The 57,021-nt window shown below is 60.7% G+C and carries 53 protein-coding genes and 1 pseudogene (2 of these 54 running past the window's edge); 26 read left to right on the plus strand and 28 right to left on the minus strand.

Going from position 1 to position 57,021, the window contains the following annotated elements; translation table 11 throughout:
- From ICY20_RS05910 to pqqE, 8 genes are all read left to right on the plus strand, one after another.
- A protein-coding gene (locus tag ICY20_RS05910; protein WP_159961258.1) for a flavin monoamine oxidase family protein crosses the window boundary here: on the plus strand, positions 1–883 show its 3' portion. Its footprint begins 809 nt before the window's first position; the window shows 883 of its 1,692 coding nt (coding positions 810–1,692); its start codon lies off the left edge, out of view; the stop codon is at positions 881–883.
- A 10-nt stretch (positions 884–893) separates the two neighbouring features.
- Entirely contained in the window at positions 894–1,688 is a 795-nt protein-coding gene (locus tag ICY20_RS05915; RefSeq protein ID WP_194937122.1) for a carbon-nitrogen hydrolase family protein, read from the plus strand.
- Positions 1,689–1,736: 48 nt separating this feature from the next.
- Positions 1,737–4,088: a pyrroloquinoline quinone biosynthesis protein PqqF gene (gene pqqF / locus ICY20_RS05920; RefSeq protein ID WP_194937123.1), complete on the plus strand. Its 2,352-nt coding sequence runs from the start codon at positions 1,737–1,739 to the stop codon at positions 4,086–4,088.
- 159 nt (positions 4,089–4,247) lie between these two features.
- Positions 4,248–4,322 carry a pyrroloquinoline quinone precursor peptide PqqA gene (pqqA, locus tag ICY20_RS05925; RefSeq protein ID WP_003194766.1) on the plus strand — a complete coding sequence of 25 codons (75 nt, stop codon included), beginning with the start codon at positions 4,248–4,250 and terminating at the stop codon, positions 4,320–4,322.
- Between the two features lie 72 nt (positions 4,323–4,394).
- Positions 4,395–5,306: a pyrroloquinoline quinone biosynthesis protein PqqB gene (gene pqqB / locus ICY20_RS05930; protein ID WP_159961264.1), complete on the plus strand. Its 912-nt coding sequence runs from the start codon at positions 4,395–4,397 to the stop codon at positions 5,304–5,306.
- A gap of 11 nt (positions 5,307–5,317) precedes the next feature.
- Complete coding sequence (gene pqqC, locus ICY20_RS05935) at positions 5,318–6,070, plus strand: pyrroloquinoline-quinone synthase PqqC (RefSeq protein ID WP_159961266.1); 753 nt, start codon at positions 5,318–5,320, stop codon at positions 6,068–6,070.
- A complete protein-coding gene (gene pqqD / locus ICY20_RS05940; RefSeq protein WP_159961268.1) occupies positions 6,067–6,342 on the plus strand; it encodes a pyrroloquinoline quinone biosynthesis peptide chaperone PqqD in 276 nt (91 codons plus the stop codon). Before pqqC ends, pqqD begins: the two co-directional genes overlap by 4 nt.
- A complete protein-coding gene (pqqE, locus tag ICY20_RS05945) occupies positions 6,335–7,465 on the plus strand; it encodes a pyrroloquinoline quinone biosynthesis protein PqqE (protein ID WP_159961322.1) in 1,131 nt (376 codons plus the stop codon). The genes pqqD and pqqE overlap by 8 nt, the downstream gene beginning before the upstream one ends.
- Positions 7,466–7,470: 5 nt before the next feature.
- Here pqqE and ICY20_RS05950 read toward each other — a convergent pair whose 3' ends face one another.
- The 4 genes and pseudogenes from ICY20_RS05950 to ICY20_RS05965 all read right to left on the minus strand — a co-directional run bounded on the left by ICY20_RS05950 (position 7,471) and on the right by ICY20_RS05965 (position 9,887).
- A complete protein-coding gene (locus ICY20_RS05950) occupies positions 7,471–7,629 on the minus strand; it encodes a YqaE/Pmp3 family membrane protein (protein WP_024077743.1) in 159 nt (52 codons plus the stop codon).
- Positions 7,630–7,724: 95 nt separating this feature from the next.
- Positions 7,725–8,045, minus strand: coding sequence for a helix-turn-helix domain-containing protein (locus ICY20_RS05955; RefSeq protein ID WP_194937124.1), 321 nt, complete (start codon positions 8,043–8,045; stop codon positions 7,725–7,727).
- Positions 8,029–8,394, minus strand: a pseudogene (locus ICY20_RS05960) (type II toxin-antitoxin system RelE/ParE family toxin). The gene ICY20_RS05955 and the pseudogene ICY20_RS05960 overlap by 17 nt, the downstream one beginning before the upstream one ends.
- A 224-nt stretch (positions 8,395–8,618) precedes the next feature.
- Entirely contained in the window at positions 8,619–9,887 is a 1,269-nt protein-coding gene (locus ICY20_RS05965; protein ID WP_159961274.1) for an aspartate aminotransferase family protein, read from the minus strand.
- A gap of 209 nt (positions 9,888–10,096) precedes the next feature.
- Between ICY20_RS05965 and ICY20_RS05970 the strand changes: the two genes are divergently transcribed.
- Positions 10,097–10,996 carry a LysR family transcriptional regulator gene (locus ICY20_RS05970; protein ID WP_122487237.1) on the plus strand — a complete coding sequence of 300 codons (900 nt, stop codon included), beginning with the start codon at positions 10,097–10,099 and terminating at the stop codon, positions 10,994–10,996.
- Between the two features lie 227 nt (positions 10,997–11,223).
- Here ICY20_RS05970 and ICY20_RS05975 read toward each other — a convergent pair whose 3' ends face one another.
- From ICY20_RS05975 to bioB, 10 genes are all read right to left on the minus strand, one after another.
- Positions 11,224–13,002, minus strand: coding sequence for an acyl-CoA dehydrogenase C-terminal domain-containing protein (locus ICY20_RS05975; protein WP_159961276.1), 1,779 nt, complete (start codon positions 13,000–13,002; stop codon positions 11,224–11,226).
- 123 nt (positions 13,003–13,125) lie between these two features.
- On the minus strand, positions 13,126–14,895 hold the full coding sequence (locus tag ICY20_RS05980) for an acyl-CoA dehydrogenase C-terminal domain-containing protein (protein ID WP_194937125.1): 1,770 nt from the start codon (positions 14,893–14,895) through the stop codon (positions 13,126–13,128).
- A 90-nt stretch (positions 14,896–14,985) separates the two neighbouring features.
- A complete protein-coding gene (locus ICY20_RS05985; protein WP_159961280.1) occupies positions 14,986–16,275 on the minus strand; it encodes a GGDEF domain-containing protein in 1,290 nt (429 codons plus the stop codon).
- A gap of 208 nt (positions 16,276–16,483) precedes the next feature.
- The gene (locus tag ICY20_RS05990) at positions 16,484–18,289 is read right to left on the minus strand and encodes a phenylacyl-CoA dehydrogenase (protein WP_194937126.1); all 1,806 of its coding nucleotides are present in this window, start codon (positions 18,287–18,289) and stop codon (positions 16,484–16,486) included.
- A 329-nt stretch (positions 18,290–18,618) separates the two neighbouring features.
- On the minus strand, positions 18,619–18,900 hold the full coding sequence (locus tag ICY20_RS05995) for a pyrroloquinoline quinone biosynthesis protein PqqE (protein ID WP_105698178.1): 282 nt from the start codon (positions 18,898–18,900) through the stop codon (positions 18,619–18,621).
- Positions 18,901–19,020: 120 nt separating this feature from the next.
- Positions 19,021–19,701, minus strand: coding sequence for a dethiobiotin synthase (bioD, locus tag ICY20_RS06000; protein WP_194937127.1), 681 nt, complete (start codon positions 19,699–19,701; stop codon positions 19,021–19,023).
- Positions 19,698–20,510 (minus strand): malonyl-ACP O-methyltransferase BioC, encoded by an 813-nt coding sequence (gene bioC, locus ICY20_RS06005; RefSeq protein ID WP_194937128.1) that lies wholly within the window; start codon positions 20,508–20,510, stop codon positions 19,698–19,700. Before bioC ends, bioD begins: the two co-directional genes overlap by 4 nt.
- Positions 20,503–21,234: an alpha/beta fold hydrolase gene (locus ICY20_RS06010; RefSeq protein ID WP_194937129.1), complete on the minus strand. Its 732-nt coding sequence runs from the start codon at positions 21,232–21,234 to the stop codon at positions 20,503–20,505. The genes bioC and ICY20_RS06010 overlap by 8 nt, the downstream gene beginning before the upstream one ends.
- Positions 21,227–22,408 carry an 8-amino-7-oxononanoate synthase gene (gene bioF / locus ICY20_RS06015; protein WP_159961290.1) on the minus strand — a complete coding sequence of 394 codons (1,182 nt, stop codon included), beginning with the start codon at positions 22,406–22,408 and terminating at the stop codon, positions 21,227–21,229. The genes ICY20_RS06010 and bioF overlap by 8 nt, the downstream gene beginning before the upstream one ends.
- Before the next feature lie 156 nt (positions 22,409–22,564).
- Positions 22,565–23,620 (minus strand): biotin synthase BioB, encoded by a 1,056-nt coding sequence (gene bioB / locus ICY20_RS06020; protein WP_159961292.1) that lies wholly within the window; start codon positions 23,618–23,620, stop codon positions 22,565–22,567.
- 92 nt (positions 23,621–23,712) lie between these two features.
- Between bioB and ICY20_RS06025 the strand changes: the two genes are divergently transcribed.
- The 5 genes from ICY20_RS06025 to rarD all read left to right on the plus strand — a co-directional run bounded on the left by ICY20_RS06025 (position 23,713) and on the right by rarD (position 29,412).
- Positions 23,713–24,447: a ComF family protein gene (locus tag ICY20_RS06025; protein WP_194937130.1), complete on the plus strand. Its 735-nt coding sequence runs from the start codon at positions 23,713–23,715 to the stop codon at positions 24,445–24,447.
- A gap of 54 nt (positions 24,448–24,501) precedes the next feature.
- Complete coding sequence (locus ICY20_RS06030; protein ID WP_159961296.1) at positions 24,502–25,266, plus strand: TOBE domain-containing protein; 765 nt, start codon at positions 24,502–24,504, stop codon at positions 25,264–25,266.
- Positions 25,267–25,345: 79 nt separating this feature from the next.
- The gene (locus ICY20_RS06035) at positions 25,346–27,244 is read left to right on the plus strand and encodes a PhoX family protein (protein ID WP_194937131.1); all 1,899 of its coding nucleotides are present in this window, start codon (positions 25,346–25,348) and stop codon (positions 27,242–27,244) included.
- A 171-nt stretch (positions 27,245–27,415) separates the two neighbouring features.
- Entirely contained in the window at positions 27,416–28,390 is a 975-nt protein-coding gene (locus tag ICY20_RS06040) for a serine/threonine protein kinase (protein ID WP_101273295.1), read from the plus strand.
- A gap of 137 nt (positions 28,391–28,527) precedes the next feature.
- A complete protein-coding gene (rarD, locus tag ICY20_RS06045; RefSeq protein ID WP_194937132.1) occupies positions 28,528–29,412 on the plus strand; it encodes an EamA family transporter RarD in 885 nt (294 codons plus the stop codon).
- Between the two features lie 223 nt (positions 29,413–29,635).
- Here the strand turns inward: rarD and ICY20_RS06050 are convergent, their stop codons facing one another.
- A complete protein-coding gene (locus ICY20_RS06050) occupies positions 29,636–30,148 on the minus strand; it encodes a glycine cleavage system protein R (protein ID WP_194937133.1) in 513 nt (170 codons plus the stop codon).
- A gap of 266 nt (positions 30,149–30,414) precedes the next feature.
- Between ICY20_RS06050 and ICY20_RS06055 the strand changes: the two genes are divergently transcribed.
- Complete coding sequence (locus ICY20_RS06055) at positions 30,415–32,592, plus strand: malate synthase G (protein ID WP_194937134.1); 2,178 nt, start codon at positions 30,415–30,417, stop codon at positions 32,590–32,592.
- Positions 32,593–32,761: 169 nt separating this feature from the next.
- Here the strand turns inward: ICY20_RS06055 and ICY20_RS06060 are convergent, their stop codons facing one another.
- Positions 32,762–33,112 carry a hypothetical protein gene (locus ICY20_RS06060; RefSeq protein WP_194937135.1) on the minus strand — a complete coding sequence of 117 codons (351 nt, stop codon included), beginning with the start codon at positions 33,110–33,112 and terminating at the stop codon, positions 32,762–32,764.
- A gap of 335 nt (positions 33,113–33,447) precedes the next feature.
- A complete protein-coding gene (locus ICY20_RS06065) occupies positions 33,448–33,894 on the minus strand; it encodes a response regulator (RefSeq protein WP_159961308.1) in 447 nt (148 codons plus the stop codon).
- Positions 33,895–34,139: 245 nt separating this feature from the next.
- On the opposite strand from ICY20_RS06065, the gene ICY20_RS06070 reads away from it, so the two are divergent.
- The 8 genes from ICY20_RS06070 to ICY20_RS06105 all read left to right on the plus strand — a co-directional run bounded on the left by ICY20_RS06070 (position 34,140) and on the right by ICY20_RS06105 (position 43,080).
- Entirely contained in the window at positions 34,140–36,062 is a 1,923-nt protein-coding gene (locus ICY20_RS06070; RefSeq protein WP_194937136.1) for a putative nucleotidyltransferase substrate binding domain-containing protein, read from the plus strand.
- The gene (locus tag ICY20_RS06075; protein WP_159961312.1) at positions 36,059–36,766 is read left to right on the plus strand and encodes a 3'-5' exonuclease; all 708 of its coding nucleotides are present in this window, start codon (positions 36,059–36,061) and stop codon (positions 36,764–36,766) included. The genes ICY20_RS06070 and ICY20_RS06075 overlap by 4 nt, the downstream gene beginning before the upstream one ends.
- A gap of 100 nt (positions 36,767–36,866) precedes the next feature.
- Entirely contained in the window at positions 36,867–37,385 is a 519-nt protein-coding gene (locus tag ICY20_RS06080; protein ID WP_159961314.1) for an RNA polymerase sigma factor, read from the plus strand.
- Complete coding sequence (locus ICY20_RS06085; protein ID WP_228758338.1) at positions 37,352–38,350, plus strand: FecR domain-containing protein; 999 nt, start codon at positions 37,352–37,354, stop codon at positions 38,348–38,350. The genes ICY20_RS06080 and ICY20_RS06085 overlap by 34 nt, the downstream gene beginning before the upstream one ends.
- 212 nt (positions 38,351–38,562) lie before the next feature.
- Positions 38,563–40,971: a TonB-dependent siderophore receptor gene (locus ICY20_RS06090; RefSeq protein WP_194937138.1), complete on the plus strand. Its 2,409-nt coding sequence runs from the start codon at positions 38,563–38,565 to the stop codon at positions 40,969–40,971.
- Positions 40,972–41,035: 64 nt separating this feature from the next.
- Positions 41,036–42,130 (plus strand): PepSY-associated TM helix domain-containing protein, encoded by a 1,095-nt coding sequence (locus ICY20_RS06095; protein WP_194937139.1) that lies wholly within the window; start codon positions 41,036–41,038, stop codon positions 42,128–42,130.
- Positions 42,127–42,309 carry a hypothetical protein gene (locus ICY20_RS06100; RefSeq protein ID WP_194937140.1) on the plus strand — a complete coding sequence of 61 codons (183 nt, stop codon included), beginning with the start codon at positions 42,127–42,129 and terminating at the stop codon, positions 42,307–42,309. Before ICY20_RS06095 ends, ICY20_RS06100 begins: the two co-directional genes overlap by 4 nt.
- A 141-nt stretch (positions 42,310–42,450) precedes the next feature.
- Positions 42,451–43,080 (plus strand): glutathione S-transferase family protein, encoded by a 630-nt coding sequence (locus ICY20_RS06105; RefSeq protein WP_194937141.1) that lies wholly within the window; start codon positions 42,451–42,453, stop codon positions 43,078–43,080.
- 204 nt (positions 43,081–43,284) lie between these two features.
- Here ICY20_RS06105 and creD read toward each other — a convergent pair whose 3' ends face one another.
- The 4 genes from creD to rloA2 are packed head-to-tail and all read right to left on the minus strand — an operon-like array spanning position 43,285 to position 47,328.
- Positions 43,285–44,658 (minus strand): cell envelope integrity protein CreD, encoded by a 1,374-nt coding sequence (gene creD, locus ICY20_RS06110; protein WP_194937142.1) that lies wholly within the window; start codon positions 44,656–44,658, stop codon positions 43,285–43,287.
- A gap of 52 nt (positions 44,659–44,710) precedes the next feature.
- A complete protein-coding gene (creC, locus tag ICY20_RS06115) occupies positions 44,711–46,150 on the minus strand; it encodes a two-component system sensor histidine kinase CreC (protein ID WP_194937143.1) in 1,440 nt (479 codons plus the stop codon).
- A complete protein-coding gene (gene creB, locus ICY20_RS06120; protein WP_194937144.1) occupies positions 46,150–46,818 on the minus strand; it encodes a two-component system response regulator CreB in 669 nt (222 codons plus the stop codon). The genes creC and creB overlap by 1 nt, the downstream gene beginning before the upstream one ends.
- 9 nt (positions 46,819–46,827) lie before the next feature.
- Positions 46,828–47,328, minus strand: a complete 501-nt coding sequence (rloA2, locus tag ICY20_RS06125) for a retropepsin-like aspartic peptidase RloA2 (RefSeq protein ID WP_159963409.1) — start codon at positions 47,326–47,328, stop codon at positions 46,828–46,830.
- Positions 47,329–47,468: 140 nt separating this feature from the next.
- On the opposite strand from rloA2, the gene ICY20_RS06130 reads away from it, so the two are divergent.
- The gene (locus tag ICY20_RS06130) at positions 47,469–48,356 is read left to right on the plus strand and encodes an acyltransferase (RefSeq protein ID WP_194937145.1); all 888 of its coding nucleotides are present in this window, start codon (positions 47,469–47,471) and stop codon (positions 48,354–48,356) included.
- On the opposite strand, the gene ICY20_RS06135 is transcribed toward ICY20_RS06130, so the two are convergent.
- The gene (locus tag ICY20_RS06135) at positions 48,353–48,925 is read right to left on the minus strand and encodes a DUF2780 domain-containing protein (protein ID WP_159963411.1); all 573 of its coding nucleotides are present in this window, start codon (positions 48,923–48,925) and stop codon (positions 48,353–48,355) included. The two genes, ICY20_RS06130 and ICY20_RS06135, sit on opposite strands and share 4 nt — an antisense overlap.
- A gap of 136 nt (positions 48,926–49,061) precedes the next feature.
- Here ICY20_RS06135 and ICY20_RS06140 point away from each other — a divergent pair, with 136 nt between their 5' ends.
- Positions 49,062–49,526 carry an anti-sigma factor domain-containing protein gene (locus ICY20_RS06140; protein WP_407692617.1) on the plus strand — a complete coding sequence of 155 codons (465 nt, stop codon included), beginning with the start codon at positions 49,062–49,064 and terminating at the stop codon, positions 49,524–49,526.
- Between the two features lie 263 nt (positions 49,527–49,789).
- Positions 49,790–50,179 carry a hypothetical protein gene (locus tag ICY20_RS06145; protein ID WP_228758339.1) on the plus strand — a complete coding sequence of 130 codons (390 nt, stop codon included), beginning with the start codon at positions 49,790–49,792 and terminating at the stop codon, positions 50,177–50,179.
- A 68-nt stretch (positions 50,180–50,247) separates the two neighbouring features.
- Here the strand turns inward: ICY20_RS06145 and fdhA are convergent, their stop codons facing one another.
- From fdhA to ICY20_RS06175, 6 genes are all read right to left on the minus strand, one after another.
- Positions 50,248–51,447, minus strand: coding sequence for a formaldehyde dehydrogenase, glutathione-independent (gene fdhA / locus ICY20_RS06150; RefSeq protein ID WP_159962995.1), 1,200 nt, complete (start codon positions 51,445–51,447; stop codon positions 50,248–50,250).
- A gap of 185 nt (positions 51,448–51,632) precedes the next feature.
- A complete protein-coding gene (gene purU, locus ICY20_RS06155) occupies positions 51,633–52,490 on the minus strand; it encodes a formyltetrahydrofolate deformylase (RefSeq protein WP_016977808.1) in 858 nt (285 codons plus the stop codon).
- A 10-nt stretch (positions 52,491–52,500) separates the two neighbouring features.
- Positions 52,501–53,133 carry a sarcosine oxidase subunit gamma gene (locus ICY20_RS06160; RefSeq protein ID WP_194937147.1) on the minus strand — a complete coding sequence of 211 codons (633 nt, stop codon included), beginning with the start codon at positions 53,131–53,133 and terminating at the stop codon, positions 52,501–52,503.
- A gap of 131 nt (positions 53,134–53,264) precedes the next feature.
- The gene (locus ICY20_RS06165; RefSeq protein WP_194937148.1) at positions 53,265–56,282 is read right to left on the minus strand and encodes a sarcosine oxidase subunit alpha; all 3,018 of its coding nucleotides are present in this window, start codon (positions 56,280–56,282) and stop codon (positions 53,265–53,267) included.
- On the minus strand, positions 56,279–56,581 hold the full coding sequence (locus ICY20_RS06170) for a sarcosine oxidase subunit delta (RefSeq protein WP_122735960.1): 303 nt from the start codon (positions 56,579–56,581) through the stop codon (positions 56,279–56,281). The genes ICY20_RS06165 and ICY20_RS06170 overlap by 4 nt, the downstream gene beginning before the upstream one ends.
- 15 nt (positions 56,582–56,596) lie before the next feature.
- On the minus strand, positions 56,597–57,021 hold the 3' portion of the coding sequence (locus ICY20_RS06175) for a sarcosine oxidase subunit beta (protein WP_010207084.1). 826 nt of this gene lie beyond the right edge of the window; 425 of the gene's 1,251 nt are visible here — the last part of the coding sequence; its start codon lies beyond the right edge, outside the window — the gene reads right to left on this strand; it ends in the stop codon at positions 56,597–56,599.

Below are 57,021 nucleotides of genomic sequence, written 5' to 3' on the forward strand. Positions count from 1 at the left end.
GGTGCCCATGGGCATCTGGCGTCATGTGCCGCAACGCTGCGCCCATTGGCCAGAGGGCACGAGCCTCAGCTCGTTGCACCGTGGTGCGCCACGGGCCGGTGTTAAACGTATCGCTCATGCCGCCGATGGCCGATTTGCCGTTACCGACAACTACGGCGACACCCGTGAATACGCGGCGGTACTGACCACCTGCCAAAGCTGGCTGCTGACCACCCAGATCGAATGCGATGAAAGCCTGTTCTCGCAAAAGATGTGGATGGCCCTGGACCGCACGCGCTACATGCAATCATCCAAGACCTTCGTAATGGTCGACCGCCCGTTCTGGAAGGACAAAGACCCAGAAACCGGCCGCGACCTGATGAGCATGACCCTCACCGATCGCCTGACCCGTGGCACCTACCTGTTCGACAACGGCGACGACAAACCCGGCGTGATCTGCCTTTCGTATTCGTGGATGAGCGACGCGCTGAAAATGCTGCCGCAGCCCATCGATAAGCGCGTAAAACTGGCGCTGGATGCGTTGAAAAAGATCTACCCGAACGTCGACATCAAGGCGCGCATCATCGGCGACCCGATCACGGTGTCGTGGGAAGCCGACCCGCATTTCCTCGGGGCCTTCAAAGGCGCGCTGCCCGGTCACTATCGCTACAACCAGCGCATGTATGCGCACTTCATGCAGAAGGACATGCCCGCCGAACAACGTGGGATTTTCATCGCCGGTGACGACGTCTCATGGACCCCAGCCTGGGTCGAAGGCGCGGTGCAGACCTCGCTGAATGCGGTATGGGGCATCATGACCCACTTCGGTGGCAGCACTCACCCAGAGAACCCAGGGCCTGGCGATGTCTTCGATGAAATCGGCCCAATCGCCCTGCCCGAGTAAGGAGTTGACCATGCGTGTCGCCCTGTACCAATGCCCGCCGTTACCGTTGGATGTGGCCGGCAACCTCACACGCCTGCATCAACTGGTGCATGAAGCGTCGGATGCCGACGTGCTGGTGCTGCCAGAGATGTTCCTCACCGGCTATAACATTGGCACCGAAGCCGTGGGGGCTTTGGCTGAGGCGCAGGACGGTCCCAGCGCGCAAGCCATTGCTGAACTGGCGCAAAGTGCTGGCTTGGCAATTGTGTACGGCTACCCGGAGCGAGCCGAGGACGGGCAGGTCTACAACGCCGTGCAGTTGATCGACGCCCATGGCCAGCGCCTGTGCAACTACCGCAAGACTCACCTGTTTGGCGATCTTGACCACTCAATGTTCAGTGCCGGCGACGATGATTTCCCGCTGGTAGAGCTCAACGGCTGGAAACTCGGCCTGCTGATCTGCTACGACCTGGAGTTCCCGGAAAACACCCGCCGCCTGGCCCTGGCCGGTGCCGAGCTGATCCTGGTGCCCACCGCCAATATGGTGCCCTTCGACTTTGTGGCGGACGTCACCGTGCGGGCGCGGGCCTTCGAAAATCAGTGCTACGTGGCCTACGCCAATTACTGCGGGCACGAAGGCGACATTCACTACTGCGGGCAAAGCAGCATCGCCGCGCCGAATGGCCAGCGCATTGCCCAGGCAGGCCTGGACGAAGCGTTGATCGTCGGCACATTGGATCGCCAATCGATCCACGATGCCCGTGCCGCCAATCACTACCTGCAAGAGCGACGCCCCGAGCTCTACGGCGCACTGCACAAGCCCTGACCCAGCGGGTTTGTTAGCATAGGCGCTTCCTACGTTTTGGAAGTGCCCATGCCTGCGCCGGCCCACCCTCATCACCTTCACCTGACCCTGGCCAACGGCCTGCGGGTTTCCCTGCGTCACGCGCCGCGTTTGAAGCGTTGCGCCGCTGTGTTACGCGTGGCTGCCGGTAGCCATGACGTGCCATTGGCCTGGCCGGGGTTGGCGCATTTTCTTGAGCATCTGCTGTTTCTGGGAACCGAACGGTTTCCTACAGGTGAAGGGTTGATGGCCTACGTGCAACGCGAGGGTGGCCAGGTCAATGCCAGCACCCGTGAGCGCACCACGGATTTCTTCTTTGAGCTGCCGGAGTCGACCTTCGCCGCTGGGTTGGAACGCTTGGCCGACATGCTGACCCATCCACGCTTGGCCGTGGAAGACCAACTGCGCGAACGGGAAGTGCTGCATGCAGAGTTTGTCGCCTGGTCCCAGGATGCCAAGGCGCAGCAGCAGGTTGCGTTGCTGCAAGGCCTGTGCGCCGATCACCCATTGCGAGGCTTTCATGCGGGTAACCGCGACAGCCTGCCCGTAGAGCGTGAGCCTTTTCAGCAGGCACTGCGGGAATTCCACCAGCAGTTCTACCAGAGCGGGCAGATGACCCTGAGCCTTGCCGGCCCACAGTCGCTGGAAGCGCTTGAAAGCCTGGCCCAGCAATTCAGCGCAGCACTCACCTGCGGCCCACAACGCCCACAAGCCGCACCACCAGCGTTAATGCCCGATCAGGCGCAACGTTATCAACACCTCGCGGGCAATCACCAGCATCACGTCATTACCTGCAACGCGCCCCGTGAAGCCCTTGAGTTCCTCTGCACCTGGCTTAACGCCTCGGCACCGGGCGGGCTGCTGGCTGAACTGCAAGCACAACAATTGGCCACTGCCTTGCACGCGAGCGTGGTGTATCACTACGCCGGGCAAGCGCTGCTGGATATCGACGTTACGCTCAGCGAACAAGGTCAATCGGCGACGCAGGTTGAGGCGCTGCTGTACGACTGGCTGAGCTTTTTCGCACGCAGCGAGTGGGCTTCATTACGGGAAGAGTTCGCCCTGCTGGCGGCTCGCCAACGACAAATCCAAGGGGCCCTCGCGTTGGCCCGAAATGACAGCGAAGACCTGTCGGGACAAGCCGTCGCAGCCCTCAAGGCCATGCTCGACGCCTTGCACCTGCCGCCACCACAGCAAACATGGCAGCTAACGCCGAGCAACCCCTTCCTACGCCCTGCGGCGACGCAAGAGCGCGCCGGCCTGATTCGCGGCCAGACCAGCGCCCACCGGGGCTTGCGCACTTTTGCCCAGGACCGTTCACGCGGACGCAAGGACGTCTCGGCGCTGACCTTCAGCCAAGCCTTGGCAACGGACGGCGATGAAGGTGCGCTGTACCTGCAATGGCGAGGTGCACCCTGCGGGCTGGAAGACGCATTGCAGCCGTTGCGCGAGCAGGTGCGCCAGGCAGGCGTCGAATTGTCGTTCGAAACCATCGGCCCTGATTGGCAAATAAAAATGGTCGGGCTGCACGAGCCGATGCCGGCGGTGCTGGAAGCGCTGGCGCAGCAGCTCACTCAAGCGCAGCCGGCGGTGCAAGCTTCGACACCCATGATCGCCATCCGTGAACTGCTCAAGGCGCTGGCGTCCTGTTGCGCGACAACTGCACGTCAGAGCGACGAAGGTTCGTGGGCCTCTGCACGCTGGCAGGGGTTGGGGCTGGGGTTTGCTGCCACGCTTGAAGCGGCGATCAAGACCGCAGCGGCCCGCCTGCCTGGGCAACCCACAAACGTAGAACACCGGTTACCCATCTTGAGTGGGCAACGTGTCTGGCACGGAGTGAAGACTGCTTCCCATGAAGCCGCGTTGTTGCTGTTTTGCCCAGCGCCTACCCAGACCCTTGCGGATGAAGCCGCGTGGCGACTGCTCGGGCACTTGTTGCAGGGGCCGTTCTATCAACGTCTGCGAGTTGAGCTGCAAATCGGCTACGCGGTTTTCAGCGGCATCCGACAGATCAACGGCCAAACCGGCCTGCTGTTTGGCGTGCAGTCCCCCAGCGTGCCGCTGGGCGGGATCGTTGATCACCTGCAAACCTTCCTGCAGCAATTGCCTGCGCTGATCACCGCCAGCGACATGGGCAACCTAACCCTGGCGCAACAGTTCTCGCCGCAGACGCTGCCCACCGCCCAAGTCGCCGAGCTGCTGTGGCATGCGCATTTGGCTGGCCATCCGTCGGATTACCTCGGCGAGCTTCAACCGTTGATCCAAACCCGTACTCAAGACGATTTGCAGCAGGCGGCCCAGCAACTGAACGACGCCACAGGCGGCTGGTATTGCATCGCCAACGGCCCGCGCATCTCGACTGCCTGGCAAGTGGGAGACTGATCATTGCCAACCCTGCAAAAGGCTTTTTCCACCGAGACAGCGCTAACTTGAGCAGAACTGAGTAATATTCACACGCACACATCTGAACATCTCCGACAGGAGGTGGACTATATGTATTACTTGGTAGTGAACGTCCCATCCCTTGGTAGGAGTAAGAATATGACCTGGTCCAAACCTGCTTACACTGATCTGCGTATCGGTTTCGAAGTCACCATGTACTTCGCCAGCCGTTAATCCGCTGGGTAATACAACGCCTCGGCCCGCCCGGGGCGTTTTAGTTTTTGAGCTTTGCTTGATGGAGCGACCATGTTTGTCCAGATTCTAGGTTCCGCCGCCGGCGGTGGTTTCCCGCAGTGGAACTGCAACTGCGTCAACTGCGCGGGTTTTCGCGATGGCAGCCTGCGGGCCCAGGCGCGTACCCAGTCGTCCATCGCAATCTCCGACGATGGCGTGAATTGGGTTCTGTGCAACGCCTCGCCGGATATTCGCGCGCAACTGCAAAGCTTTGCGCCGATGCAACCGGGCCGCGCCCTGCGTGACACCGGCATCAGCGCCATCATCCTGATGGACAGCCAGATCGACCACACCACCGGCCTCTTGAGCCTGCGTGAAGGCTGCCCGCACCAGGTGTGGTGCACCGACATGGTCCATGAAGACCTGAGCACCGGTTTCCCGCTGTTCACCATGCTTACCCACTGGAACGGCGGCCTGGCCTGGAACCGCATCGAGCTGGATACCAGCTTCACCGTCCCCGCCTGCCCCAACCTACGCTTCACCCCACTGCCACTGCGCAGTGCCGCACCGCCTTACTCGCCACACCGCTTCGACCCGCACCCGGGCGACAACATCGGCCTGATCGTCGAAGACCTGCGCACCGGCGGCAAACTGTTCTACGCCCCTGGCCTGGGCAAGGTCGACGCGCCATTGCTGGAGATCATGGCCGGCAGCGACTGCCTGCTGGTGGACGGCACGATGTGGGACGACGATGAAATGCAGCGTCGCGGCGTCGGCACCCGCACCGGTCGCGAGATGGGCCACCTGGCGCAGAACGGCCCCGGCGGCATGCTGGAAGTGCTGGAGCAATTGCCAGAGCAACGCAAAGTGCTTATCCACATCAACAACACCAACCCGATCCTCGATGAAGACTCCCCCGAGCGAGCGGAGTTGGTGCGGCGCAATGTCGAAGTGGCTTACGACGGCATGAGCATTGAATTGTAGGAGTGATAGAAATGACTGACACGCCGTTGACCACCGCCGAATTCGAAGCCGCCCTGCGCGCCAAGGGCGCCTTCTACCATATCCATCACCCGTACCACGTGGCGATGTATGACGGCCGCGCCACCCGCGAGCAGATCCAGGGTTGGGTCGCCAACCGCTTCTACTATCAGGTGAATATTCCGCTCAAAGACGCGGCGATCCTGGCCAATTGCCCGGACCGCGAGATCCGCCGCGAATGGATCCAGCGCCTGCTCGACCACGACGGCGCCCCCGGTGAAGACGGCGGCATTGAAGCGTGGCTGCGCCTCGGCCAGGCCGTCGGCCTCGACCCAGACCAACTGCGCTCCCAGGAGCTGGTACTGCCCGGCGTACGGTTTGCGGTGGATGCCTACGTCAACTTCGCCCGTCGCGCCAGTTGGCAGGAAGCCGCCAGCAGCTCGCTCACCGAGCTGTTTGCGCCGCAGATCCACCAATCGCGCCTCGACAGCTGGCCACAGCATTACCCGTGGATCGACCCGGCCGGCTACGAATACTTCCGCACCCGCCTGGGCCAGGCCCGCCGCGATGTGGAGCACGGTTTGGCGATCACGTTGCAGCACTACACCACCCGCGAAGGCCAGGAGCGCATGCTGGAAATTCTCCAGTTCAAACTGGATATCTTGTGGAGCATGCTGGATGCCATGAGCATGGCCTACGAACTCAAACGCCCGCCGTATCACAGCGTCACCGACCAGCGGGTGTGGCATAAGGGAATCACCCTATGAGCTTTGATCGCAGTAAAAAACCAACGTGGCGCCAGGGCTATCGCTACCAGTACGAGCCCGCGCAAAAGGGCCATGTATTGCTCTACCCCGAAGGCATGATCAAGCTCAACGACAGCGCCGCGTTGATCGGTGGCTTGATCGACGGCGAGCGGGATGTGGCGGCAATCATCGCCGAGCTGGATAAGCAGTTCCCCGGTGTACCTGAGCTGGGCAACGACATCGAGCAATTCATGGAGGTCGCCCGTGCAGAGCACTGGATTACCCTTGCCTGAAAAACCGCCGATTGGCCTGCCACTGTGGCTGCTCGCCGAGCTGACGTACCGCTGCCCGTTGCAGTGCCCGTATTGCTCCAACCCGCTGGATTTCGCCGAGCAGGGTAAGGAGCTGAGCACCGAGCAGTGGTTCAAGGTATTCCGTGAAGCACGGGAAATGGGCGCCGCGCAGTTGGGTTTTTCCGGCGGTGAGCCACTGGTGCGTCAGGATCTTGCCGAGCTGATCGCCGAAGCGCGCAAGCTGGGGTTCTACACCAACCTGATTACCTCAGGGATAGGCCTCACCGAGCAAAAGATCAGCGACTTCAAGAAAGCCGGCCTGGACCATATCCAGATCAGCTTCCAGGCCAGCGACGAGCAAGTGAACAACCTGCTGGCCGGCTCGAAAAAAGCCTTTGCGCAAAAGTTGGAAATGGCCCGTGCAGTGAAAGCACACGGCTACCCGATGGTGCTGAACTTCGTGACCCATCGGCACAATATCGACAAGATCGACCGCATCATCGAGCTGTGCATAGCCCTGGAAGCCGACTTCGTCGAACTCGCCACGTGCCAGTTCTACGGCTGGGCACAGCTTAATCGTGTGGGGTTGTTACCGACCAAGGAACAGCTGGTGCGCGCCGAACGCATCACCAACGAATACCGCGCCAAGCTCGAAGCCGAAGGCCACCCGTGCAAGTTGATCTTCGTGACGCCGGACTACTACGAAGAGCGCCCGAAAGCCTGCATGAACGGTTGGGGCAGTATCTTTCTGACGGTAACGCCAGACGGCACCGCCCTGCCCTGTCACGGCGCCCGACAGATGCCGGTGCAATTTCCCAACGTGCGTGACCACAGCATGCAACACATCTGGTACGACTCGTTCGGTTTCAACCGCTTTCGCGGCTACGACTGGATGCCCGAGCCATGCCGTTCATGCGATGAAAAAGAGAAAGACTTCGGCGGCTGCCGTTGCCAGGCCTTCATGCTCACAGGGGATGCGAGCAATGCCGACCCGGTGTGCAGCAAGTCCGAGCAGCACGGCATCATTCTTCAAGCACGCGAAGATGCCGAACACGCCACCCAGACGATTGAGCAGTTGGCCTTTCGCAACGAGCGCAACTCACGACTCATCGCCAAAGGCTAACGGCCTCAGCGCTTGGCGATGATGTACACCGCATGAATGATGCCGGGGAAGTAGCCGCACAGGGTCAGCAGGATGTTTAACCAGAACGCGCCGGCGAAACCCACTTGCAGGAACACACCCAGTGGCGGCAACAGAATGGCGATGATGATACGAATGAAATCCATGGGTTCAGCTCCAAAAAGTCGGCTCGTGTGAGCCGTGTAGCTAATCGACCGTGGGCGTTCGTGAGGGTTCAGTGGGATCTGGCATAGCGCCATCTTCAGGCCAGAATTTCCAAGCCGTGCTTTTGAACGATGCTCAGTAACTTGAGGGCCATGCCGCTGGGGCGTTTCTCGCCGGATTCCCACTGCTTTATCGTGGAGGCGCTGGTGTTCAGGTAGCGGGCGAAAACGGGTTGGCTGACGTGGCTGCGCTCGCGCAGCTCCTTGATTTGTTCGGCTGGTATCTGCAACGGAGCCGGAGTGAGGCAGGCCTCGTCGAACTCACGGAGCGTTGTTTTACTGATAGCGCCAATTGAGTACAGCGCAAGGGCGGACTGGTGAACAGACTCAAGTACTTCGCTTTCATATTTTTTGGTCATGATGTATCTCCACAAACTCCCTGGTATCCAGAAGATGTCGGACCTGCGCTTCGTTTAGATTTTCATAGATCTTAGCCAATGCTCGCAGCCCATCTAGTTCCTTATGACTGATATTGCTCTGTCTTTGTTTGTCGAAAAGAGATTGATAAACCCAGTAGTGCCTTCCCTTGGCCAACACGATGGAGCGATGCCGATTTTCCTTTAGACGCTTCTTTCAAACCCCACCTCCGAGATTATCCGCTTGGCCTTTGAGCAATTCGCCAAACGCCTCCCTTAACTCAGAATCGCAGATCCAGGCTTTGCTCGCCGCGTTAGCGAAATTACGGGTTTTGAACAACCTCAATTTCATGGATATCCCTTCCCACAAACATACCACCCAGTGGTATAGATTAGAAGTGAGGCACGCTGTGCCAAGTCGGCAGTCCTTACCGACGCTGGCTAAAAAGCCATTGTTTTCAGAGACGTTCAATCAACATTTCCAAACCAAAAATTACACGCACAAAAAAACGCCCCCAGCCAAAAGAATCAGGCCGGAGGCGCCGCGTATACCGCGAGACGGTTCAGAAAATAAAGTTAAACGGCAATACCTTTGCGGCATTGCAGCTGAGCAGTGCGCACCCGGGAAAAGGCGCGGGCCAGGCGCAGGAGCATTTCGTCGATGTTGCTTTTGCTCACTGTCAGCGCCGGGGTGAAACGCAGGCAGTTGGGTTGCGCAGCGTTGAGGATAAGGCCTTCGTGTAACGCGGCTTTTACCACCGCATCCGCAGAATCATCCGACAACGTCAGGCCCCACATCAGGCCGTGGCCGCGTAGTTGACCGTGCTCGTAACGGTATGCCAAGCGGGCGAGGCCTTCGCCCAGATAAAGGCCGGATTCACGCACCTGCTCAAGAAAACCGTGCTCCAGCACGGTATCGATCACCGCCAAACCGGCAGACGCCATCAGTGCATTGCCGTGATGGGTGCCCTCCAACTCGCCCACCTCGAAACAACACGCCTTGCCCCGCGCCAGAAGCGCCGCCAATGGCACTCCGCCGCCCAGGCCTTTTCCGAGGGTGATGATGTCGGCGCGTACGCCGTATTGCTGTTCGGCGAGCAAGGTGCCGCAGCGGCCGATGCCGGTTTGTACTTCGTCGAGGATCAGCAGGATGCCCAACTCACGGCACAGACGCTCTACTCCTTTGAGGTAGTGCTCGGTCGCCGGGATGACGCCGGCTTCGCCCTGGATAGGTTCGAGCAAGATGGCAACGGTTTGCGCATCGACCGCAGCGTGCAGAGCCGGCAGGTCATTGAACGGCACATGGCTGAAACCCGGCAATTGCGGTTCAAAGCGGTTCTGCGGGCCGCCCGCCGAGGCCGACATCGCCGCAAAACTGCGGCCATGGTTACCGCCACTGGCGCTGATGATGCGGTAGGCGCCGCCACGATGCAGCTGCCCCCACTTGCGCGCCAGTTTGATCGCGGCCTCACAGGCCTCGGCGCCGCTGTTGAGCAGGTAGGCCTGATCGCTGCCGGTGCGATGGCACAGGCGTTCGACGAGGTTGAGCTGAGCGCGGTTATACAGGCCATTGCCGGGGTTGATCAGTGCCTGGGTTTGGTCGGCCAGTGCGTTGATCAACACCCGCGGGCTGTGGCCGAGGCTGTTGGCGGCGTTGCCCTGGCTGAAATCCAGGTAGGCACGGTCGTCGCTGTCCCACAGCCAGGAGCCCTGGCCACGCACGAACACTTGAGGGGGGCGCGCGACGGTGGGCATCAGCGATTCGCTCGACGCATCATCGTGGGACTCATCCAGGATCAGGTCGTCCAGGCTCGGCGCTGGGCGGCGCAGGCTGAACAGATTCACAGCTCACCCCCAATAGCAACCGGACCTTGGTCGGTGCGACACCCCCATGCTGCCCAGAGGTTTATTGCCTTGCCTATGTAAACGCTGTCAACAAAAACGCTGTTCATTGTCCGATCTGGCCCTGTAAGCCCTGCGAATAGGCGCTAGACTAGGCGCGTCCGGGGCCGGCGGCCATTTCGATTTTCCAGCTTTTTCGATAAGTAAGTCTTATGGATTTCAAGCAACTGCGTTATTTCGTCGCGGTGTATGAGGAAGGCCATGTCGGCCGTGCCGCAGAGCGCCTTTCTATCTCTCAACCGGCACTGTCTCAGCAGATACGCCAGTTGGAACAGAACCTGGATGTGAGCCTGTTCGAGCGCAGCAGCAAACGCCTGCTGCCCACCCTCGCCGCTCATACGCTGTACAACCACGCCCTGCCGTTGATCGACGGCATGCAGCACGCCGTCGAAGCCCTGCGCAACTTCAAGGGCCAGGCGATGCGCACCCTGGCGATCGGCGTACTGCAAACCGTGCACACCAGTTTGGTGCCGCAAATGCTGGAGCGCGTGCGCAAGGCCCAGCCGCACTTGGTGGTACAGATTTACGAATTGACCGGGCTTGAGATTGAGCGGCGCTTGCTCAACGGCTCGCTGGATATCGGCATCAGCTACCTGCCGCCACGTCAGCCGGGGCTGCATGGTGTGTTGCTGTACGAAGATGAGTTGAAGGTGGTCATCCCCGATGACCATCCCCTGCGGGAATTCAAGAAGGTCTCGCTGAAACAGGCCGCCGAATTGCCGATGTTGTTACTGGGGGAAGAGTTTCAGGTACGCCAGATCTGGCAAAGCCAGCTCTCCAACCTGGGACGGCGCCCGCAAGTGCAGGCAGAGTTGAATACGATGGTGGGGATTCTCGACAGCCTGCCCCATACCAAGCTGGCCACGGTGCTGCCGGGGCGCTCCCAGGATGAACACAACAGTCAGTCACTGCTGTGGAAACCCTTGAGCGAACCCAGAGTGCCACTGAAAGTCGGTTTGGTGTGCCGTGATCTACAGCGCCAGCAAGCGACGGTAGCGCTGCTGCGCACCCTGCTGGAAGACGTGATGAATGCCCCGCAGGCAAGCGCCTGACTTTTTCGCGGGCAAAAGAAAACCCCGCCGAAGCGGGGCTTTGCAGACTGTTTCCCTGACATCCATTTCACTCCGCCTTCCTGGCAGAATCCTACGTGTCCGTGTTGTTGCTTTTGCGCTTCCTGCGCGACGTCCATGTGAAGTAGATTATCTGTGGATCCAATCTGGCGATAGAGGACGATTAGCAGCACGTCATGTAAGAGAATGCTTACACGCCCTATCCCCCCTTAAAACAGTGCTTCATCCAACAAGAACAGCGATTCGCTACCGGCTTTTACCGAGGCGCTCAGCGAGTGAATACGCGGCAGCAGACGGGCAAAGTAGAAGCGTGCGGTGCCCAGCTTGCTGGCGTAGAAGTCTTCTTCGGCCTCTTTGCCCAACGCCGCCTTGGCCATACGTGCCCACATATAGGCGTAGGCCATGTATCCAAATGCATGCAAATACTCCACCGAGGCCGCGCCGATTTCATTCGGGTTGGTCTTGGCGCGGTCCAGTACCCAGGCGGTCAATTCGTCCAGGTTGTCCACTGCCGCACTCAGCGGTTTGGTGAACTCAGCCAACTCGCTACCCGAAGAGGCAATGAATGCACGGATCTCATCCGCAAACAGGGTATAGAACGCTCCGCCGCTGCCGACGATCTTGCGCCCCATCAAGTCCAGCGCCTGAATGCCGTTGGTGCCTTCGTAAATCTGGGTGATGCGCACGTCACGCACCAACTGCTCCTGGCCCCACTCACGGATGTAACCGTGGCCGCCAAACACCTGCTGGCCCAGTACGGTGGTTTCCAGGCCCAAGTCGCTCAAGAACGCCTTGGCCACTGGTGTCAGCAGTGCCACCAGGCTATCTGCACGTTCGCGGGCAGAAGCATCCTCGCTGAATTTGGCGATATCCAGTTGAGTCGCCACGTAGGTGGAGAATGCCCGGCCGCCCTCGTTCGCCGCTTTCATGGTCAGCAGCATGCGGCGCACATCGGGGTGGACGATGATCGGGTCGGCGACCTTGTCTTTAGCCTGAGCACCCAGTGGGGAGCGGCTTTGCAGACGGTCACGCGCATATTCAATCGCGTTCTGGTACGAGCGCTCGCCCGACGCCAGGCCCTGAATGCCCACCCCCAGACGCTCATAATTCATCATGGTAAACATCGCCGCCAAACCACGGTTCGGCTCACCCACCAGGTAACCTACCGCTGCGTCGAAGTTCATCACACACGTTGCAGACGCCTGAATGCCCATCTTGTGCTCGATGGAGCCGCAGCTCACCAGGTTGCGCGCGCCCAGGCTGCCATCGGCATTGACCATGAACTTGGGCACCAGGAACAATGAAATGCCCTTGGGGCCAGCTGGCGCGTCCGGCAGCTTGGCCAGCACCAGGTGGATGATGTTGTCGGTCAGGTCGTGTTCGCCACCGGTGATAAAAATCTTGGTGCCGCTGATCGTGTAGGAGCCGTCCGCCTGAGGCTCGGCTTTTGTGCGAATAATCCCCAGGTCAGTACCAGCATGGGCTTCAGTCAGGCACATCGACCCAGCCCACTCGCCGGAATACATCTTCGGCAGGTACGCCGCCTTGAGCTCTTCACTGGCGTGGGTATTGATCGACACGCACGCACCAGACGTCAGCATCGGGTACAAGCCAAAGGCCAGGCTCGACGAGTTGATCATCTCTTCAACCTGGGCCGACACGGCTTTAGGCATGCCCATGCCACCGAAAGCAGGATCACCGCCTACACCCACCCAGCCGCCCTCGGCGTAAGTTTTGTAGGCCTGTGGGTAACCATCGGGGGTAAACACCGCCGTGTCTTCCCAACGGCAACCCTGCTCATCGCCGGCACGGCTGATCGGGGCGATGGACTTGGCGGTGACCTTACCGGCCTCTTCGAGGATGGCCTCTACGGTTTCGGCGTCAACGGTGTCTGCCAATGCCGGCAATTGAGCCCAAGTGTTGGCAACCTCAAAGACTTCGTTGAGGACGAAGCGCATATCACGCAGCGGCGCTTTGTAATCAGCCATGGCAAACCTCGTGAGAACGTGAAAAGTAATCGGGTAGGTGTCGGTTTTACAGGCTCCGAGTGTACCCGAACAACTTTTCAGACACATAGGGTCCACTTGTGACTGATTGGTATTTTTAAGTCATCACAGGGCGAATGCCTCCGCTGGCAGACTCATCAGGCATTCGCTGCCCGCTTCTACCGCAGCGCGGTGCGTGGCGGTACGTGGCAACAGGCGCTTGAAGTAGAACTCACAGGTGGCCAGCTTGGCCTTGGCGAAGTCGGCGTCTTGCCCCCCAAGGGCGGCGAGTGCCATGCGCAGCCACAGGTAGGCGAGCACCACATAGCCGCTGTACATCAAGTAATCCACTGCCGCGGCGCCGACTTCATCGGGGTTCTTCATGGCCGCCATGCCGATTTTGGTGGTCAGTTCGCCCCATTCCCCGTTCAGTTGATTAAGCTGCGCAACATAGGCTTTGAGCTGCGGATGCTCGGCGTTTGCGGCACAGAACTTATGCACAACCTTGGTAAAGCCGCGCAGCAGCTTGCCTTGGCTGCCCAATACTTTGCGCCCCAGCAGGTCGAGGGCCTGGATGCCGTTGGTGCCTTCATAGATCGGCGCAATCCGCGCATCGCGGGCCAGTTGTTCCATGCCCCATTCGCGAATGTAACCGTGGCCGCCAAAGATCTGCATGCCGTGGTTGGTCACTTCCAACCCGGTGTCGGTCATAAAGGCTTTGCAGATGGGCGTGAGGAAGGCCAACAGGTCTTCGGCTTCCTGGCGTTGGCCGGCGTCGCTGCTCAGGTGCGCCGTGTCGAGCAATTGCGCGGTGAAGTAGGTCAGCGCCCGATTGCCTTCGTTGAAGGCTTTCATCGTCAACAACATGCGCCGTACATCGGCGTGCACGATGATCGGGTCGGCGGCTTTTTCCGGGGCCTTGGCGCCGGTGAGCGAGCGCATCTGCAAGCGGTCGTTGGCGTATTTGATCGCGCCCTGAAAGCTCGCCTCACCATTGCACAGGCCCTGCATGCCGGTGCCCAGGCGTGCGTGATTCATCATGGTGAACATGCAGTTGAGGCCTTTGTTCGCCTCGCCAATCAGAAAGCCCTTGGCCCCGTCGAAGTTCAGCACGCACGTAGCAGACGCCTTGATGCCCATCTTGTGCTCGATGGAACCGCAATGCACCGCGTTGCGCTCGCCGGAATCAGCGTGGAACTTGGGCACGATAAACAACGAAATGCCCTTGGTGCCCGCCGGTGCATCCGGCAGCTTGGCCAACACCAGGTGGATGATATTGGCGCTCATGTCGTGCTCGCCGGCCGAGATGAAGATCTTGCTGCCGGTGACCGCATAACTGCCGTCCGCCTGGGGCACGGCGCGGGTCTTGATCAGGCCCAGGTCGGTGCCGCAATGGGCTTCGGTAAGGCACATGGTGCCGGTCCATTCGCCTGCGGTGAGCTTGCTCAGGAACGTGTCTTTTTGCTCGGCGGTGCCGTGGGCGTGGATTGCCGACATCGCACCGTGGGTGAGGCCGGGGTACATGCCCCAGGAGGTGTTGCTGGAGCCGATCATTTCGCTCAGCACCAAACCCAGGGATTGGGGCAGACCTTGGCCGCCGTAGGCCGGGTCTGCCGCCAAACCATGCCAACCGCCTTCGACGTATTGGGCGAAGGCTTCCTTGAAACCCTTGGGCGTGGTGACGACGCCGTTATCGAAATGGCAGCCTTCTTCATCACCGCTGCGATTGAGCGGTGCCAGCACGTTTTCGCAGAATTTTGCGCCTTCTTCGAGGATCGCACTGACCATGTCCGGGCTGGCGTCGGTGGCGCCCAACGCAGCGTAGTGGCCGTGAAAATCAAACACGTTGTCGATCAAAAAACGCATGTCGCGCAGGGGGGCTTTGTATTCAGGCATGGCGATGTCTCCGGCAGCAGATGGCTTAAACCTACTGCCGGCCAGCACCTTGGACAATCACTGTAGCGCTGCTGAATACAGCGCCATTACTCAACCGGCAGCGCTTTCCATGCGTACCGCGCCACGCCGGGTTTGCCCCGCCGCGATCACACAGTTACGCCCCGCGCCCTTGGCCGCGTACAGCGCCTGGTCGGCAGACTTGAGCACTTCTTCGGGGGTGCGCTGCTCGGCCTGGCGCTCGGCCACGCCGATGCTCACCGTCACCGACACACTCGTCGCACCGCTGCCCGCACGGCGCTGGCGCCCTTGCTGATCGTCCTGGGGACGGTCAGGGTTGCGCAATTTGATGTCGTAGTTGGCGATGATCTCGCGGATCTCCTCCAGGTGTGGCATGCACTCATCCAGGGTCTTGCCGGCGAACACCACGGCAAACTCTTCGCCGCCGTAACGATAGGCGCGCCCACCGCCATTGACCTTGGCCAGTTTGCTCGCCACCAGTCGCAACACCTGATCGCCCACGTCATGGCCATGGGTATCGTTAAAGCGCTTGAAGTGATCGACGTCTGTCATCGCCAGCACGTAATTGCGCCCCAGCCGCTGCGTGCGCTCGTTAAGGGCACGTCGCCCTGGCAGGCCGGTCAGCTCATCGCGAAAGGCCATTTGATAGGCCTCATGGGCCACGCCGGCGGCGATCATCAGCATCACCTGGCTGCACATGATATTGAGCGTAAACGGCAGGATGAAGGTTTGCGGCAACATCCAAAACAGCCCGACAAAACCCACCAACTGCGCTGCATGCAGCGGACGCGGCTGGTACCAGTACTGCGCGGCCAGAGTCAGAAAGCCGATCAGGAACATCGGGTACGACAGCTGGATCAAGCTCATCCAGGTGCCATGCAGCGCCGGCCAGCGTATCTCCGCCAGCCAGTTCAGCACCGCCTCGGGGTAACTTTGCTCCAGAGCCAGCGCGACGCTGCCTATCGCCAGCAGCACTGCGCACCGTGCGACAAAGTCGCGGAACAAGTGGGTCTTTTCCTGCCAGAGCGCATAGATGCTGAACAACAGTGGCAACAGCAGGCAACACAGATGGAACACCACGGCGGCGTCTTCGCGCACGCGGCCGTTGTCGCGGTAAAAGTCAGTCTGGGTATCGAGCAGGAAGTAGGCGACATACACCGTGATCATCAAGAACAGTTCACGCTGACGGCGATACACCGCGCAATACGCCCCACCCAGCAGCAACACCAGGGTCGGCAGCACGTTGAACAGCGAGGTGAAGAAGACGTTGAGATCTTTGACGTACGCAGCCGAGAGCCCGGCCAGCAACAGCAGCAACGAAGGGAGGAAATGACTGAACCGTACAGCGGACACGCGTGACAAGGGTAAAACTCCAACCCGCAAAAGAATGATGGCTTAGTGCCTCTACGCAGCCAGTTAAGCACAATCTGGCACGCATGTATCACATTGCCATCACTGTAACGGCAGGCAGCGACAATCCCTGAGCGCTGTACTGGGTTTTTTTATCGCCCATAAAAAAACCGCCGCTCCCGTGAAGGAGCGGCGGCTTAGGAAAAGAACCCGGTAAGGCTTAGTAAGCCAGGCCGAAGTCCTCTTCTTTCATGTCCATCAGGTTGTTGGCGCCCGACAGCATGGTGGCTTTATGGGCCAGGGTGCGCGGCAGAATACGCTGGAAGTAGAAGCGCGCGGTCTGCAGCTTGGCGGTGTAGAACGCCTCTTCGGTCGTGCCGGCGGCCAGTTTCTCGGCCGCCAGGCGTGCCATGTCGGCCCAGAAGTAAGCCAGGCAGGCGTAACCGGAGTACATCAGGTAGTCCACCGAAGCAGCACCGACTTCTTCACGGTCTTTCATCGCGGCCATGCCGACCTTCATGGTCAACTCGCCCCACTCTTTGTTCAGGGCAACCAGCGGTGTCACGAACTCCTGAACGGCCGCATTACCTTCGTTGGCCTGGCAGAACTTGTGCACGATCTTGGTGAAGCCCTTGAGCGCTTCGCCTTGGGTCATCAGCACTTTACGGCCCAGCAGGTCGAGGGCCTGGATACCGGTGGTGCCTTCGTACAGCATCGAAATGCGGCTGTCGCGCACGTTCTGCTCCATGCCCCACTCGGCGATAAAGCCGTGGCCGCCGTAGATCTGCACGCCGTGGTTGGCGGATTCAAAACCGACTTCGGTCATGAACGCCTTGGCGATTGGGGTCATGAACGCCAGCAGGCCATCGGCCTGTTTCTTGGCTTCGTCGTCGGTGCCGTACTTGACGATGTCCACTTGCTTGGCGGTGAAGTACACCATTGCACGGTTGCCTTCGGCGAAGGCTTTCATGGTCAGCAGCATGCGGCGCACGTCAGGGTGTACGATGATCGGGTCAGCGGCTTTGTCTGGCGCTTTCGGGCCGGTCAGCGAGCGCATTTGCAGGCGATCACGCGCATATTTCAGGCCGCCTTGGAAGCCGATTTCGGCGTGGGACAAGCCCTGCAACGCAGTGCCCAAACGCGCGGTGTTCATAAAGGTGAACATGCAGTTCAGGCCTTTGTTCGCCGGGCCGATCAGGAAGCCGGTGGCCGCATCGAAGTTCATCACGCAGGTGGCGTTGCCGTGGATGCCCATCTTGTGCTCCAGGGAGCCACAGGTCACCGCATTGCGCTCACCCACCGAACCATCGGCGTTGGGCATGAACTTGGGCACGATAAACAGCGAGATGCCTTTGGTGCCAGCCGGTGCGTCCGGCAGGCGGGCCAGTACGATGTGGACGATGTTGTCGGCCATGTCGTGTTCACCGGCCGAGATGAAGATCTTGGTGCCCGAGACTTTGTACGAACCGTCGGCCTGAGGCTCGGCCTTGGTGCGCAGCATGCCCAGGTCGGTGCCGCAATGTGGCTCGGTCAGGCACATGGTGCCGGTCCATTCGCCCGACACCAGTTTGGTCAGGTAAGCGTCTTGCTGCTCAGGGGTGCCGTGCTCGGAGATGGTGTTCATCGCACCGTGGGACAGGCCCGGGTACATACCCCACGACCAGTTGGCGGCGCCAACCATTTCGCTGACCGCCAGGCCCAGGGATTCCGGCAGGCCTTGGCCACCGTGCTCCACGTCGTGGGCCAGGCTTGGCCAGCCGCCTTCGACGAATTGCTTGTAGGCTTCTTTGAAGCCCGTAGGGGTTTTAACGCCTGATTCACTCCAGGTGCAGCCTTCGATGTCACCCACGCGGTTCAACGGGGCCAGCACTTGCTCACAGAACTTGGCGCCTTCTTCAAGGATGGCGTCAACCATGTCCGGGGTAGCGTCCTGGCAAGCCGGCAGGCTTTGATAGTGCGCTTCATAGCCAAGCAGTTCGTCACGAACGAAGCGAATATCACGCAAGGGGGCCTTGTAGTCAGGCATAGCGATAAACCTCTGCTGATGTATCTGGAATGAACAACCGCGTGGATTTGTTATGGCGGTCAAACAGGTGTTTGAAACATACGTTTACGACCTGGGGATGTCAAGACGCCGTTTGTCATGATGCGGATCAATGACGCACACGGGGACGCTTGCGGCGGGTTGCCACAGCAAATTGAGTGTAGAAGTTCTAGAGGTCGACGCAGGGCAAATGTGGGAGGGGGCTTGCCCCCGATAGCGCTGTATCAGTCGATGAAGATGTCGACTGACACTCCGTCATCGGGAGCAAGCCCCCTCCCACACAAGAGCCGGGGTGCTGCACAAAGAAGGGTTTAAGCGTAGGTATCGATCAACGTACCCAGCATTTCATCCGAAGCCTTGGCCACTTTGGCACCCAGCTCCACCTGAAACTTGCCTTCAGCCATCTCGACCATATTGCTCGCCGAGTTCGAAGGTTGGGCACGGTCATTGGCGCGAAGACGGTCAACCTGTGCATCCGAAGGCTGGTTGGTCGCGGCGCTGGCGATTTTGCCGGCGGCCTGGTCGACACGGTTCTGCCCGGTCTGAATGGTGCTCAGGCCCGAATAAAACGCGCTGCTTCCAGAGATGTCCATGGCGTAAGCCTGCCTTTAGAGAATCATGAAGGGTGATTGAAGCAGAGAACCTGGCAAAACACCCGTCAAAAACACTAATGGCATAGTGCCTTAGCGATAGCCAAAATCAGTCGAGCTGTCTCAGTCCAGCAAGTCCAATTGCAGGTATTGCGCCACCGCTTCAGCCCCAGCGTGCTTGAGTTTCGGTACACGGCCCAGGCACGGCGCAGGCAGCCGCTCGGCCAAGGTGGCGAGGTTTTCTTCCAGACGGGAGGTCTTGGGGTCGATGATATTGGCCACCCAACCCGCCAGCTGCAAGCCGTCCCGCGCAATCGCTTCGGCGGTGAGCAAGGCATGGCTAATGCAGCCCAGGCGCACGCCCACTACCAAAATCACCGGCAGTTTGAGGGCGATGGCCAGGTCGGACAGGTTGGCCTGATCTGCCAAGGGAACGCGCCAGCCGCCGGCGCCTTCAATCAAGGTGAAGTCTGCATCCCGCGCCAGAATTTGCTGCATCGGTTTAAGCAACGATTGCACCGTCAGCGACACACCCGCCTCCCGCGCCGCCAAATGGGGGGCGATGGCCGGCTCGAACGCCACAGGGTTGACCTCGGCGTAACTGAGCGGCAACGAACACTCGGCCAGCAGGGCCAGCGCATCGGCATTGCGCAGGCCCTTGGGCGTTACCTGGCAACCGGAGGCAACCGGCTTGCCAGCGGCGGTGCTTTTGCCGGCTTGCCGGGCTGCATGCAGCAGGCCGGCAGCGACGGTGGTCTTGCCGACATCGGTATCGGTACCGGTGATGAAATAAGCGGCGCTCATAGAGGTTTCTCCAGTACGGCGTACACCACTTGGTAAGTCGCCGGCAAGCCTTGCACCTGGCGCAACTGCTCATACGCCTGCACCAGTGCAACAACCCGTGCGCGCCCCGTCAACCCGCCCGGTCGGCCAGGGTTCAGGTTATGCGCGCCCAACGCCTTCAATTCATGGGTCAGGCTGCGCACATCCGGGTAGTGCAGCACATGGGGGCGCCGCTCAAGGCTCACTACCCGCAGGCCGCTGGCCGCGCACAGTTGTTGATAAGCCTCAAAGGGACGGAAGCGGTTGACGTGCACCAGGCCATCGGCGGCGCGCCAGCTTTCACGCAACTCATCCAGCGTGCCCACGCACAGGCTCGCAAAAGCCAGCACGCCACCCGGTTGCAGCACGCGATGGGCCTCGCTGAGCACCGCCTCGAAATTCGCACACCATTGCACCGCGAGGGAGGAGAAGAGCAGCCCCACGCTTTCAGCTTTGAGCGGCAAGCGTTCGGCATCGCCCGCAATGAAGTGATGGGCGCCACCCAGCGGCCGCGCATGGTTGAGCATGCCTTCGGCGATATCCAACGCCACGCCTTGGCTGGCGGGTAATAAGTCGTGCAGCACACGGCTGAAATACCCCGTACCGCACCCCATATCCAGCCAGCGCTGCGGTGCGATGTTGGCCGGCAAACGGGCCAGCAACTCACTGCCGACGGCGCGCTGCAACTCGGCAACGCTGTCATAGCTGGCGGCGGCGCGAGAAAACGACGCCGCGACCTGGCGCTTGTCCGGCAAGGCACTCGGCAAGGGAGGATGGGATAAATCAGTCATCAGCACACTCATGCAAAAAAGCCTGGATGGCCCCCGCTACTCCGTGGGGGTCTTCCAGTAAGAAAGCGTGACCGGCCTGTTCAATCAGGCCGATTTCAACATCGGGCAGCAAGGTCAGCAGGTGACCGGCGGCTTCGGCGGGCACCAACTCGTCCATCCCCGCAAACAGATGCAACTGCGGGCCGCGGTAGGCCAGCAAGGCTTCGCGGGTGTCCAGTTGCGCAAGCAGCTCAAGCCCGCTCATCAACGCTCTGGACGGCGCATTCGGTGCACCGCTGACCAACAGGCGCGCCAACCCGCGTGGGTCTTGCGCACCCTTGGCGCACAACAGGCCGAACCGTTTAAGGGTGACCTGGGAGTCGGCATGGCAACCGGCCAGGAACGCATCGAAGGTCTCGGCCGGCATCGCGCTCGGCCAGCCGTCATGGGCGACGAAACACGGGTTGCTGGCCAGGGTCAGCAGCCCGCAGCAACGCTCCCCTCGCCGTGCCGCCAATTCGGACGCGAGCATGCCGCCCAACGACCAACCGCCCAGCCAGGCGTTGTCCGGCAAGGTGGCGTCGAGCTCATCCAGCCATTCATCCAGGTCGCTGGACTCCAGCGCCGGCAACGGCTCGATCTGCACCCGCAGGTGTTCATCCAACCCTTGCAGCGCAGCGGCCAAAGGCTCCAGCGGCGATACGCCGAGGCCCCAGCCGGGCAGCAATATCAGTCGATCACGCATGGTTGGGCTCCGTGGCGCCTAACAAGCGGAAACACTCTTCCAATGCGTTTAACAATAGCTGCACCTGCGCCGCTGTGTGGGCCGCCGTCAATGTCACCCGCAGACGGGCGCTGCCAGCCGGCACGGTGGGCGGGCGGATCGCGGTGACCATCAAACCGCGCTCGCGCAGCATCTGCGACAGGCGCACAGCCTTGGCGCTGTCGCCGATCAGGATCGGCTGGATCGGCGTAAAGCTGTCCATCAAGTCCAGGCCCAATTGCTCGGCGCCCTGGCGGAACTGGCGGATCAAACTATCAAGGTGCTCGCGACGCCAATGTTCGGTGCGCAGCAACTCCAGGCTTTTCAAGGTGGCGCAGGCCAGCGCAGGCGGCTGGCTGGTGGTGTAGATATACGGCCGGGCAAACTGGATCAGGCTTTCGATCAGATCTTCACTGCCCGCCACAAACGCGCCAGCGGTGCCGAAGGCTTTGCCCAGGGTGCCGACCAATACCGGCACGTCTTCCTGGCTCAAGCCGAAATGCTCGACGATCCCGCCGCCGTTGGCGCCCAGCGGGCCAAAGCCGTGGGCGTCGTCCACCATCAACCAGGCACCTTTCGCGCGGGTTTCACGCGCCAGCGCGGGCAGGTCGGCCAGGTCGCCATCCATGCTGAACACGCCGTCGGTGACCACCAGCGTATTGCCGGTGGCTTTCTCCAGGCGCTTGGCCAGGCTGTCGGCGTCGTTGTGCAGGTAGCGATTGAAACGCGCACCGGACAGCAAACCGGCATCCAACAGCGAGGCATGGTTGAGACGGTCTTCCAGCACCGTATCGCCCTGCCCCACCAGCGCCGTGACCGCGCCTAGGTTGGCCATGTAGCCGGTGGTAAACAGCAGGGCACGTGGGCGACCGGTAAGGTCCGCCAAGGCTTCTTCCAACTCATGGTGCGGCGTCGCGTGCCCCACCACCAAGTGCGAAGCGCCACCGCCCACGCCCCAACGGGACGCACCGGCGCGCCAGGCTTCGATCACTTGCGGGTGATTGGCCAGGCCGAGGTAATCGTTGTTACAGAAGGCCAGTAGAGGCTGGCCGTCGACCACTACTTGTGGGCCTTGGGGGCTTTCGAGCAGGGGGCGTTGACGATAAAGGTGTTCGGCACGGCGGGCAGCGAGGCGCGCGGAAAGATCGAAAGACATGCAGGCCTCGGATACATCTGGATGAACATCGTCTCAATGTGGGAGCTGGCTTGCCTGCGATGACGGCGGCACATTCAGCATTGATGTGTCTGAAGTACCGCTATCGCAGGCAAGCCAGCTCCCACACTGGATTGCATTCCAATAGAGAGATAGGCGTCAAACCACGGCGTTGTAGAACTGCTCGCTGCTCTTCTGCTCCACCAACGCCTGCTCGATCGCCGCTTGGTGCACTTCATCGGCGTGCTCTTCACGCGCTTCCGGCAAGATCCCCAGACGCGAGAACAGTTGCATGTCCTTGTCGGCCTGCGGGTTAGCGGTGGTCAGCAATTTGTCACCGTAGAAAATCGAGTTAGCCCCGGCAAAAAACGCCAAGGCCTGCATCTGCTCGTTCATCGCTTCACGGCCGGCCGACAGGCGTACGTGGGACTGCGGCATCAGGATGCGCGCCACGGCCAGCATGCGGATGAAATCGAACGGGTCGATGTCTTCGGCATTCTCCAGCGGCGTACCCGCTACCTTCACCAGCATATTGATCGGCACCGACTCCGGATGCTCCGGCAGGTTGGCCAGTTGGATCAGCAGGTTGGCGCGGTCATCAAGGGACTCGCCCATGCCGAGGATGCCGCCCGAGCAGATCTTCATCCCCGAATCGCGCACGTAGGCCAGGGTTTGCAGGCGCTCGCTGTAGGTGCGGGTGGTGATGATGCTGCCGTAGAACTCCGGCGAGGTATCAAGGTTGTGGTTGTAGTAGTCCAGACCGGCCTGGGCCAGGGCTTCGGTCTGCTCCTGATCGAGGCGACCGAGGGTCATGCAGGTTTCCAGGCCCATGGCCTTGACGCCTTGAACCATCTGCAACACGTATGGCATGTCTTTGGCCGACGGGTGCTTCCAGGCAGCGCCCATGCAGAAACGGGTCGAACCGATGGCCTTGGCGCGGGCAGCCTCTTCGAGGACCTTCTGCACTTCCATCAGCTTTTCTTTTTCAAGGCCGGTGTTGTAGTGGCCCGACTGCGGACAATATTTGCAATCTTCCGGACAGGCGCCGGTTTTGATCGACAGCAGCGTCGACACTTGCACACGGTTGGCGTCGAAATGCGCGCGGTGCACGGTCTGCGCCTGGAACAGCAGGTCATTGAACGGCTGCACGAACAGCGCTTTGACTTCGGCGAGAGACCAATCGTGACGCAAGGTGGCGGTGATGCTGGCGCTCATGGGCGATTCCTTGATTATGCTTTGGCAAGCGCTGCGGGAAGGGCAATACCCACAGACACGACACGGATGCTCGGCATATTTAAGGAAGATTCATGCACTGTCAACCAGACTACAAACACCAGGTTTACATCTGGCTAAAAAACGAACAGAACTGTTTAGTGTGCGATGAAGCCACAGATTCAGCCGATTGCGTGTGCAACGTCTGCGAAACAGAGCTGCCTTGGTTGATGGAGCACTGCGAGGTGTGCGCCCTGCCCCTGCCGATGGACGGTTTGATTTGCGGGCAATGTTTGAAAACGCCCCCTGCGTTTAAACAGGTGATCGCCCCTTGGGCCTACAGCTTTCCGGTGGACAGCCTGATCAGTCGCTTCAAGCACCAGGCGCGCTGGCCGTATGGGCGCCTGCTGGCAAATCTGATGGGCCGCCACCTGCAACACCGCTTCGACAGCACCGGGCTCGCCCGCCCCGACTGCCTGTTGCCAGTGCCCATGGCCCGTAAGCGCTTACGGGAACGCGGCTACAATCAGGCGGTGATGCTGGCACGCTGGCTCAGCGCAGACCTCGATATCCAACACGATGAACAGTTGTTGTTACGCCCCCATGAAACCGTCGCGCAACAAGACCTTGATGCCAAAACCCGCAAACGCAACCTGCTGGGCGCCTTTGCCCTGGCGCCCAATGCCCAGGTGCAAGGCCGACACTTTGCGCTGGTCGACGACGTGCTCACCACCGGCGCCACCGCTCATAGCCTGGCGCGGCTATTGATGAATGCCGGCGCGCAGCAAGTCGACGTGTTTTGCCTGGCCCGCACGCCCAAGCTGACTTGACGCCGGCAGCCCCTTGCCCGCAACGTTCGGCCCATCTCATCGAAGCGTATCGCCATGTCTCTGCCCACATCCCTCAGCCAACACATCATCCGTCGCCCCCAGCGCATTGCCTTGCTGGGGCATATCGCCGAGCAGGGCTCGATCACTCGTGCCGCAAAAAGCGCTGGCCTGAGTTACAAGGCCGCGTGGGACGCGATTGATGAACTGAACAACCTTGCGCAACAACCTTTGGTAGAACGCAGCGTCGGCGGCAAAGGCGGTGGCGGCGCCAAGTTGTCGGCCGAGGGTGAGCGGGTGTTGCGCCTCTACCAACGCCTGCAAGTGTTGCAGGCCGAGATATTGGGCTCGGACGAAGCCGCCAGCGACTTCAACCTGCTGGGCCGCTTGATGCTGCGCACCAGCGCGCGCAACCAGTTGCACGGCCAGGTCATTGCGATTGAAAGCCACGGGCGCAACGACCTGATCCGCCTGCAACTGGCCGGTGGCCTGAGCCTCGATGCGCAGATCACCCACGACAGCACCCAACGGCTCGAACTGGAGATTGGCGTGGAAGTGGTCGCGTTGATCAAAGCTGGCTGGCTGGAGCTGCTCGCAGCTGACGCACCTGCAACACCTGGACACAATTGCATGCACGGCGTTATCGAGACCCTGCTCGACGCCGACGGTGGCCCCAGCGAAGTCCGTATCACCTTGCCCAACGGCCAGGTGCTATGCGCCTTGGCGCAACCCGACACACTCAAAACCCTGAGCGCTGCCGAGGGCCAAGCCATTCAAGTGCAGTTCGCCCCCAGTAATGTGCTACTGGGAACACCAGCCTGAATAACCGCCGTCTTTAAACTGCAACCATTTCGTCACGCGCGCTCCTTATGGTGTCTGCAAAAACCACAGGGAGCCCGTGATGAGCCTATTAGAAGAAAACCAAGCCACCGACCTCGAACAGATGGTTGGCCTCACCCGCCGCCGCTTTATCGGCGCCGGCGCCCTGTGCGGTGCCGCGATGTTCCTGGGGGGCAACCTGCTGAGCCGCAGCGCCCTGGCCGTCAACGCCGCCAGCGCCAGCCCGCTGCTGGGTTTCAACAGCATCGCCGCTGCCACCAGCGACGCCATCACCCTGCCGCCGGGTTACAGCGCCTCGGTGCTGATCAGTTGGGGGCAACCACTGAGCAAGACCGCACCGGCCTTCGACCCGTCCGGTAACGGCACGGCGGCGGCCCAGGAACAGCAATTCGGCGACCACAACGACGGCATGAGCCTGTTCCCCTTCCCGGGTGACAACAACCGGGCGCTGATGGCGATCAACAACGAATACACCAACTACCGCTACCTCTTCGCCCACGGCGGCGCGCCGCAATCGGCCGAAGAAGTGCGCAAGGCGCTGGCCAGTGAAGGCGTGTCGGTGATTGAAGTGCGGCGCCAGGGCGACACTTGGCAGTTCGTGCAGGACTCGCGCTACAACCGCCGCATCCACGGCAACTCGCCGATCCGCCTCAGCGGCCCCGCTGCTGGGCATGAGTGGCTGAAAACCAGCGCCGACAAAACCGGCACTAAAGTGCTCGGCACCTTCCAGAACTGCGCCAACGGCATGACCCCGTGGGGCACTTACCTGACGTGCGAAGAAAACTTCACCGACTGCTTTGGTAGCAGCAACCCACAGCAAACCTTCGACGCCGGGCAAAAACGCTACGGCGTAGTGGCTGCCAGCAAAGACATCAACTGGCACCCGCACGACCCGCGCTTCGACATGGCCAAGAACCCCAATGAACTCAACCGTCACGGCTGGGTAGTGGAAATCGACCCATTCGATCCCAAGTCCACCCCGGCCAAACGCACCGCCTTGGGCCGCTTCAAACACGAAAACGCCGCCCTCGCTGAAACCCGCGACGGCCATGCCGTGGTGTACATGGGCGACGATGAACGCGGCGAGTTCATCTACAAGTTCGTCAGCCGCGACAAGATCAACCACAAGAACCCCAAGGCCAACAAAGACCTGCTCGACCATGGCACCCTGTTTGTTGCGATCTTCGACGCGGGCGACGGCAATGCCGACCACCCCGAGGGCAAAGGTCAATGGGTTGAGTTGACCTTCGGCAAAAACGGCATCGACGCCAGCACAGGTTTCGCCAGCCAGGCCGAGGTTCTGATCCACGCACGCCTGGCCGCCAGTGTGGTCAAGGCAACGCGCATGGACCGCCCGGAATGGATCGTCGTCAGCCCCACCGACGGCCAGGTCTATTGCACCCTCACCAACAACGCCAAGCGTGGTGAAGACGGCCAGCCGGTGGGTGGGCCCAACCCCCGTGAGAAGAACGTCTACGGCCAGATCCTGCGCTGGAAGGCCGACGCCGATAACCACGGCGCCTCGACGTTCACTTGGGACCTGTTTGTGGTGGCCGGTAACCCCGGCGTGCATGCCGGTACGCCAAAAGGCGGCTCATCGAATATCAACCCGCAGAACATGTTCAACAGCCCCGACGGCCTGGGTTTCGACAAGGCTGGGCGTTTGTGGATTCTTACGGATGGGGACTACAGCAACGCAGGCGATTTCGCCGGCATGGGCAATAACCAGATGCTGTGCGCCGACCCAAGCACCGGGGAAATCCGCCGTTTCATGGTCGGGCCGGTGGCGTGTGAGGTGACAGGCATCAGCTTTTCGCCCGATCAGAAGACCTTGTTTGTGGGGATTCAGCATCCGGGTGAAACCGGTGGTTCGACCTGGCCTGAGCATCTGCCGAACGGTAAGCCGCGCTCGTCGGTGATGGCGATTCGGCGGGATGATGGTGGGATTGTCGGCGCCTGATAAGTCCTCTTCGCGAGCAAGCCCGCTCCCACATTTGACCGCATTCTCATGTTGAAACTCGGTCAAATGTGGGAGCGGGCTTGCTCGCGAAGGCGTCCGCACAGCCACCACCTATCTATGCTGTTACCATACCCGGCCGGACGCGGCGCCCTGCTGCGCGCAGGAGTTCGCATGGCCCACCCGTTTGAAACACTCACCCCCGACCTCGTTCTCGACGCCGTCGAAAGCATCGGTTTTCTCAGCGATGCCCGTGTACTGGCGCTCAACAGCTACGAAAACCGCGTGTATCAGGTGGGCATCGAAGACTCAGAGCCGCTGATCGCCAAGTTCTACCGCCCCCAGCGCTGGACCAACGAAGCGATTTTGGAAGAACACCGCTTCACCTTCGAACTGGCCGAGTGCGAAGTACCCGTGGTGGCGCCGCTGATACACAACGGTGAAAGCCTGTTCGAACACGCGGGTTTCCGCTTCACCCTATTCCCTCGCCGTGGCGGCCGTGCGCCGGAGCCCGGCAATCTCGACCAACTCTATCGCCTCGGGCAATTGCTCGGCCGTTTGCATGCGGTGGGCTCCACGCGCCCGTTCGAACACCGCGAAGCACTGGGCGTGAAGAACTTCGGCCACGACTCCCTCAACACCCTGCTCGAAGGCAACTTTATTCCCAAGAGCCTGCTGCCGGCCTACGAGTCCGTGGCCCGCGACCTGCTCAAGCGTGTGGAAGAGGTCTACAAGGCCACCCCGCACAAGAACATTCGCATGCACGGCGATTGCCACCCCGGCAACATGATGTGCCGCGACGAGATGTTCCATATCGTCGACCTGGACGACTGCCGCATGGGCCCGGCGGTGCAGGACCTGTGGATGATGCTCGCCGGAGATCGTCAGGAATGCCTGGGCCAACTGTCGGAATTGATGGACGGCTACCAGGAATTCCACGACTTCGACCCCCGTGAATTGGCCCTGATCGAACCTCTGCGTGCCTTGCGCCTGATGCACTACAGCGCCTGGCTGGCACGGCGTTGGGACGACCCGGCGTTCCCCCACAGCTTCCCGTGGTTTGGCAGCGAGCGGTATTGGGGCGATCAGGTGCTGGCGTTGCGCGAGCAGTTGTCGGCCCTGAATGAAGAGCCTCTGAAACTGTTTTAACTGCTTTTAGGTGGGAGGGGGCTTGCCCCCGATTGCAGAGTGTCAGTCAACACATGCATCACTGATACCCCGCTATCGGGAGCAAGCCCCCTCCCACAAAGAGCAGGCCACATACACACCTAGCAAGGATTTTTGCAATGCAAGCCGCCAACCCCCGCAAGGGGTACATCCTGGGCCTGAGCGCCTATGTCATCTGGGGTCTGTTCCCGCTCTACTTCAAAGCCATCGCCAGCGTGCCCGCCGCCGAGATCATCGTGCACCGCGTGTTGTGGTCCGCGCTGTTCGGCGGTTTATTGTTGATGGTGTGGAAGCACCCCGGCTGGTTCCGCGAGCTGCGCGACAACCCCAAGCGCCTGGCGATCCTGGCGCTGAGCGGTTCGTTGATTGCGGGCAACTGGCTGACCTACGTGTGGTCGGTAAACACCGGGCGCATGCTCGAAGCGAGCCTGGGTTACTACATCAACCCGCTGGTGAATGTGGTGCTGGGCATGCTGCTCCTGGGCGAGCGCTTGCGTCGCCTGCAATGGGTCGCCGTTGGGCTCGCCGCAGTGGGTGTGGCACAACAGGTGTGGCAGGTGGGCAGTTTGCCGTGGGTGTCGCTGGTACTGGCGTTGACCTTCGGCTTCTACGGGCTGATCCGCAAGCAGGCACCGGTCAAGGCGCTACCGGGCTTGGTGGTGGAAACCTGGATGCTGGTACCGATAGCCATCGCCTGGCTCGTGTTCAACCCGACCGCACACAGTGCGCAGTTGGAATTCTGGAGCACATCCGAAGCCTGGTGGTTGGTCGCCGCCGGCCCGGTTACGCTGATCCCGCTGGTTTGTTTCAACGCTGCTGCACGGCATTTGCCCTACACCGCCCTGGGTTTTTTGCAGTACGTCGCACCGACGCTGGTGCTGCTCGAAGCGGTGCTGCTGTTCGGTGAACACCTGGCGCCGAGCACCCTCACCGCCTTTGCCTTTATCTGGGCCGGTCTGGTGGTGTACAGCGTGGATATCTGGTTGAGCGTGCGCAAACGCTGATCAAATAACGTACAAACCTCTGCAAGCCGCAGCTGGCGTGGCTTGCAGACATCCACCCCAAGGTTATCCACAGCCTGGTCCCCGCCATTTGTGCACAAGCTTTTGAAATTGCTCGTTTTTTGCTCAAATAAGCGTAAAGCCCGGCCGGCGTGGCCTGGCGCCGGGTCTCTACAGGTTATCCACAGGCCCATGCAAGATTTAGATGCATAACCTTGTGGGCAGATTATTCCTCGTGGTGCAGTTCCACCATCAAGTCATCGGCCAAGGTTTCCAGGGACAGCTGCAAGGTGTCCAAGGATAAGGTCGCAGGCACCTGCAATAGCGCCTCGGCAGTGAACAACGGGTCACCGCTCATGGGCGCCGGGCGCACATCGGTGCTCAGGCTCGCCAGGTTCACGCCCTTCTGGCTCAGCAACGCTGTGATCTCACGCACGATGCCCGAACGGTCATTGCCCACCAGCGTCATCACAATCGACTTGGACGCCGACGCCTGCCCGCTGCTGCCCTCACCCACCAGCACGCGAATGCCGTGTGTGGATAAGTCCTCCAGCGCCCCCACCAACGCCTGACGGTTCTCCGTAGGAACGCTGACCCGCAGAATGCCCGCAAACTGCCCAGCCATGTGGGCCATGCGGCTTTCCAGCCAGTTGCCTCCGTGGGCGGCGATGTTCTGCGCGACGCGTTCAACCAAGCCGGGTTTGTCGGCGGCGATAATTGTGAGTACAAGATGGTCCATGGCACAGCCCTCAGGAATTCAATCTACAAGGTGGACTCGGCAGCCACCGAAAACAAATCGTGTACCATTTTTATATTTATCTGGAACAATCCAATAGTTTTTTGAGAACATCCCGTTCTCCGCTGTGACCGTACGACCAAAGTGGGTCGCTAAACGACGTATTTAGTCTAATTTTCACAACCGCAAGTCATCATGTAGTATGCCCAACCGTGCACTACATAATGAAAATCTAAAAAGCGCTTAAGCTGTGCAGAGTGAGGCAAGCAATGACTGAACACGTTCAAGTCGGTGGCCTGCAGGTCGCCAAAGTCCTGTTCGACTTCGTGAACAACGAAGCCATTCCCGGCACCGGCATTACTGCCGACCAGTTCTGGGCCGGTGCCGACAAGGTCATCCATGACCTGGCACCGAAGAACAAAGCCCTACTCGCCAAACGCGATGATTTCCAAGCGCGGATCGATACCTGGCACCAGACCCATGCCGGCCAGGCTCACGACCCGGTGGCCTACAAGGCCTTCCTGCAAGACATCGGATACCTGCTGCCAGAAGCCGCAGACTTCCAGGCCACGACCCAAAACGTCGACGACGAAATTGCCCGCATGGCCGGCCCACAGCTGGTCGTGCCGGTGATGAACGCCCGTTTTGCCCTCAACGCCTCGAATGCGCGCTGGGGCTCGCTGTATGACGCGCTGTATGGCACCGACGCCATCAGCGAAGCCGACGGTGCCGAAAAGGGCCAGGGCTACAACAAGGTTCGCGGCGACAAGGTGATTGCCTTCGCCCGCGCCTTCCTCGACGAAGCCGCGCCGCTCAGCGCCGGCAGCCATGTCGATTCCACTGGCTACAAGATCGTTGATGGCAAGCTGATCGTCAGCCTCAAGGGCGGCAGTAACAGTGGCCTGCGTGACGATGCGCAACTGATCGGTTTCCAAGGCCCTGCGGCCGAGCCGATTGCGATCCTGCTGAAAAACAACGGCCTGCACTTCGAAATCCAGATCGACGCGAGCACCCCGGTCGGCCAGACCGACGCCGCCGGCGTCAAAGACGTGCTGATGGAAGCCGCGCTCACCACCATCATGGACTGCGAAGACTCCGTCGCCGCCGTCGATGCCGATGACAAAGTGGTGATCTACCGCAACTGGCTCGGCCTGATGAAGGGCGACCTGGCCGAAGAAGTGGCCAAGGGCGGCAAGACCTTCACCCGCACCATGAACGCCGACCGCGCTTACACCGGCGTGGATGGCAATGACGTGACCTTGCACGGGCGTTCGCTGTTGTTCGTGCGTAACGTCGGTCACCTGATGACCATCGACGCGATCCTCGACAACGCCGGCAACGAAGTACCGGAAGGCATCCTCGACGGTCTGGTCACCAGCCTCGCCGCGACCCACAGCCTCAACGGCAACAACAGCCGCAAGAACAGCCGCACCGGTTCCGTGTACATCGTGAAGCCGAAGATGCACGGCCCGGAAGAAGCCGCGTTCACCAACGAGCTGTTCGGTCGCATCGAAGACGTGCTGAGCCTGCCGCGTAACACGCTGAAAGTCGGGATCATGGACGAGGAGCGCCGCACCACGGTCAACCTCAAGGCCTGCATCAAAGCGGCCAGCGAGCGCGTGGTGTTTATCAACACCGGCTTCCTCGACCGTACCGGCGACGAGATCCACACCTCCATGGAAGCCGGCGCGATGGTGCGCAAGGCAGCCATGAAGGCAGAAAAATGGATCGGCGCGTATGAGAACTGGAACGTCGATATCGGCCTGAGCACCGGCCTACAAGGCCGTGCGCAGATCGGCAAAGGCATGTGGGCCATGCCCGACCTGATGGCGGCGATGCTCGAACAGAAAATCGCCCACCCACTGGCCGGCGCCAACACCGCGTGGGTTCCGTCGCCGACGGCGGCTGCGCTGCATGCGCTGCACTACCACAAGGTCGACGTATTCGCCCGCCAGGCCGAGTTGGCCAAGCGCGAACGCGCTTCGGTGGACGACATCCTGACCATTCCTCTGGCCACCAATTCAGATTGGTCTGACGAAGAGATCCGCAACGAGCTGGACAACAACGCCCAGGGCATCCTTGGCTACGTTGTGCGCTGGATCGACCAGGGCGTCGGTTGCTCCAAAGTGCCAGACATCAACGATGTAGGCCTGATGGAAGACCGCGCCACCCTGCGCATCTCCAGCCAGCACATCGCCAACTGGCTGCGCCACGGCATCGTCAACGAAGCCCAAGTGCTGGAAAGCCTCAAGCGCATGGCGCCAGTGGTAGACCGTCAGAACGCCGGGGACAAGTTGTACCGCCCGCTGGCACCGAATTTCGACAGCAACATCGCGTTCCAGGCAGCGGTGGAGTTGGTGATTGAGGGCACCAAGCAGCCTAACGGCTATACCGAGCCGGTGTTGCACCGTCGGCGTCGAGAGTTCAAGGCCAAAAACGGCCTGTAAACAAGCGCTGCAAATAAAAAGGCCCTGATTGAGAAATCAGGGCCTTTTTTATCAAGGGTTGGAGCGGTCAGGAAAGATGTAATCGAACTCTCCCCAAAATCTAACCTGATCAGTGCCGCCTTTGCTGACCACTGCATCCGTTATCGTTCCTGTAATCGTGGCGATTTCATCATGCCCCGGTACCTGAAAATACAACTGAAACCTCTACAGTGCCTGATTGGGGGACTGTATAAGTGTCAAAGGTATTTAGGTAAAACGCGACGCTACGTAAATCTGTTAGAGAAAACTCATTGCGTCCCGCCTGAAGCTCGCCCGGGTAGTGCAAGGCCAAAGCTGTCTCCGTCCCCCCGACATCGGATATCAGTGTTCTAATCAGGCTATCGCCGATTCTGGGGTCCAAGAAGGTTTTCTGTTCTTCGTTAAAAGAATAGTGAATCGTTGCAGAGCCTTTTCCATTTTTAATCTTGGCATGTAGTTCGTTGAGCTCTTTTCTGATCAAGTTTCCGTTCGGCGAGTTCATAATGGGCCTCTTGCTCATGGGTGACGAAGCATTGGTCAACGTTTACGTGACCAGTAAATACTCCGCATCACGTCGCCGCTACTGTGAGAAATGACAGTACGAATGATTGATCGACCAACGGCCTTTATCGCGACCTTCTGATTCGAGAACTCAAAGCGATGAATGATCATGTGAATGAAAAAGCCCCGATCGAGAGATCGGGGCTTTTTCTTTGGGCTCTGTGGTGACTCTTAGGGACCCATCGGGGGCAAGCCCCCTCCCACATTTTGACCGCGGCGCCTATCTAATGTGGGAGGGGGCTTGCCCCCGATGAGGCCCTCAACGCTGCCACAAAATCAGGAAGCCATCCCCAGCTCGCGCTTCACCATCTTCGCCAACTTCACGCTATCAATCGGCTTGAGCAAAAAGTCCACCACACTCAAATGCATCGCATCGATCACATCGGGCGCTTCGGCGTCCCCGGACATGATGATGATCGGCAGCGCCGCCCGCGTGGAGCTGCGCACCTGGCGGATCAGTTCCAGGCCATTGCTGGGCGCCATGCGCAAATCGGTGATCAGCAAACCAATGGAGCTGCTGGACTTCAACAATTCCCACGCCGCCTTACCACTGTCGGCAGTCATGCAGCGAATACCGTCCAGCCCCAGGATTTCCGCCAGCAGTTCACGGGCGTCCTTGTCGTCGTCGACGATCAACACCCGTTGCGGCGGTAAATCAGGCTCCAGCATCACGGCGCTCAGCGCCTCGCGCTCGGCATCACTCAAAATATCGTGGTCGGACATACGGTTCTCAGCAGTTCTCATCAATCTCCCAGCACACTCGTCAGACATCTGCGGAAGGGCGAACAATGTGCACTTCGTCGGAAAGTTTGCCTAGTGGGCGTTCTACGGGGTTTGGACGATATTCATGTAAGGTTTTTCCCTAGGTATGTGGCCTTTGTATCGACCTAGACTTACGTCCAATGGGCACCCGCCGTGCGGGAGCCGACCATGAGGCACGATAACGACAAAAAAATGCGGTCACTGTTATGAGTAAAGCTGATGCCTTCGCCCAGGCGGGGAAAACTGCTGTGTTGCAGAATATCCACGGCACCTTGCAGTTCCTGCAACGTTTCCCGCCGTTCAACCAAATGGAAAACGCCCACCTGGCGTTTCTGGTTGAACAGTGCCAGCTGCGGTTCTTCGGCCCTGGCGACAGCATCCTCAAGCCATCAGGCGGGCCGGTGGAGCACTTTTACATCGTCAAGCAGGGCCGCGTTGTGGGCGAGCGGCCGGAATCATCAGAGACCACTTTCGAAATCACCACCGGTGAGTGCTTCCCCCTCGCGGCGCTATTGGGTGAGCGCGCCACCCGCACCGAGCATAAAGCTGCCGAAGACACCTTCTGCCTGCAATTGAACAAGCCGGCGTTTATCAAGTTGTTCGCCCTCTCCAGCCCATTTCGCGACTTCGCCCTGCGCGGCGTCAGCAGCCTGCTCGACCAAGTCAACCAGCAGGTGCAGCAAAAAGCCGTGGAAACCCTCGGCACCCAATACTCCCTGAACACCCGCCTGGGCGAATTGGCCATGCGCCACCCGGTCACCTGCAGCCCGCAAACGCCGTTGCGTGAAGCGGTCACGCTGATGCATGAGCAGCAGGTGGGCAGCATCGTGATCGTTGACGAGCACAAGGCGCCCCTGGGGATTTTCACCCTGCGCGATCTGCGCCAGGTGGTGGCCGATGGCACCAGTGATTTCAATCAGGCCATCGAAGGGCATATGACCCAGGCGCCGTTCTTTTTGAGCCCCGACCACAGCGCCTTCGACGCCGCGATTGCAATGACCGAACGGCATATCGCCCATGTGTGCCTGGTCAAGGAGCAGCGCCTGTGTGGCGTGGTGTCCGAGCGCGACTTGTTCTCGCTGCAACGCGTGGACCTGGTGCACCTGGCCCGAACCATCCGCAACGCGCCGAGGGTTGAAAACCTGGTGGCGATGCGCGGCGAAATCGGCCAACTGGTAGAGCGCATGCTTGCCCATGGCGCGTCCTCTACCCAGATCACCCACATCATTACGTTGCTCAACGACCACACCGTGTGCCGGGTGATCGAACTGACGCTCGCCGAAAAAGGCGACCCTGGCGTGCCGTTCAGTTGGTTGTGTTTTGGCAGCGAAGGCCGCCGCGAGCAGACGCTGTTTACCGACCAGGACAACGGCATCCTGTTTGACGCCAAGGACGCCGCCGACGCGGCAGCGATCCGTGCCCGGCTGTTGCCGCTGGCGCAGCAGATCAACCAAAGCCTGGCGCTGTGCGGGTTCAGCCTGTGCAAGGGCAACATCATGGCCGGCAACCCCGAACTGTGCCTGTCGCGGGCCGAATGGGCGCGACGTTTCGCGGCGTTTATCCGTGAGGCCACGCCCGAGAACCTGCTGGGTTCAAGTATCTATTTCGACCTGCGAGTGGTGTGGGGCGATGAGCGTGGCTGCGAGCAACTGCGCCAGGGCATTCTCGACCAGGTGGGGGACAACCGCCTGTTCCAGCGCATGCTGGCCGAGAACGCGTTGCGCCAGCGCCCGCCAGTAGGACGTTTCCGCGAGTTCGTGCTCACTCGTAAAGGTGGGGAAAAAGCCACGTTGGATCTCAAAGTGCAGGGCCTCACTCCGTTTGTCGACGGCGCACGCCTGCTGGCCCTGGCCAATGGCATTCACGCCAACAATACCTTGGAGCGCCTGCGCCAACTGGTGGTTAAGGAGGTCATTGAGCCCCTCGACGGCGCGGCCTATGAGGAGGCGTACCACTTTATCCAGCAAACCCGCATGCAGCAGCATCAGCTACAAACCCGCGAGAACCAGCCGTACTCCAACCGCGTCGACCCCGACAGCCTCAACCACCTGGACCGACGCATCCTGCGCGAATCCCTGCGCCAGGCCCAACGCCTGCAAAGCAGCCTGACGTTGCGGTATCAGCTGTGAGCTTGTTCAGTTGGTTGCGTGCGAAAAAACCCGGGCTCGACACCGAACAACAGCAGCGACTGGCGCAGTTGCCCAAACCCGCCGCGCTGGGGGACGGAGCTCTGCGCAGCCAGCGTTGGGTGGTGGTAGACCTTGAAACCAGTGGCCTGAACCTCAACCGCGACCAAGTGCTGTCCATCGGCGCGGTGGTGATTGAAGACGGCGCGGTGGATTTTTCACAGATGTTCGAGCGCACCCTGCAACGGGCTGAGACCAAGCTCAGCCCCAGTGTGCTGATCCACGGCCTGGGCCCCAGTGCCATCGCCGCCGGCAGCGACCCGGTGGAGGCGCTGCTGGACTTCATGGCCTTTGTCGGCGACAGCCCGTTGTTGGCGTTTCATGCGCCATTTGACCAACACATGCTGTGCCGGGCACTCAAGGACAGCCTGGGATATCGCCTGGCCCATCCGTTTCTCGATGTTGCAGAGATTGCCCCGCTGCTGTGCCCCGACGCACACATCCGTGAAGCCGGGCTGGACGACTGGATCAACCACTTCAAGCTGCACGTGGGCGAGCGCCACCACGCCAGCGCCGATGCCCTGGCCACGGCCGAGCTGATGCTGATCCTGTTTAGCCGCGCGCGCCAACAGCACATCGACACGCCGCAGGCGTTGCAAGAGCGTTTGAACCAATGGAAACGGCGCAAACAAGCGCCATCGTTTTAATCTCATCTCCCGACAAACGCCCATTGCGCCCACTCTGCGGCCCTGACACAATCGCGAATAATTCTCGTTAGTTTAAACCCCTTGTTTATTCGGTGATGCCTTGTCGTCGGTCCCAAACCCTCACAGTGAGCTGGTTGGCGCGTTGTATCGCGACCATCGTGGCTGGCTGTTGGGTTGGCTGCGGCGCAACGTTGCCTGCCCTAGCCGCGCCGAAGACCTGAGCCAGGACACCTTCATGCGCCTGCTGGGCCGTGACGAGTTGCGCGAACCTCGCGAGCCACGGGCGTTCCTGGTGGCTATCGCCAAGGGCCTGCTATTTGACTACTTCCGTCGCGCCGCGTTGGAGCAGGCCTACCTCACCGAGCTGATGCTGATCCCCGAAAGCGAACACCCCTCGCCCGAAGCGCAGCAACTGATCCTCGAAGACCTCAAGGCCATCGACCGCCTGCTCGGCAAGCTGTCGAGCAAGGCCCGCGCCGCCTTCCTCTATAACCGCCTCGACGGCATGGCCCACGCCGAAATCGCCCAACGCCTCGGCGTGTCAGTGCCCCGCGTGCGCCAATACCTGGCCCAAGGCATCCGCCAATGCTACATCGCCCTGTATGGCGAGCCGCAGTGAGCGTGGTCAGCTCCAAACCGGTCTCGTCCCGCGTGCTGGATGCGGCGATTGCCTGGCAACTGTCCCTCGACTCCGGCGATGGCAGTACTGTTGAGCAGGAAGAGTTCGACAAATGGCTGGCCAGCGATGAAGAGCACGCCCGCGCCTGGCGCCAGTTGGGCATGCTCGACCGGCGTTTCAGCATGGCCTGCGGCCCGGCGCGGGTGGCGTTGTTGCAGTCACGCGAAGGCATTCGCCAGCGGGTACGCAAGCTGGGCAGCGGTCTGGCGAGTATCGCCGTGGTCATTGGCCTGGCGTTGTTTGCTGGCGAGCGCGTTGTACCGATCCACTATTGGCTGGCCGACCAACGCACCGCCACCGGCGAGCAGCGCACGCTGAAACTGGCGGACGGCACGCTGATCAACCTCAACACCCACAGCGCCATCGACGTGCGGTTTGATGAAAAACGCCGACTGATTGTGTTGCAGGAAGGCGAGATCCTGGTCGAGACCGGCCATAACGATGCGCGGCCGTTCTACGTGCAAACCCGCGATGGCAGCCTGAGGGCGTTGGGCACGCGGTTTATCGTCAAGCGTGAAGACGACGCCACGCGCTTGAGCGTGTTGCAGTCGGCAGTGGGCGCCCAGCCTGAGTCGGTACAAAAAGAGCAGATCTTCAAGGAAGGCCAGCAAGTGCTGATGCGCAGCGACGGCCTGGGCCCTACGCTGGCCGTGACCCCGGCTACCGACGCCTGGACTCGCGGCATGCTGGTGGTGGACAACGCCCGCTTGGGGGATGTGGTTGCGGAGCTGGCGCGGTATCGCACCGGGCACCTGGGTGTGGAAAAGAATGTGGCGGACTTGCGCATTACCGGGAGTTTCCCGCTGCATGACACGACGTTGGCGTTGAATGCGTTGCTGCCGACGTTGCCGGTGAAGATCGAGCAACATACGCCGTGGTGGGTGACCGTAAGCGCCAAGCCTTGAGTTTTTTGGTGCCTGGGCGATTGCTTTCGCAGGCAAGCCAGCTCCCACCTTGAAATGCATTCCCCTGTGGGAGCCGGGCTTGCCCGCGATGAGGCCCTCAACCCCCCCCAAAAAAACCCCAGGCAAAAAATATTTCCACCCAGCCCTATCACTTTTCGATTCTCGCTCGGCACCTAGGCAATTGAGAAATATTTCCATTCAGGAGCCTCCCTATGTCCCGCACGCTAGACACCCTGTTGCGCCCCAGCCTGTTAGCCCTGGCCATCGCCCTCAGCGCCCCGCTGGCCAGTACTTCGCTGATCGCCGCCGAGCAAGCGTCCAGCGTGCGGGCCTACAACCTGCCGGCGGCGCCATTGGCCAGCACCCTGAACCAAATCGCCAGCCAAGCCGGCCTTGCGCTGACCCTTAACCCGGCGCTGGCCTCAGGCAAGACCTCGGCGCCGGTGCAGGGCCAGTTCGACCCACAGGGCGCACTGCGTGAAGCGTTGCGTGGCACAGGCCTGCAACTGGAGCAAAGCAGTGCCGGGACCTACACGCTGGTGGCCATTCCAGAAGGCGTGGTAGCACTGCCAGAAACCAACATCACCGGCCAAGGCAGCTACGAAAGCGCATGGGGCCCGGTTGACGGCTATGTGGCCACTCGCACCGCCGCTGGCACCAAGACCGATACGCCAATCGTCGAGGCGCCTCGCTCGATGTCTGTGGTCACCCGTGCACAAATGGAAGACCGTGGCGTGCAGAACCTCGACGACGCCGTACGTTATATGCCCGGTGTCATCGCCAGCAGCTACGGCAGCGATTCGCGCGCCGACTGGCTGCGGGTGCGTGGCTTCGAGCCGACCCAATTCCTCGACGGCCTGCCGCTGCCTAAAGGCTCCTACGCCAACCCGAAACAGGAAACCTGGAACCTGGACCGCGTGACACTGCTGCGCGGCCCTGCGTCCTCGGTCTACGGCCAGACCCCGCCGGGCGGCATGCTCGATATGGTCAGCCGTCGCCCACAAGCAGAGAGCAGCAATGCCGTGCGTGCCGAAGTCGGCAGCAACAACCGTAAGCAAATCAGCTTCGACAGCACCGGCAAGATCGACGATGAAGGCCAGTTTCTCTACCGTGTCGATGGCGTGGTGCGCGACAGCGGTACGCCTATCGATCACATCGAAGACAAGCGCTACAACATCGCGCCCAGCCTGACCTGGAACATCAACGACGACACCCACCTGACCCTGCTCTCGCAATTCACCCGCGACGACACAGGCATCAGCGGCCAGTTCCTGCCGTTGCAAGGCACCAAGCTGGGCTCGCCAGCCGGCAAGATTTCCCATCACAAGAACCTCGGCGAGCCGGACCAGGACTACTACGACCGCACCTACTACGCCCTGGGCTACGCCTTTGACCATCGCATCAACGATGTCTGGCAGTTCAAGCAAAACCTGCGCTACACCAAGAGCGAGCTGGCCTTCAACACCACCTATTCCAGCTACGGCGACACGGCCGTGGGCGCGGACGGCATGCTGGCGCGCATCTACGACAAAGTCGACGAAGACATCGCGCAACTGGCGGTAGACAACAACTTCCAGGCCGATTTCCAGACCGGCGCCCTGAGCCACACCCTGCTGCTGGGCCTGGACCACCAGCGCACTACCTCCGACTACCACTGGGTCGAAGGCAACGCGGCGAGCATCAACCCGAACAGCCCGATCTACAACCAGCCACGCCCGGCTGGCACGCCGATGACGTTCTACGATTACAACCAGAAGACCGTGCAGACCGGCCTGTATATCCAGGACCAGATCGCCCTGGACAACTGGCGCCTGACCCTGGGCGGGCGTGAAGATTGGATTCACACCGGCACTACGTTTTTCGACAAGAATGACGCCACAAACACCCAGCGCGACAAGGCGTTCAGCGGCAACGCCGGCCTGAGTTATGTGTTCGATTCGGGGGTCACCCCTTACATTTCCTACACCGAGTCGTTCCAGCCCACCGCTGGCGCCAGCGCCAGTGCGACCCAGTCGTTCAAACCCACCGAAGGCAAGCAGACCGAAGTCGGTGTGAAATACCAACCTGTTGGCAGCAAGACCCTGCTGACGGCTGCGGTGTTTGATTTGCGCCAACAAAATGTTTCGGTCACACAAAACAACGTCACCAGCCAGATCGGTGAAATCAGCGTGCGCGGCCTGGAGCTGGAAGCCACATCGGAGGTCACCGACAACCTGAAACTGGTGGGTTCCTACACCTACACCGACACCGAGATTCTCAAGGGTGACGACAAGGGCAACCGCATGAAGTTGGTGCCACGCAACCAGGCGTCGCTGTGGTCTGACTACACCTGGCATTCGGGCGTGCTGGACGGTTTTGGCATCGGCGCCGGCGTGCGTTATGTCGGCGACACCTACGGCAACACGGCCAATACGGCTAACGGCCACGTGGGCTCGTACACCGTGTATGACGCCGCCGTGCACTACGACTTGAGCCGACTGAATCCAGTGCTGGCCGGTGTTTCGGTAGACGTCACCGCCAAGAACATCTTCAACAAAGACTACCTGTCGACCTGCGACGGTGCCTGGTGCTATTACGGCGACGAGCGCAATGTCGTCGCAGCGGTGAACTACAAGTGGTAATACGCTGATCGCAGAAACCCAAGGGTCACGGCAGCGCCGTGGCCCTTTTGCATTTGGATGAACGATGAAAAGCAAAACCATCCGCCGCTGGTCCTTTATCCACACCTGGACCAGCCTGATCTGCACGGTGTTCCTGCTGCTGCTCGCCCTCACCGGCCTGCCGCTGGTGTTCCACCACGAGATCGACCACCTGCTGGGCAACGAGCCACAGTTGGCACAGATGCCCGCAGGCACGCCCCAACTCAACCTGGAGCAACTGGTGGCCAAGGCCCAGGCCCATCGCCCCGGCGAAGCCATGCAGTACCTGGCCTGGGACGAGGACGACCAGAACGGCGTGATCGCGATCATGGCCGCCACCGCTGGCACCGAGCCCAATGCATCCCACACCTTCATGCTCGATGCGCGCACCGGTGATGCGGTAGAGATGCCATCGGCCAATGGCGGCTTCACCCTGTTCCTGCTGCGTCTGCATGTGGATATGTTTGCCGGCCTGCCGGGCAAGTTGCTGCTGGCGTTCATGGGCATTCTGTTTGTGGTGGCGATTGTCTCGGGCACGGTGCTGTACCTGCCGTTCATGCGCCGCCTGAAATTCGCCACGGTGCGCCAGGACAAATCCACCCGCCTGCGTTGGCTCGACCTGCACAACCTGATCGGCGTGGTCACCCTCACCTGGGCCTTAGTGGTGGGCGTAACCGGCGTAATCAGCGCCTGCGCCGACCTGATCATCGCCGCCTGGCGCCAAGACAGCCTCAGCGCCATGATCGAGCCCTACAAACACGCGCCACCGCTGACCCAGCGCGCACCCGCCAGCGAGTTGCTGAGCATCGCCGCCAAAGCCGCACCCGGCATGCAGCCAGACTTCATTGCCTTCCCCGGCACGCGCTTTTCCAGCGAGCACCATTACGCGGTATTTATGAAGGGCAGCACTCACCTGACCTCGCACCTGCTCACGCCGGTACTGATCGACGCCAGCACCCTGGCCGTCACCGCCATCGCCGAACGGCCGTGGTACATGGACGCCATGGGCATGTCCCAGCCGCTGCACTTCGGTGATTACGGCGGCATGCCGATGAAGATTTTGTGGGCAGTACTGGATGTGCTGACCATCATCGTGCTGGGCAGCGGGGTTTACCTGTGGATCGTGAGGCGTAAAACATGAAGCCCCGTCAGTCGAGCTTCTGGAAGGTATTCGGGATTCCGCTGGGGATTGGTCTGCTTAGCGCCGCCGGGCTGTTTTCGGCGTTGCTGGGGGATGGGTGGTGGGATTCGTTGGGTTGGGTGGGGTTGGGGGTGCCGGCTGTCATTGGTGTATGGGGGTTGTTGCGGCGGCGGGCCTAATGGCCCTATCGGGGGCAAGCCCCCTCCCACATTTGACCGTGTGAACCCAAACAAATGTGGGAGCGGGCTTGCTCGCGAAGAGGCCTTCAAAAACACCTTCGATACCTCTAGGCTAGCCACTGCCCACATTGAGGAATGCCCATGTCCGCCCCCAGCATGACCTTGTTCCACAACCCGGCCTCCCCCTTCGTACGCAAAGTGCGCGTGCTGCTGATCGAGACGGGCCAGCAAGATCGCGTAACCCTGCAAGCCTGCGTTCCAACACCCGTTGCCCCGGACGCCGATGTGGTACAAGGCAACCCCGTGGGCAAGATCCCCGCCCTGCGCCTGGCCGACGGTTCGGTACTGCACGACAGCCGGGTGATCCTCGACTACTTCGACTACCAGCACGTCGGCAACCCGCTGATCCCCCGCGACGGCTCGGCCCGCTGGCGCCGCTTGACCCTGGCCTCGATGGCCGACGGCATCATGGATGCTGCCGTATTGGTGCGCTACGAAAGCGCCCTGCGCCCGGTGGAGAAACATTGGGACCAATGGCTCGACGAGCAGCGCAACAAGATCCGCCGCAGCCTCGCCGAGCTGGAAGCGGATGCGATTGCCGAGCTGACCAGCCACTTCGATATCGCCGCGATCAGCGTGGCGTGCGCCTTGGGTTACCTGGATTTCCGCCATCCGGATATGCAATGGCGGTTGGATAACCCGATGCTTGCGGCCTGGTATGCCGAGGTCAGCGGGCGCCCTTCGATGCAGCAGACCCAACCCCCGGTCTGAAAGTCACTGAAGTCCAATGTGGGAGGGGCGGTGCGACGATTCGACTTGCCCCCGATAGCGGACTGTCAGTTGATATCTCTATAGCTGATCCACCGCCATCGGGGGCAAGTCGAATCGTCGCACCGCCCCTCCCACATTGGCCGGCGATGTGGTTGAGATAGTCGACAAGACTGGCCTTCATCTGCTGATCCTCACGCAACCCAATCATTGCACCGCCTCCAGATCAAACTGCAACGGCTCCACCGTCTTGCGCTTGCCCACCCCATACCAGTCCAGTTTGCGCGTCAGTACCATCACCGTACCCAGCAAGCCAAACAGCAACAGTGAGCCCATCAGCAGCGCGTAATCCTCAGCACTCAACAACCCGTACAACAAGCCATACAACGCCGCCAACGCCGCCGAAAAGCCCAGGCCGTGGGTGATGCTGCGCAGCACATGGCATACGTAGAAACCGATCAACAACACACAGGCACCGGCAGAGATGAGGTAGGCCATGGCGAAGCCGATGTGCTCGGACAACGACAACAGCAGCAGGTAGAAAAACGCCAGGGCAAAGCCCACCAACGCATACTGGATCGGGTGCACGGCCAGGCTCTTGAGCACTTCGAACAGGAAGAAGCCGGCAAACGTCAGGGCGATGAACAACAGTGCGTATTTGATCGCGCGGTCGCTCTTGAGGTACTGGTCTACCGGGTCGATGAAGTTGACGCCGAAGCTGCGGTTGCTGAAGTCTTTGCAGCCCTGGCCGTTCAGGCAGCTTTGCAGGGCTTGTTCGAGGTTGGTGGAGAAGAAAGAGGTCTGCCAGTTGGCGGTAAAGCCCTGGTCGGTAATTTCACGCTGGGCCGGCAGGAAGTTGCCGATAAAGCTCGGATGCGGCCAGTTGGAGGCGAGCGAAACCTGGCTGATCTTACCCACCGGCACCACTTGCAGTTGTTCGGTGCCTTGCAGGCGCAGGTCGAACGCAAAATCCACGACATAGGGCTTCTTGATGTCCTGCTCAGGCAACGCCACGTGCACGCCCTCACCCAGCCAGTCCACTTGGGAGCCCGGCTCAAACTCCAGGCGTTGGCTGCCCAGCTCCAGTTTCAATGCGTTTTCGATGCCGCGAATATCGCTGATGCCCACCGCCAGGAATGCCGGCTCAAAGCGGTAATCGGCGAAGTCTTCGGTGATGCCCAATTGCGCAGGCAACTCGAACCGCCCGCTGATGCGGTTGTCGGCGTGGAACAGCCGCGCCTGGTAGATGCCTCGGGCACGCAGCTCGGTCTGCACTTTGCCGTCCAGCTCAAAATGGTCCGGCAGGAAATACAGGCGGCCGCGCTCTTCACGGGTTTCCTCGTAGCGCTTGTTGAGCTTTTCGTTGAGTTTCCACTCGCGCACGGTCTTGCGATACGGCACCACCATCACCGGGCCGGCGAGGCGCTGGCTGTAACTGGAGCTGCGGGCAATGTCGTCCAACACCTGATCACGCGTGAACTGGCGGTCGGCGATGATGCCGTTGATCATCAGCAATGGAATCAGCAACACCAGCATCAGCAGCGCAATCGCGCCGAGTTTGAAAAGCAGACTGCGGTTCATGGGGACTCTCCCTGTTTTGATGGGCAGAGTCTGGGCAGCCTGTGTGGGAGATTTATGTGGGTTGTGTGGAGACTGTGTGGAGATGCAGCACCACTTGCACGCCACCGGGTACGTTGCCGATCTGCAAGGCGCCGCCGTGCAGCTTCATCACTTCTTCGACAAAGTTAAGGCCCAGGCCCGTGCTTTTGCGCCCGCTGGCGGGGCGTGGCAGCGAATAGAAGCGTTCGCTCAGGCGCGGCAGCGCGTAGTCGGGAATCGCGGCGGCCTGGTTGAACAGGCTGACCTGCACGTCATTGCGTTGCGTCTGTGCACTGAACTTCAACAGGCCGCCGGGCGGTGTGAAATCCAGCGCATTTTCCAGCAGGTTGCCCAGGGCCTGGCGCAGCAGGAAGGGCTCGCCGTACACCTTCACATCAGCGGCAATCGCCTGCTCGACCTGCAAGCCGGCTCGTTCGATCCGAGCACATTGGCCCGTGAGCACAGCCTCGACCATCGCCGCCAGCGGGATGCTTGCCTGTTCTTCCAGGCCCTGACGCTGCTCCACTTGCGCCAGGTTCAGCAGGCGCTCGATCAGCTGTTGCAAGCGTGCGCTCTCGCTGTCGATGTTGCCGACAAAACGCTGCTGCTGCTCGCGACTCATGTCGCCCTGCAACAGCTCTGCCGCACCGCGAATCGCCGCCAGCGGGCTCTTCAATTCGTGGGTCAGGGTGTGCACGTAATGCTCGACGTAGGCCTTGCCTTCCAACTGCGTGCGCATGTGCTCTACAGCGGTGGATAACTGTTTGAGCTCGCCCCCACGGTAATGCGGCAACTCAGCACGCCGGCCTTCGCTGACCGCCTCGGCATAGGCCGTGAGCCGTCGCAGGGCCGCGCTCAGCCACCACGACAACAACGCACCGAGCAGCAGGCCCAAAATCACCAGACCGGCGCCGTACCACAGCAGGCGCCGCTCAGTGCGGTCCACATACGGCTGCAACGAGCTGTTGGGCTTGGCCACGGTGACCACGCCGATGATCTGGCCGTTGTCACGAATCGGCGCCCCTACGTGCATGACCGACGACGTGGCGTCATTCGTGTCGCTGCGAGTGGAGCGCGCGCCGTACTCGCCGCGCAGGGTCAGGTACACGTCGTTCCATTTGGAATAGTCCTGGCCCACCGCTTCGCCCATGGAGTCCAGTAACACGATGCCCTTGGCGTCGGTCACATAGATGCGGTGGTTGACCTGGTTTTTCGGCAGGCCCCAGATGGTCGCCCCCGGCTGGCGATTACCGTAAGCCTTGAGCAATTCGGGCCAGTGGCTTTGGCCGAGGGTGCCGTTCTTGACGTCCAGCCTTAAGACTTCAGCCAGCAGGTTGGCCGTATCCACCAGGGTTTCTTCGGTGGACTGGCGCACACCGGGGCGGATTTCCTTCATCACCGTACTGAGTACGAAGTAGCCGGTGAGGCCGATAAACAGCGCATACACCAGGAAGATCCGCAGCCCCAGGCGCATCAGCTGTTGCTCGGGCTGTAGCTGTAGCCGAGGCCGCGATGGGTCTGGATTGGTTCGGCGTCGGCCGCCACGCTGCGCAGTTTGCCACGCAGGCTTTTGATATGGCTGTCGATGTTGCGCTCGTAACCGGCATCGGCCGCCACGCCCACCGCGTCCAATAATTGCTCGCGACTGAACACCCGCTCGGGCTGTTCCAGCAGGCTTTGCAGCAGGCGGAATTCGTGTCGCGTCAGGCTCAGTGGCTGGCCGCGGTAGCTGATCTGCATACGCTCCTGATCCACCAGGAATACGGCGGGCGCCACACCGGGGCCAACCCGCTTGAGGATCGCCCGTACCCGCGCCGCCACTTCCCGTGGGCTGAACGGCTTGACCACATAATCATCGGCGCCGATCTCCAGCCCCACCACGCGGTCGATCTCGCCGTCCCTGGCACTGAGGAACATCACCGGCACTTCGCTGAAACGACGCAATTGCTTACAGGTTTCAAAGCCCGTGATGTCCGGTAGGCCAATGTCAAGGATGATCAGGTCAGCCGGGGTTTGGCGCTGATGGGCCAGCGCTTCCTGGCCCAGGCTCAACCAAGTGGTGGTGAAGCCTTCGCCTTGCAGGGCGAATACCAGCGTATCGGCGATGGCCGCTTCGTCTTCGACAATCAGGATGTGGGGCATGGGGCTCTGTCAGCAGTCCGGTTTGTCGGCAGTGTAACGACGGGCCGGGTTTACCGCAGCGCCAAATTCACGCAGGGCCTTGGCACCAATCAGCAACGGGTAGTTGAAGCTGCTGCGGTCGGTGAGGTTGACCTCGACCGTGCGCTTGACGTTACCCAGGCACATTTCCAGGTCGATCACCGGGCGCTTTGCCACGCTGGCTTCGTCCTTGTCGTCATCTTCGTCGGCGCGGCTTTTGATCTTACTGATGCGCGACACCTTGTGTTCGTAGACCTTGACGCCAGCATCCTTGCCGCCGAGGCGAAAGCGCACCCAGTCGTCGCCGTCACGGGTGAAGGTCTCGATATCACGGGCCGACAACGAAGCGGTCAGGGCGCCGGTGTCCATCTTGGCCTTGAAGGTTTCGCCGATCTCCGGCAGTTGGATGTATTCGTAGCGACCGTAAAGGGTCGGTTCGGCGGCCATGACGGGCAAGGCAACCAGGGCGAAGGCAGCAAGGATCAGTTTCACGAAGTCATTCCCTCGGAAAGAAGTAGGCGAATTCTAGACCGCAAAGGCCGTCTTTAGTTAGATGCTCTGGCGAATCGGGATTTGGCCTCGAGACTCACCTCTCTTATCATGACCCGCCCACACGATCTCAAGAGTTGCTTATGCGCCGCCTGCTCACCGGCTGTTTTGTGTCACTGCTGCTGTTGCTCAACACCCTGGTGCTGATCGGCCCGTTGATGGTGTTTGCCTTGCTCAAGCTGGTGGCCCCCGGCCGCTCGCGTGACTACATGTCGTGGGCCGTGATGTGGATCGCCGAGACCTGGGCCGAGATCGATAAACTCATCTTCGCCCTATGCATCCCCACCCAATGGGACATTCGCGGCGGCGACGACCTGCGCGGCGATACTTCTTATCTGGTGATCAGCAACCACCAATCCTGGGTGGACATCCCGGCGCTGATCCAGGCCCTCAACCGGCGTACGCCATTCTTCAAATTCTTCCTGAAAAAAGAACTGATCTGGGTGCCCTTCCTGGGCCTGGCCTGGTGGGCGTTGGATTACCCGTTCATGAAACGCTACACCAAGGCGTTCCTGGCCAAGCACCCGGAGCTGGCGGGCCAGGATTTGAAAATCACCAAACAGGCCTGCGAGCTGTTCAAGCGTCAGCCGGTGACGGTGGTCAATTACCTGGAAGGCACACGATTCAACGAAGCCAAGCGCAAGCAACAGGATTCGCCGTTTACCCGTTTGCTCAAGCCCAAGGCGGGCGGCGTGGCGTTTGTATTGGCGGCGATGGGCGAGCAGTTGGACGCGATCCTCGATGTGACCGTGGTTTATCCACAAGAGAAGATTCCGGGGTTCTGGGACTTGATCAGCGGCGCGGTGCCGAAAGTGATCATCGATATCCGCACTCGCGAACTGGACCCGGCGTTGTGGCAAGGGGATTACGAGAACGACCCGGCGTTTCGCCAGACCATCCAGAACTGGGTGAACCAGCTCTGGAACGAGAAGGATGCGCGCATCGCACAACTGCGCGCAGAGCGTACTTAGCTGCCGGTGCCCCAGGCCTGGGCCAGTTTGCCCAGTACAGAATCGCTGGCCCCCTGACCGCCCAGGTACTGCAGGATCACCGGCGCAAACTGGCCGATCATGCCGCTGTCCATGCCCAACGCGCTAAACGCCGTGTTGAGGTCATTGGTGCTCTTCACATTGCCCAGCAGGCCGTCCAGGCCGCTGGTCTTGCTGCCGCCGGTCTGGCCGAGCATGCCGCTCAAGGCACCGAGACTGCCCAAGGCATTGTTGCCCGACAACTGGTCCAGGCCCGGCACGCTGCTGCCCAATTGCGAATAGTCATTGCCGCTCAGCTTGTTTTTAGCCAGGCCCAACATGGCGCCGGTGCCGCCGACAGCCTGCTCGGGGGTGATGTTCAGTTGTGAGGTCAGTGCACTCAGCAAGCCGGCCGTCTCGGACGACGGTGCGGCGGCAGCGGCCTTGTTGTTGCCACCCTGCATGCCGGAAATGGCATTGGCCGCATCGCCAAGGCTGAAGCCTGCGGCAAACACCGGGCCGGCTGCCAGAGTCATCAGACAGGAAAGGGCGAAACCGCGTGAAATCTTCATTGAAACAACCTCTGGATATAGGTGCGAAAGCAGGCGTTTGACTGGGCATCCGGCACATTGTTCAAAACGGGTCGAGGAACCCAATGGCGGGGTTGCAGTCCATGCAATGAATGCAAAACTTGCCAGGACCAACCCGATGAGCGCCACCCGCCACGCCGTAATTGTGATTGAGCAAAAAAAACCATTCTGGAACCGCCCTCGCGTTTTTGTCGGCGTGTGCCTGGCCATCGTCGCAGGCGTGGGCGGCGCGCTGTACAACCAAGACAACGTCAAGTCTGCCGCCACGCTGGTGACCGTCACCCAGCAGCCAGCCGCGCAGTTGATGGCGCACAAGGACTATCTTGAAGTCGAACCGATTGCGACCGCCGCGCCAGAGCCGGATCGCAGCCTGGAGCTGTGGGCAATGCCTGAAGGCAAGGCACCGGTTTCATTGGGGCTGCTACCGGAGGACGGCAAAGGCATCATTGGCCTGAACCCGCGCCAGCAGGCCAGCATTCGCAAGCCGGTGGAGGTGATGGTGAGTTCGGAGCTCAAGGGTGGATCGCGGAGCAAGCAGCCGACAGGGCCGACGATTTATCAGGGAGCGTTGGCGGCTCGCTGAGTCACTTTACCCTGTCTTGAAGTGGAACCTTTTCCCTAAAGGCGATTGGAGAGGCACGTATTGCGAAGACCTGGACATTACCCAATGCTCATTTGCGCATCCGTGAAAAGCGCCGCCGAAGCCTTCCTACAGTGACCGTCCACACATTCACAACCCGCGCTCCAGGTTCTGGCGGAACTCATCCATCCGGACAGCCCACCCAAGGTGGCCCTCCTATTCACATTCAACGGGGAGGCTCAGCCACAAAACAAGGAGCTGTAACGATGATGATCGGATTGATACCCAATTTTTATGTTGCCTTCAGTGCAATCAACCATTTGCCTTCTCGTACGCAAGACGGGGCCTCACCGCCCCAGGCCAGCGGCATCGACCAATGCCCTGCGCCCCGCGATATCCAATCCAAACCCTACACAGACCCTGACCTCCCAGCGCCCTTTGGCGAGGGCTATCAATACAGCGCCACCGCCAACGGCAAAACGTGGGCAGGGCAAACGGCAGCAACCACAGATGACTATTTGGCCCCGGAACACGAGCTCAAGGCCGAGGAATTCAGTGAACGCAACGGTAAGTTTTTTTGCGATTACGGCGGCAAACGCCAGATCAAGAACGGTGAAGTGAGCGATCCCTATCTGCGCCTCTCAACCCTCAAGTAACCGATAAAAAATGGCGACCTCAGGGGTCGCCATTTTTTCAGTACTGCCCGCTATGCTGCACTGGACAGTTACGCTGCACTGAACAGTTTGTGCGGATCAATTACAAATTTCTTCGGCACGCCCGCATCGAACTCGCCATACCCACGTGGCGCATCGTCCAGGCTGATCACCTGCACGCCGACGATGTCAGCAATGTTGAGCCGGTCCCACATGATCGCCTGCATCAGTTGGCGGTTGTACTTCATCACCGGCGTTTGCCCGGTATGGAAGCTGTGGGATTTAGCCCAGCCCAAACCAAAGCGAATGCTCAGGCTGCCCATTTTCGCAGCGGCATCCACCGCACCCGGGTCTTCGGTGACGTACAGGCCAGGGATACCAATCTTGCCCGCCACGCGCACCACACCCATCAACGAGTTGAGCACAGTGGCCGGGGCTTCGGCCTTGACGCCATCATGGCCGTGGCCACGTGCTTCGAAGCCTACGCAGTCAACTGCGCAGTCCACTTCCGGCTCGCCCAGCAGCGCGGCGATCTGTTCGTGCAGCGGGGTGTCGGTGGACAGGTCGGCAATTTCAAAGCCCTGAGCTTTGGCGTGGGCCAGGCGGATCGGGTTAACGTCGCCGATGATCACCACCGCAGCGCCCAACAGGCGAGCGGAAGCGGCAGCGGCCAGGCCGACCGGGCCGGCGCCAGCGATATACACGGTGCTGCCTGGGCCAACGCCGGCCGTCACAGCGCCGTGGTAGCCGGTGGGCAGAATGTCGGAGAGGCAGGTCAGGTCACGGATTTTTTCCATGGCCTTGTCGCGGTCCGGCAGTTTCAGCAAGTTGAAGTCGGCATACGGCACCAGCACGTACTCGGCCTGGCCGCCGGTCCAGTCGCCCATGTCGACGTAGCCGTAGGCACCGCCCGGACGGGCCGGGTTGACGCTCAAGCACACACCGGTGTGTTGTTCTTTGCAAGAACGGCAGAGGCCGCAGGCGACGTTGAACGGTACCGAGACCAGGTCGCCGATTTTCAGGTTTTCGACGCCGCTGCCCATCTCGATCACTTCGCCGGTGATCTCGTGACCGAGCACCAGGCCGACCTGGGCAGTGGTGCGGCCGCGCACCATGTGTTGGTCGGAGCCGCAGATGTTGGTGGAGACCACGCGCAGGATGACGCCGTGCTCAATCTTCCTGCCACGGGGGTCCTGCATTTTGGGATAGTCGATTTTCTGTACTTCGACTTGGCCGTTGCCGAGATACACGACACCACGATTACCAGACATGCTTTCACCTCGCTGTTGTTTTTATGGAACAGCGTTGCCCTTGGATGGGCAGCGCGTTAAATGCTCGGGTACAGATGCTGTTTGTTGCTTTGTCCGTTAGGGCCTCATCGGGGGCAAGCCCCCTCCCACATTGGATAGGCGGCGCGATCAAAATGTGGGAGGGGGCTTGCCCCCGATGGCGTCAGTCAGAGCACCACAGTTCTATTGGCGTTGAGAAACACCCGCCGCTCAATGTGATACCCCACCGCCCGAGCCAGTGTCAGCCCTTCAATATCCCGCCCCTTGGCAATCAAGTCCTCGGGATAGTGGCTGTGATCCACCACCTCCACGCCCTGGGCGATGATCGGGCCTTCATCCAGATCGTTGTTGATGTAATGCGCCGTAGCGCCCACCAGTTTCACGCCCTTGTTGTACGCCTGATGATAAGGCTTGGCGCCCTTGAACCCAGGCAACAACGAGTGGTGAATGTTGATGGCTTTTCCATCAAGTTTGCGGCACAGCTCCGGCGACAACACTTGCATGTAGCGCGCAAGAATCACCAACTCCGCACCGGTGTCTTCCACCACTTGCCACACTTGACGCTCCTGGGACGGCTTGTCGTTGGGGTCGAGGGGGAAATGGTAGTAGGGAATCTGGTGCCAGTCGGCCAACGGCTTCAAATCAGGGTGGTTGGACACCACCGCGACCACGTCCATCGACAGCTGGCCGATACGCTGGCGGTACAGTAAATCGTTCAGACAGTGATCGGCCTTGGAGACCATGATCACCACTTTTGGCCGGTAGTTCGGCGCCGTCAGCTCGAAGATCATGCCAAAGGCTTCGCCGCGAGTGGCCAGGCCATCGCGGAAACCCTGCTCGTCAAAACCGTCGGGCTGGCGGAATTCCACGCGGATAAAAAACCGCCCGGAGAGCCGGTCATCGAACGAGTGATGCTCAGTGACGTAGCAACCCTGTTCGAACAGGTAGCGGGTGACCGCGTCCACCGTGCCGAGCACGCTGGGGCAGTCGGCGGTCAAAATCCATGTGTCAGGTGCGCGGCTCATAAGTGAATCCTCAGGCTTGGACGCTCAGGCCGAATTCGGCAGACGCATCCTGCAACCACAACCACCAGTAGTCCGAGAAGCTGCGACGAATCAGCAGCTCCCAGGTGTCTTCGGCGGTATGACGGATCACCAGTTGCGACTTCGCAAACACGGTGCCCACGGCCTTGCCCACCGGGAAGTTGTCGGGGTGCACGTCGTAACTGGTGGACTTCATCAGCACGTCGCGCACGTTCGGGCCGCCCAGTTCAAGGATCTGCTGGCCGCCGCTGACGTTGACGATCTGGATATGCAACTCACCCAGGGCGGCACGCAGGTTTTGCTCGGCGGCAAATTCTTCACCGCTTGGCACGATGAGCAACCACTCATCCGGGCCGAGCCATTGCAGGCTGGTTTCGCCTTTGATGATCACGCTCAAGGCGCCCGGCAGTTCGATGCCCAGGGCCTTGTGCACGCCGGCGGCGAACGCTGCATCGTGGCCGTCGCCACGAATGGTCAGGTGGCCCAGGAGTTTCTTTTCACGCACGGTCACGCCGGCGTTCTTGCGGCCCTTGCCGACCAGGCTGGCGAGGTCGGCATGGTGCAGCGACGACTCGGCCTTGGCGCCGGTGGTAGGGCGTTGTTGGTAAACATTGGCTGCTGTCATAAAGCACCTGTTCTGAATTCGGTGGTGTCTGTTCTGGCCTCATCGGGGGCAAGCCCCCTCCCACATTTTTGAATTGTGAATACATTCAAGTGTGGGAGCTGGCTTGCCTGCGATGCAGGCGACTCGGTCCATCAGATGTTCTGGCGATCGCCTTTCGGGTCAAAGAACACCGAAGACACAATCTCCGCCTCGATCACGCTGCCATCGGCCTGCGGTGAGAACACCCGCTCGCCAATGCGCTTCAAGCCGCCCTTCACCACACCCATGGCAAACGAATAGCCCAGGGAGTTATGCGCATAGCTTGAGGTGACGTGACCAACCATCTTCATCGGGATCGTCTGCTTCGGATCAAACACCAACTGCGCGCCTTCCGGCAGCCACACGTTCGGGTCAATCGGCTTCAAGCCCACCAACTGCTTACGCTCTTCACGCACGCAGTCTTCACGGTTCATGCCGCGCCAGCCGATCCACGAGAACGGTTTGGTGCGGCCAACGCACCAGCCCATGTTCAGGTCGTCCGGGGTCATCGAGCCGTCGGTGTCTTGGCCGACGATGATGAAGCCCTTCTCGGCCCGCAGCACGTGCATGGTTTCGGTGCCGTACGGGGTCAGGTTGTACTTCTTGCCGGCGTCGACGATTTTTTCCAGCACGCCCATGGCGTAGTCAGCCTGCACGTTGACTTCGTACGACAGCTCACCGGTAAACGAGATGCGGAACACACGGGCCGGTACGCCGCCCACCAAACCTTCTTTCCAGGTCATGAACGGGAAGCCGTCCTTGTCCAGGTCGATGTCGGTGACTTCTGCCAGCAGCTTGCGGCTGTTGGGGCCGGACAGGGTCATGGTCGCCCAGTGGTCAGTGACCGAGGTGAAGTACACCTTGAGGTCTGGCCATTCGGTCTGTTGGTAGATTTCCAGCCATTGCAGTACGCGAGCGGCGCCGCCAGTGGTGGTGGTCATCAGGAAGTGGTTGTCAGCGATGCAGGCGGTCACGCCGTCATCGAAGACCATGCCGTCTTCCTTGCACATCAGGCCGTAGCGCGCCTTGCCCACGTCGAGCTTGGTCCAGGCGTTGGAGTAGATGCGGTTGAGGAACTCACGCGCGTCCGGGCCCTGGATGTCGATCTTGCCGAGGGTGGAGGCGTCCAGCAGGCCGACGCTGTCGCGCACGGCCAGGCATTCGCGTTTCACGGCGGCGTGCAGGTCTTCACCGTTGCGCGGGAAGTACCACGGGCGTTTCCACTGGCCGACATCTTCAAACTCGGCGCCGTTCTTGACGTGCCAGGCTTGCAGGGCGGTGTAGCGTACCGGCTCGAAGATGTGCCCAACATGACGGCCCGCAATCGCGCCGAAGGTCACCGGCGTGTAGTTGGGGCGGAACATGGTGGTGCCCATCTGCGGGATGGTCACGTTCAGGGAGCGGGCGGCAATGGCCAGGCCGTTGACGTTACCCAGTTTGCCCTGGTCGGTGCCGAAGCCCAGCGCGGTGTAGCGTTTGACGTGTTCGACCGACTCAAACCCTTCGCGGGTTGCCAGCTCGATGGCGGCAGCAGTAACGTCGTTTTGCAGGTCGACAAATTGCTTTGGCGCCCGTGCGGTTGGTTTGTCGTGCGGCACTTGGTAGATCGCCAGGGTCGGCTCTTCCAGGCGGCTCAGGGCTTTGGGCAACGTGCCTTCCACCGGGGCAAAGCCGGCTTCGCTGGCCGCGCGTACGCCGCCTTCAAAACCGTCGGCCAGGGAATCGCCGAGGCCGTAGACGCCGTTGATACCACCGACGCACACGCGTTTTTGCGGTGCTTCGCCCGGTACAAAACCGAGGATGTCTTCACGCCACGTCGGCTTGCCGCCCAAGTGCGAGGCCAAGTGAACCACGGGGCTGTAGCCGCCGGAGCTGGCCACCAGGTCGCAATCCAGCCATTCGCCGGGGCTGCTGACTTTATGTGCTTTGACATCAATCGCGGCGATACGCGCAGCGGTCACACGCTTGGTGCCACGGGCTTCAACCACGGCGCTGCCGGTGAGGATGCGAATGCCTTTGGCGCGGGCTTCTTCCACCAGCGCGCCGCGTGGGTTGTGGCGTACATCGGCCACGGCAACCACTTGCAGGCCCGCATCCAACCAGTCCAGCGCAACGCGGTAGGCGTGGTCGTTGTTGGTGGACAACACCAGTTTTTTACCCGGTGCCACGCCGTAGCGGCGCACGTAGGTCGAAACCGCACCCGCCAGCATGTTGCCCGGCACATCGTTGTTGCCATACACCAGCGGGCGCTCGCACGCGCCGGTGGCCAAGACAACACGCTTGGCGCGCACACGGTGGATACGCTGACGCACCACACCAATCGGCGCACGGTCACCGAGGTGGTCGGTGAGACGCTCGTGAATGGTCAGGAAGTTGTGGTCGTGGTAGCCGTTGACGGTGGCGCGGGGCAGCAGCACCACGTCCGGCAGGGCCTTGAGTTCAGCGATAACGCTGGCGACCCATTCAGCGGCAGGCTTGCCGTCGAGGCTTTCACGGGAATCGAGCAAGGAGCCACCGAACTCTTCCTGCTCGTCAGCGATGATCACGCGGGCACCGCTGCGTGCAGCAGCCAATGCAGCGGCCAGGCCAGCAGGGCCGGCGCCAACCACCAGCACGTCGCAGTGACGGTTGAAGTTGTCGTAGGTGTCCGGGTCGTTCTCGGTCGGCGAGCGGCCAAGACCGGCGGCCTTACGAATGTACTTCTCGTAGGTCATCCAGAACGATTGCGGGTACATAAAGGTTTTGTAGTAGAAACCCGGCGGCATCAGCTTGCCGCCGACCTTGCCAAGAATACCCATCACGTCGGTGTTGACGTTCGGCCAGCCGTTGGTGCTGGTGGCGACCAGGCCTTGGTACAGCGCCTGTTGGGTGGCGCGCACGTTGGGGATCTGGGTGGCTTCGGTGGCACCGATCTGCAACACAGCGTTCGGCTCTTCGGCACCGGCGGCAAAGATGCCGCGAGGGCGGGAATACTTGAAGCTGCGGCCGATGATGTCGACGCCGTTGGCCAGCAGGGCTGCTGCCAATGTGTCGCCTTCAAAGCCTTTGTAAGTCTGGCCGTTGAAAGTAAACGTCAGCACTTTATTACGGTCGATCCGGCCACCGTTGGACAGGCGATTGGTCTGGCTCATACCTTCTCTCCAGCAGCCTTGGCGGTGAATTGCGGCTTCTCACCGATCTTGTAGGTTTCAAGAATTTCGTAGGTCACGGTGTCACGCGTCGCGTTGAAATACTGGCGGCAACCGGCGGCGTGAATCCACAGCTCGTGGTGCAGGCCGCGAGGGTTATCGCGGAAGAACATGTAGTCGCCCCACTGCTCATCGGTGCAGGCATTCGGGTCCAGCGGGCGCGGGATGTGCGCTTGGCCGGATGCGTGGAATTCCTCTTCGGAGCGCAGTTCGCCACAGTGAGGACAGAAGATATGCAACATAGGAAATTTCTCCTGTTAGTGGGCGACGGCCGCAGCGCCGTGTTCGTCGATCAACGCACCGTTGTGGAAACGGTCGATGGAGAAAGGGGCCGCCAACGGGTGCATTTCACCCTTGGCCAGGCTTGCCGCAAACACGTTGCCTGAGCCCGGCGTGGCCTTGAAGCCACCGGTGCCCCAGCCGCAGTTAAAGAACATGTTCGGTACTGGGGTCTTGGAGATGATCGGGCACGCATCCGGCGTGGTGTCGACGATGCCGCCCCACTGACGGTTCATGCGCACGCGCGACAGCACCGGGAACATCTCGACGATGGCCTGGATGGTGTGCTCGATCACCGGGTACGAACCACGCTGGCCGTAGCCGTTGTAGCCGTCGATACCGGCGCCGATCACCAGGTCGCCCTTGTCGGACTGGCTGATGTAACCGTGCACGGCGTTGGACA

The organism is Pseudomonas pisciculturae, from assembly GCF_015461805.1.
GTDB classification, from domain to species: Bacteria; Pseudomonadota; Gammaproteobacteria; order Pseudomonadales; family Pseudomonadaceae; genus Aquipseudomonas; species Aquipseudomonas pisciculturae.

Excerpts from the sequence above, each read along its gene's own strand:
- ICY20_RS05915 (WP_194937122.1), top strand. The coding sequence starts at position 894 with ATGCGTGTCGCCCTGTACCAATGCCCGCCGTTACCGTTGGATGTGGCC.
- pqqF (WP_194937123.1), top strand. The coding sequence starts at position 1,737 with ATGCCTGCGCCGGCCCACCCTCATCACCTTCACCTGACCCTGGCCAAC.
- pqqB (WP_159961264.1), top strand. The coding sequence starts at position 4,395 with ATGTTTGTCCAGATTCTAGGTTCCGCCGCCGGCGGTGGTTTCCCGCAG.
- pqqC (WP_159961266.1), top strand. The coding sequence starts at position 5,318 with ATGACTGACACGCCGTTGACCACCGCCGAATTCGAAGCCGCCCTGCGC.
- pqqD (WP_159961268.1), top strand. The coding sequence starts at position 6,067 with ATGAGCTTTGATCGCAGTAAAAAACCAACGTGGCGCCAGGGCTATCGC.
- ICY20_RS05950 (WP_024077743.1), bottom strand. The coding sequence starts at position 7,629 with ATGGATTTCATTCGTATCATCATCGCCATTCTGTTGCCGCCACTGGGT.
- ICY20_RS05955 (WP_194937124.1), bottom strand. The coding sequence starts at position 8,045 with ATGACCAAAAAATATGAAAGCGAAGTACTTGAGTCTGTTCACCAGTCC.
- ICY20_RS05970 (WP_122487237.1), top strand. The coding sequence starts at position 10,097 with ATGGATTTCAAGCAACTGCGTTATTTCGTCGCGGTGTATGAGGAAGGC.
- ICY20_RS05975 (WP_159961276.1), bottom strand. The coding sequence starts at position 13,002 with ATGGCTGATTACAAAGCGCCGCTGCGTGATATGCGCTTCGTCCTCAAC.
- ICY20_RS05980 (WP_194937125.1), bottom strand. The coding sequence starts at position 14,895 with ATGCCTGAATACAAAGCCCCCCTGCGCGACATGCGTTTTTTGATCGAC.
- ICY20_RS05990 (WP_194937126.1), bottom strand. The coding sequence starts at position 18,289 with ATGCCTGACTACAAGGCCCCCTTGCGTGATATTCGCTTCGTTCGTGAC.
- ICY20_RS05995 (WP_105698178.1), bottom strand. The coding sequence starts at position 18,900 with ATGGACATCTCTGGAAGCAGCGCGTTTTATTCGGGCCTGAGCACCATT.
- bioD (WP_194937127.1), bottom strand. The coding sequence starts at position 19,701 with ATGAGCGCCGCTTATTTCATCACCGGTACCGATACCGATGTCGGCAAG.
- bioC (WP_194937128.1), bottom strand. The coding sequence starts at position 20,510 with ATGACTGATTTATCCCATCCTCCCTTGCCGAGTGCCTTGCCGGACAAG.
- ICY20_RS06010 (WP_194937129.1), bottom strand. The coding sequence starts at position 21,234 with ATGCGTGATCGACTGATATTGCTGCCCGGCTGGGGCCTCGGCGTATCG.
- bioF (WP_159961290.1), bottom strand. The coding sequence starts at position 22,408 with ATGTCTTTCGATCTTTCCGCGCGCCTCGCTGCCCGCCGTGCCGAACAC.
- bioB (WP_159961292.1), bottom strand. The coding sequence starts at position 23,620 with ATGAGCGCCAGCATCACCGCCACCTTGCGTCACGATTGGTCTCTCGCC.
- ICY20_RS06025 (WP_194937130.1), top strand. The coding sequence starts at position 23,713 with ATGCACTGTCAACCAGACTACAAACACCAGGTTTACATCTGGCTAAAA.
- ICY20_RS06030 (WP_159961296.1), top strand. The coding sequence starts at position 24,502 with ATGTCTCTGCCCACATCCCTCAGCCAACACATCATCCGTCGCCCCCAG.
- ICY20_RS06035 (WP_194937131.1), top strand. The coding sequence starts at position 25,346 with ATGAGCCTATTAGAAGAAAACCAAGCCACCGACCTCGAACAGATGGTT.
- ICY20_RS06040 (WP_101273295.1), top strand. The coding sequence starts at position 27,416 with ATGGCCCACCCGTTTGAAACACTCACCCCCGACCTCGTTCTCGACGCC.
- rarD (WP_194937132.1), top strand. The coding sequence starts at position 28,528 with ATGCAAGCCGCCAACCCCCGCAAGGGGTACATCCTGGGCCTGAGCGCC.
- ICY20_RS06050 (WP_194937133.1), bottom strand. The coding sequence starts at position 30,148 with ATGGACCATCTTGTACTCACAATTATCGCCGCCGACAAACCCGGCTTG.
- ICY20_RS06055 (WP_194937134.1), top strand. The coding sequence starts at position 30,415 with ATGACTGAACACGTTCAAGTCGGTGGCCTGCAGGTCGCCAAAGTCCTG.
- ICY20_RS06060 (WP_194937135.1), bottom strand. The coding sequence starts at position 33,112 with ATGAACTCGCCGAACGGAAACTTGATCAGAAAAGAGCTCAACGAACTA.
- ICY20_RS06065 (WP_159961308.1), bottom strand. The coding sequence starts at position 33,894 with ATGTCCGACCACGATATTTTGAGTGATGCCGAGCGCGAGGCGCTGAGC.
- ICY20_RS06070 (WP_194937136.1), top strand. The coding sequence starts at position 34,140 with ATGAGTAAAGCTGATGCCTTCGCCCAGGCGGGGAAAACTGCTGTGTTG.
- ICY20_RS06085 (WP_228758338.1), top strand. The coding sequence starts at position 37,352 with ATGCTACATCGCCCTGTATGGCGAGCCGCAGTGAGCGTGGTCAGCTCC.
- ICY20_RS06090 (WP_194937138.1), top strand. The coding sequence starts at position 38,563 with ATGTCCCGCACGCTAGACACCCTGTTGCGCCCCAGCCTGTTAGCCCTG.
- ICY20_RS06095 (WP_194937139.1), top strand. The coding sequence starts at position 41,036 with ATGAAAAGCAAAACCATCCGCCGCTGGTCCTTTATCCACACCTGGACC.
- ICY20_RS06100 (WP_194937140.1), top strand. The coding sequence starts at position 42,127 with ATGAAGCCCCGTCAGTCGAGCTTCTGGAAGGTATTCGGGATTCCGCTG.
- ICY20_RS06105 (WP_194937141.1), top strand. The coding sequence starts at position 42,451 with ATGTCCGCCCCCAGCATGACCTTGTTCCACAACCCGGCCTCCCCCTTC.
- creD (WP_194937142.1), bottom strand. The coding sequence starts at position 44,658 with ATGAACCGCAGTCTGCTTTTCAAACTCGGCGCGATTGCGCTGCTGATG.
- creC (WP_194937143.1), bottom strand. The coding sequence starts at position 46,150 with ATGCGCCTGGGGCTGCGGATCTTCCTGGTGTATGCGCTGTTTATCGGC.
- creB (WP_194937144.1), bottom strand. The coding sequence starts at position 46,818 with ATGCCCCACATCCTGATTGTCGAAGACGAAGCGGCCATCGCCGATACG.
- ICY20_RS06130 (WP_194937145.1), top strand. The coding sequence starts at position 47,469 with ATGCGCCGCCTGCTCACCGGCTGTTTTGTGTCACTGCTGCTGTTGCTC.
- ICY20_RS06135 (WP_159963411.1), bottom strand. The coding sequence starts at position 48,925 with ATGAAGATTTCACGCGGTTTCGCCCTTTCCTGTCTGATGACTCTGGCA.
- ICY20_RS06140 (WP_407692617.1), top strand. The coding sequence starts at position 49,062 with ATGAGCGCCACCCGCCACGCCGTAATTGTGATTGAGCAAAAAAAACCA.
- ICY20_RS06145 (WP_228758339.1), top strand. The coding sequence starts at position 49,790 with ATGATGATCGGATTGATACCCAATTTTTATGTTGCCTTCAGTGCAATC.
- fdhA (WP_159962995.1), bottom strand. The coding sequence starts at position 51,447 with ATGTCTGGTAATCGTGGTGTCGTGTATCTCGGCAACGGCCAAGTCGAA.
- purU (WP_016977808.1), bottom strand. The coding sequence starts at position 52,490 with ATGAGCCGCGCACCTGACACATGGATTTTGACCGCCGACTGCCCCAGC.
- ICY20_RS06160 (WP_194937147.1), bottom strand. The coding sequence starts at position 53,133 with ATGACAGCAGCCAATGTTTACCAACAACGCCCTACCACCGGCGCCAAG.
- ICY20_RS06165 (WP_194937148.1), bottom strand. The coding sequence starts at position 56,282 with ATGAGCCAGACCAATCGCCTGTCCAACGGTGGCCGGATCGACCGTAAT.
- ICY20_RS06170 (WP_122735960.1), bottom strand. The coding sequence starts at position 56,581 with ATGTTGCATATCTTCTGTCCTCACTGTGGCGAACTGCGCTCCGAAGAG.